This is a genomic window from Halosimplex marinum, assembly GCF_051414075.1.
Classification (GTDB): Archaea; Halobacteriota; Halobacteria; order Halobacteriales; family Haloarculaceae; genus Halosimplex; species Halosimplex marinum.
On sequence record NZ_JBLKNY010000003.1, the window covers coordinates 765,985 to 821,827 of the forward strand.

At 66.7% G+C, this 55,843-nt stretch carries 52 protein-coding genes, 1 tRNA gene and 1 pseudogene (2 of these 54 running past the window's edge); 31 read left to right on the top strand and 23 right to left on the bottom strand.

What is annotated here, in order from left to right; all coding sequences use genetic code 11:
• A protein-coding gene (locus tag ACMGFI_RS04860) for a M20/M25/M40 family metallo-hydrolase (RefSeq protein WP_436907764.1) crosses the window boundary here: on the bottom strand, positions 1 to 809 show its 5' portion. Its footprint begins 556 nt before the window's first position; the window shows 809 of its 1,365 coding nt (coding positions 1-809); it begins with the start codon at positions 807 to 809; the stop codon falls past the left edge of the window.
• 293 nt (positions 810 to 1,102) lie between these two features.
• Here ACMGFI_RS04860 and ACMGFI_RS04865 point away from each other — a divergent pair, with 293 nt between their 5' ends.
• Genes ACMGFI_RS04865 through ACMGFI_RS04885 form a run of 5 tightly spaced genes read left to right on the top strand, consistent with a single transcriptional unit; the run spans position 1,103 to position 4,306 of the window.
• Complete coding sequence (locus tag ACMGFI_RS04865; RefSeq protein ID WP_436907766.1) at positions 1,103 to 1,465, top strand: hypothetical protein; 363 nt, start codon at positions 1,103 to 1,105, stop codon at positions 1,463 to 1,465.
• Positions 1,458 to 2,195, top strand: a complete 738-nt coding sequence (locus ACMGFI_RS04870) for a hypothetical protein (RefSeq protein WP_436907768.1) — start codon at positions 1,458 to 1,460, stop codon at positions 2,193 to 2,195. Before ACMGFI_RS04865 ends, ACMGFI_RS04870 begins: the two co-directional genes overlap by 8 nt.
• 24 nt (positions 2,196 to 2,219) lie before the next feature.
• Entirely contained in the window at positions 2,220 to 3,437 is a 1,218-nt protein-coding gene (locus ACMGFI_RS04875) for an ATP-binding protein (RefSeq protein WP_436907770.1), read from the top strand.
• 2 nt (positions 3,438 to 3,439) lie between these two features.
• Positions 3,440 to 3,973: a transglutaminase domain-containing protein gene (locus ACMGFI_RS04880; protein ID WP_436907771.1), complete on the top strand. Its 534-nt coding sequence runs from the start codon at positions 3,440 to 3,442 to the stop codon at positions 3,971 to 3,973.
• 48 nt (positions 3,974 to 4,021) lie between these two features.
• Positions 4,022 to 4,306, top strand: a complete 285-nt coding sequence (locus ACMGFI_RS04885) for a DUF7508 domain-containing protein (protein WP_436907772.1) — start codon at positions 4,022 to 4,024, stop codon at positions 4,304 to 4,306.
• 354 nt (positions 4,307 to 4,660) lie between these two features.
• On the opposite strand, the gene ACMGFI_RS04890 is transcribed toward ACMGFI_RS04885, so the two are convergent.
• Together ACMGFI_RS04890 and ACMGFI_RS04895 are read right to left on the bottom strand one after the other, a co-directional pair.
• Positions 4,661 to 5,998 carry an MBL fold metallo-hydrolase gene (locus ACMGFI_RS04890; protein ID WP_436907774.1) on the bottom strand — a complete coding sequence of 446 codons (1,338 nt, stop codon included), beginning with the start codon at positions 5,996 to 5,998 and terminating at the stop codon, positions 4,661 to 4,663.
• A 394-nt stretch (positions 5,999 to 6,392) separates the two neighbouring features.
• A pseudogene (locus ACMGFI_RS04895) lies at positions 6,393 to 6,542 on the bottom strand (site-specific integrase); the annotation flags it as partial.
• 636 nt (positions 6,543 to 7,178) lie between these two features.
• On the opposite strand from ACMGFI_RS04895, the gene ACMGFI_RS04900 reads away from it, so the two are divergent.
• Positions 7,179 to 10,148, top strand: coding sequence for an outer membrane protein assembly factor BamB family protein (locus ACMGFI_RS04900; RefSeq protein WP_436907776.1), 2,970 nt, complete (start codon positions 7,179 to 7,181; stop codon positions 10,146 to 10,148).
• 118 nt (positions 10,149 to 10,266) lie between these two features.
• Here ACMGFI_RS04900 and ACMGFI_RS04905 read toward each other — a convergent pair whose 3' ends face one another.
• On the bottom strand, positions 10,267 to 11,067 hold the full coding sequence (locus ACMGFI_RS04905) for a serine/threonine protein kinase (RefSeq protein ID WP_436907778.1): 801 nt from the start codon (positions 11,065 to 11,067) through the stop codon (positions 10,267 to 10,269).
• Between the two features lie 203 nt (positions 11,068 to 11,270).
• Here ACMGFI_RS04905 and ACMGFI_RS04910 point away from each other — a divergent pair, with 203 nt between their 5' ends.
• From ACMGFI_RS04910 to ACMGFI_RS04920, 3 genes are all read left to right on the top strand, one after another.
• Entirely contained in the window at positions 11,271 to 12,683 is a 1,413-nt protein-coding gene (locus ACMGFI_RS04910; protein WP_436907779.1) for a serine/threonine protein kinase, read from the top strand.
• A 165-nt stretch (positions 12,684 to 12,848) separates the two neighbouring features.
• The gene (locus ACMGFI_RS04915) at positions 12,849 to 13,625 is read left to right on the top strand and encodes a hypothetical protein (protein WP_436907782.1); all 777 of its coding nucleotides are present in this window, start codon (positions 12,849 to 12,851) and stop codon (positions 13,623 to 13,625) included.
• Positions 13,626 to 14,456: 831 nt separating this feature from the next.
• On the top strand, positions 14,457 to 17,009 hold the full coding sequence (locus tag ACMGFI_RS04920) for a protein kinase domain-containing protein (protein ID WP_436907783.1): 2,553 nt from the start codon (positions 14,457 to 14,459) through the stop codon (positions 17,007 to 17,009).
• Positions 17,010 to 17,146: 137 nt separating this feature from the next.
• Here ACMGFI_RS04920 and ACMGFI_RS04925 read toward each other — a convergent pair whose 3' ends face one another.
• The 3 genes from ACMGFI_RS04925 to ACMGFI_RS04935 form a co-directional block, all read right to left on the bottom strand.
• The gene (locus ACMGFI_RS04925) at positions 17,147 to 20,023 is read right to left on the bottom strand and encodes an outer membrane protein assembly factor BamB family protein (protein WP_436907785.1); all 2,877 of its coding nucleotides are present in this window, start codon (positions 20,021 to 20,023) and stop codon (positions 17,147 to 17,149) included.
• Between the two features lie 651 nt (positions 20,024 to 20,674).
• Positions 20,675 to 20,746 (bottom strand) — tRNA-His (locus ACMGFI_RS04930).
• Between the two features lie 283 nt (positions 20,747 to 21,029).
• Entirely contained in the window at positions 21,030 to 21,200 is a 171-nt protein-coding gene (locus tag ACMGFI_RS04935) for a DUF7331 family protein (RefSeq protein ID WP_436907786.1), read from the bottom strand.
• A 230-nt stretch (positions 21,201 to 21,430) separates the two neighbouring features.
• Between ACMGFI_RS04935 and ACMGFI_RS04940 the strand changes: the two genes are divergently transcribed.
• From ACMGFI_RS04940 to ACMGFI_RS04955, 4 genes are all read left to right on the top strand, one after another.
• A complete protein-coding gene (locus tag ACMGFI_RS04940) occupies positions 21,431 to 22,390 on the top strand; it encodes an ArsR/SmtB family transcription factor (protein WP_436907787.1) in 960 nt (319 codons plus the stop codon).
• A 181-nt stretch (positions 22,391 to 22,571) separates the two neighbouring features.
• Positions 22,572 to 23,498: an ABC transporter ATP-binding protein gene (locus ACMGFI_RS04945; protein ID WP_436907789.1), complete on the top strand. Its 927-nt coding sequence runs from the start codon at positions 22,572 to 22,574 to the stop codon at positions 23,496 to 23,498.
• A 43-nt stretch (positions 23,499 to 23,541) separates the two neighbouring features.
• Complete coding sequence (locus ACMGFI_RS04950) at positions 23,542 to 24,390, top strand: ABC transporter permease (protein ID WP_436907790.1); 849 nt, start codon at positions 23,542 to 23,544, stop codon at positions 24,388 to 24,390.
• 49 nt (positions 24,391 to 24,439) lie between these two features.
• Positions 24,440 to 24,892, top strand: coding sequence for a DUF5814 domain-containing protein (locus ACMGFI_RS04955; protein ID WP_135365204.1), 453 nt, complete (start codon positions 24,440 to 24,442; stop codon positions 24,890 to 24,892).
• A gap of 21 nt (positions 24,893 to 24,913) precedes the next feature.
• Here the strand turns inward: ACMGFI_RS04955 and ACMGFI_RS04960 are convergent, their stop codons facing one another.
• The 4 genes from ACMGFI_RS04960 to ACMGFI_RS04975 all read right to left on the bottom strand — a co-directional run bounded on the left by ACMGFI_RS04960 (position 24,914) and on the right by ACMGFI_RS04975 (position 27,990).
• Complete coding sequence (locus ACMGFI_RS04960) at positions 24,914 to 25,597, bottom strand: haloacid dehalogenase type II (protein ID WP_436907791.1); 684 nt, start codon at positions 25,595 to 25,597, stop codon at positions 24,914 to 24,916.
• 144 nt (positions 25,598 to 25,741) lie between these two features.
• Positions 25,742 to 26,179: a DUF8146 domain-containing protein gene (locus ACMGFI_RS04965; RefSeq protein WP_135365202.1), complete on the bottom strand. Its 438-nt coding sequence runs from the start codon at positions 26,177 to 26,179 to the stop codon at positions 25,742 to 25,744.
• Between the two features lie 245 nt (positions 26,180 to 26,424).
• Positions 26,425 to 27,054, bottom strand: coding sequence for an RPA family protein (locus ACMGFI_RS04970; protein ID WP_436907792.1), 630 nt, complete (start codon positions 27,052 to 27,054; stop codon positions 26,425 to 26,427).
• The gene (locus tag ACMGFI_RS04975) at positions 27,055 to 27,990 is read right to left on the bottom strand and encodes a replication factor A (protein WP_436907794.1); all 936 of its coding nucleotides are present in this window, start codon (positions 27,988 to 27,990) and stop codon (positions 27,055 to 27,057) included. It abuts the gene before it with no gap.
• 227 nt (positions 27,991 to 28,217) lie between these two features.
• On the opposite strand from ACMGFI_RS04975, the gene ACMGFI_RS04980 reads away from it, so the two are divergent.
• The 5 genes from ACMGFI_RS04980 to ACMGFI_RS05000 all read left to right on the top strand — a co-directional run bounded on the left by ACMGFI_RS04980 (position 28,218) and on the right by ACMGFI_RS05000 (position 31,858).
• Positions 28,218 to 28,499, top strand: a complete 282-nt coding sequence (locus ACMGFI_RS04980) for a DUF7091 family protein (RefSeq protein WP_436907796.1) — start codon at positions 28,218 to 28,220, stop codon at positions 28,497 to 28,499.
• Positions 28,500 to 28,561: 62 nt separating this feature from the next.
• Complete coding sequence (locus ACMGFI_RS04985) at positions 28,562 to 29,305, top strand: helix-turn-helix domain-containing protein (RefSeq protein ID WP_436907797.1); 744 nt, start codon at positions 28,562 to 28,564, stop codon at positions 29,303 to 29,305.
• A gap of 40 nt (positions 29,306 to 29,345) precedes the next feature.
• On the top strand, positions 29,346 to 30,182 hold the full coding sequence (locus ACMGFI_RS04990; RefSeq protein WP_436907798.1) for an alpha/beta fold hydrolase: 837 nt from the start codon (positions 29,346 to 29,348) through the stop codon (positions 30,180 to 30,182).
• A gap of 46 nt (positions 30,183 to 30,228) precedes the next feature.
• A complete protein-coding gene (locus tag ACMGFI_RS04995; protein ID WP_436907799.1) occupies positions 30,229 to 30,756 on the top strand; it encodes a hypothetical protein in 528 nt (175 codons plus the stop codon).
• Positions 30,757 to 30,844: 88 nt separating this feature from the next.
• Positions 30,845 to 31,858: a mannose-1-phosphate guanylyltransferase gene (locus ACMGFI_RS05000; RefSeq protein WP_436907800.1), complete on the top strand. Its 1,014-nt coding sequence runs from the start codon at positions 30,845 to 30,847 to the stop codon at positions 31,856 to 31,858.
• A 30-nt stretch (positions 31,859 to 31,888) separates the two neighbouring features.
• On the opposite strand, the gene ACMGFI_RS05005 is transcribed toward ACMGFI_RS05000, so the two are convergent.
• The gene (locus ACMGFI_RS05005) at positions 31,889 to 33,016 is read right to left on the bottom strand and encodes a hypothetical protein (RefSeq protein ID WP_436907801.1); all 1,128 of its coding nucleotides are present in this window, start codon (positions 33,014 to 33,016) and stop codon (positions 31,889 to 31,891) included.
• A 97-nt stretch (positions 33,017 to 33,113) separates the two neighbouring features.
• Positions 33,114 to 33,656 (bottom strand): GbsR/MarR family transcriptional regulator, encoded by a 543-nt coding sequence (locus tag ACMGFI_RS05010; RefSeq protein WP_436907803.1) that lies wholly within the window; start codon positions 33,654 to 33,656, stop codon positions 33,114 to 33,116.
• A 107-nt stretch (positions 33,657 to 33,763) separates the two neighbouring features.
• Between ACMGFI_RS05010 and ACMGFI_RS05015 the strand changes: the two genes are divergently transcribed.
• The 3 genes from ACMGFI_RS05015 to ACMGFI_RS05025 are packed head-to-tail and all read left to right on the top strand — an operon-like array spanning position 33,764 to position 36,153.
• A complete protein-coding gene (locus ACMGFI_RS05015; protein WP_436907805.1) occupies positions 33,764 to 34,585 on the top strand; it encodes an ABC transporter ATP-binding protein in 822 nt (273 codons plus the stop codon).
• Complete coding sequence (locus ACMGFI_RS05020; protein WP_436907806.1) at positions 34,586 to 35,377, top strand: ABC transporter permease; 792 nt, start codon at positions 34,586 to 34,588, stop codon at positions 35,375 to 35,377. It begins immediately after the preceding gene.
• On the top strand, positions 35,374 to 36,153 hold the full coding sequence (locus ACMGFI_RS05025; protein WP_436907807.1) for an ABC transporter permease: 780 nt from the start codon (positions 35,374 to 35,376) through the stop codon (positions 36,151 to 36,153). The genes ACMGFI_RS05020 and ACMGFI_RS05025 overlap by 4 nt, the downstream gene beginning before the upstream one ends.
• A gap of 33 nt (positions 36,154 to 36,186) precedes the next feature.
• Here the strand turns inward: ACMGFI_RS05025 and ACMGFI_RS05030 are convergent, their stop codons facing one another.
• Positions 36,187 to 36,663, bottom strand: a complete 477-nt coding sequence (locus ACMGFI_RS05030; protein WP_436907808.1) for a type II toxin-antitoxin system VapC family toxin — start codon at positions 36,661 to 36,663, stop codon at positions 36,187 to 36,189.
• Positions 36,660 to 37,004, bottom strand: a complete 345-nt coding sequence (locus tag ACMGFI_RS05035) for an AbrB/MazE/SpoVT family DNA-binding domain-containing protein (protein ID WP_436907810.1) — start codon at positions 37,002 to 37,004, stop codon at positions 36,660 to 36,662. The genes ACMGFI_RS05030 and ACMGFI_RS05035 overlap by 4 nt, the downstream gene beginning before the upstream one ends.
• A 114-nt stretch (positions 37,005 to 37,118) precedes the next feature.
• Here ACMGFI_RS05035 and ACMGFI_RS05040 point away from each other — a divergent pair, with 114 nt between their 5' ends.
• Together ACMGFI_RS05040 and ACMGFI_RS05045 are read left to right on the top strand one after the other, a co-directional pair.
• A complete protein-coding gene (locus ACMGFI_RS05040; protein ID WP_436907812.1) occupies positions 37,119 to 38,726 on the top strand; it encodes an amidohydrolase in 1,608 nt (535 codons plus the stop codon).
• An 84-nt stretch (positions 38,727 to 38,810) separates the two neighbouring features.
• The gene (locus ACMGFI_RS05045; RefSeq protein ID WP_436907814.1) at positions 38,811 to 40,277 is read left to right on the top strand and encodes an MATE family efflux transporter; all 1,467 of its coding nucleotides are present in this window, start codon (positions 38,811 to 38,813) and stop codon (positions 40,275 to 40,277) included.
• On the opposite strand, the gene ACMGFI_RS05050 is transcribed toward ACMGFI_RS05045, so the two are convergent.
• On the bottom strand, positions 40,278 to 41,822 hold the full coding sequence (locus ACMGFI_RS05050) for a hypothetical protein (protein ID WP_436907815.1): 1,545 nt from the start codon (positions 41,820 to 41,822) through the stop codon (positions 40,278 to 40,280).
• Between the two features lie 237 nt (positions 41,823 to 42,059).
• Complete coding sequence (locus ACMGFI_RS05055) at positions 42,060 to 43,703, bottom strand: hypothetical protein (RefSeq protein ID WP_436907818.1); 1,644 nt, start codon at positions 43,701 to 43,703, stop codon at positions 42,060 to 42,062.
• Between the two features lie 215 nt (positions 43,704 to 43,918).
• Between ACMGFI_RS05055 and ACMGFI_RS05060 the strand changes: the two genes are divergently transcribed.
• Complete coding sequence (locus ACMGFI_RS05060) at positions 43,919 to 44,752, top strand: DUF7089 family protein (RefSeq protein WP_436907820.1); 834 nt, start codon at positions 43,919 to 43,921, stop codon at positions 44,750 to 44,752.
• Between the two features lie 416 nt (positions 44,753 to 45,168).
• Here the strand turns inward: ACMGFI_RS05060 and ACMGFI_RS05065 are convergent, their stop codons facing one another.
• The 4 genes from ACMGFI_RS05065 to ACMGFI_RS05080 all read right to left on the bottom strand — a co-directional run bounded on the left by ACMGFI_RS05065 (position 45,169) and on the right by ACMGFI_RS05080 (position 50,087).
• Complete coding sequence (locus ACMGFI_RS05065; protein ID WP_436907822.1) at positions 45,169 to 46,233, bottom strand: aldo/keto reductase; 1,065 nt, start codon at positions 46,231 to 46,233, stop codon at positions 45,169 to 45,171.
• A 106-nt stretch (positions 46,234 to 46,339) separates the two neighbouring features.
• Positions 46,340 to 46,594 (bottom strand): hypothetical protein, encoded by a 255-nt coding sequence (locus tag ACMGFI_RS05070; RefSeq protein ID WP_436907823.1) that lies wholly within the window; start codon positions 46,592 to 46,594, stop codon positions 46,340 to 46,342.
• 101 nt (positions 46,595 to 46,695) lie between these two features.
• On the bottom strand, positions 46,696 to 48,918 hold the full coding sequence (locus ACMGFI_RS05075) for a CocE/NonD family hydrolase (protein ID WP_436907824.1): 2,223 nt from the start codon (positions 48,916 to 48,918) through the stop codon (positions 46,696 to 46,698).
• A 104-nt stretch (positions 48,919 to 49,022) separates the two neighbouring features.
• A complete protein-coding gene (locus tag ACMGFI_RS05080) occupies positions 49,023 to 50,087 on the bottom strand; it encodes a CPBP family intramembrane glutamic endopeptidase (RefSeq protein ID WP_436907826.1) in 1,065 nt (354 codons plus the stop codon).
• Positions 50,088 to 50,213: 126 nt separating this feature from the next.
• On the opposite strand from ACMGFI_RS05080, the gene ACMGFI_RS05085 reads away from it, so the two are divergent.
• A complete protein-coding gene (locus tag ACMGFI_RS05085) occupies positions 50,214 to 51,125 on the top strand; it encodes an acyltransferase (RefSeq protein ID WP_436907829.1) in 912 nt (303 codons plus the stop codon).
• A 31-nt stretch (positions 51,126 to 51,156) separates the two neighbouring features.
• Here ACMGFI_RS05085 and ACMGFI_RS05090 read toward each other — a convergent pair whose 3' ends face one another.
• Positions 51,157 to 52,014, bottom strand: a complete 858-nt coding sequence (locus tag ACMGFI_RS05090; RefSeq protein WP_436907830.1) for a DUF4097 family beta strand repeat-containing protein — start codon at positions 52,012 to 52,014, stop codon at positions 51,157 to 51,159.
• Positions 52,015 to 52,208: 194 nt separating this feature from the next.
• Here ACMGFI_RS05090 and ACMGFI_RS05095 point away from each other — a divergent pair, with 194 nt between their 5' ends.
• From ACMGFI_RS05095 to ACMGFI_RS05120, 6 genes are all read left to right on the top strand, one after another.
• The gene (locus tag ACMGFI_RS05095) at positions 52,209 to 52,502 is read left to right on the top strand and encodes a DUF7577 domain-containing protein (RefSeq protein WP_436907832.1); all 294 of its coding nucleotides are present in this window, start codon (positions 52,209 to 52,211) and stop codon (positions 52,500 to 52,502) included.
• A 118-nt stretch (positions 52,503 to 52,620) separates the two neighbouring features.
• On the top strand, positions 52,621 to 53,307 hold the full coding sequence (locus tag ACMGFI_RS05100) for an RAD55 family ATPase (protein WP_436907835.1): 687 nt from the start codon (positions 52,621 to 52,623) through the stop codon (positions 53,305 to 53,307).
• Positions 53,308 to 53,310: 3 nt separating this feature from the next.
• Positions 53,311 to 53,721, top strand: coding sequence for a DUF8057 family protein (locus ACMGFI_RS05105; RefSeq protein WP_436907837.1), 411 nt, complete (start codon positions 53,311 to 53,313; stop codon positions 53,719 to 53,721).
• Positions 53,722 to 53,843: 122 nt separating this feature from the next.
• Positions 53,844 to 54,656 (top strand): PHP domain-containing protein, encoded by an 813-nt coding sequence (locus tag ACMGFI_RS05110; RefSeq protein ID WP_436907838.1) that lies wholly within the window; start codon positions 53,844 to 53,846, stop codon positions 54,654 to 54,656.
• Between the two features lie 149 nt (positions 54,657 to 54,805).
• Positions 54,806 to 54,970 carry a DUF6757 family protein gene (locus ACMGFI_RS05115; protein ID WP_006882760.1) on the top strand — a complete coding sequence of 55 codons (165 nt, stop codon included), beginning with the start codon at positions 54,806 to 54,808 and terminating at the stop codon, positions 54,968 to 54,970.
• Positions 54,971 to 55,156: 186 nt separating this feature from the next.
• On the top strand, positions 55,157 to 55,624 hold the full coding sequence (locus ACMGFI_RS05120; RefSeq protein ID WP_436907842.1) for a cupin domain-containing protein: 468 nt from the start codon (positions 55,157 to 55,159) through the stop codon (positions 55,622 to 55,624).
• A gap of 75 nt (positions 55,625 to 55,699) precedes the next feature.
• On the opposite strand, the gene ACMGFI_RS05125 is transcribed toward ACMGFI_RS05120, so the two are convergent.
• Positions 55,700 to 55,843: the 3' end of a phosphotransferase gene (locus tag ACMGFI_RS05125; RefSeq protein WP_436907845.1), read on the bottom strand. 873 nt of this gene lie beyond the right edge of the window; the window shows 144 of its 1,017 coding nt (coding positions 874-1,017); its start codon lies beyond the right edge, outside the window; its stop codon occupies positions 55,700 to 55,702.

Here is a 55,843-nt window from a genome sequence, read left to right on the forward strand (position 1 = left end):
AGGAGCTGTCTGATCTTTGTCGCCGTCTCGCCCTCGCAAGCATCGGCGATACGATCGATCATCATTTCCACCGCCGGGACGATATGCACCGGTAATCTCGACGACTCGATCGCCGTGACCGCGCGACTCATGTCCAACATCACGCTCTCCGTACTCGGCATCGAACCGTGTCCCGCCGTGCCGGTGAACGTGAGTTCAGACCAGCAGATTATCTTCTCGTTCGTCTGAATCGGATAGAACTCTTGACCGAGGATGGTGGTCTTGTACCCCCCGAACTCCCCGATGGCGTAGCTCACGTCCGCGAAGATCTCCGGGTGGTTCTCGACCATGTATCGCGTTCCAAGGTCCCCACCGCCCTCCTCGTCGGAGACGATCATGACCACTAAACCGTCGTCAGGTGCCACGTCGCTCTGGGCGACTCGCATCGCCGCTGCCAGCAACATTGCGACACCGCCTTTCATGTCGAGCGCCCCTCGGCCCCACACGAACCCGTCCTCGATCTCCCCGCCGAACGGCGGATGGTCCCACTTGGCCTCGTTCACCGGGACGACATCGGCGTGCCCGTACAACATGAGCGGGGAGTCGCCGGTATCACCGAACGTCGCGACCAGGTTCGGCCTGTCTTCCTCGCTGGCATACAGCGAGGTGTCGAAGCCGACTTCGGAGAGAAGGTCCGCTATCCACTCGATACACTCCCGTTCGTTACCCGGCGGATTCGAGGTATCGAACCGTATCAGCTCCTGGAGCAACGAGACGGGATCGTCCGCATACGAGGGGTCGGCATCTGACGCGGGATCCGTATCGCTCATAGAGGATGGACTAACCGTTCGGAGATATATGTCTCGGTCCCGGCAGCCGGTGGACCTTTCGTTCTGACCCCGTCACCGCGTGTGCGAGCCGTCTACGTCCGCACGTAGCGCTGGCGACGGAATTTCGGCCTGGTGCCGTCGAACCTTACGGATCTATCGGGTTTGCCTTGCTGTTGGAAATGCACCGACCTCAGTCTGCTCGGCAAGTCCCGGTGTTCGGTAACTGGTCACCTATTATACACATTGGGGGTCTACGTCTGCGTGTCCGCTGAGAGGCGGCAGGAAATCAAAGTATGATTCCGCTACTGGAAACGGCAGTGGTCACGGACGTGGGTCCGTACGTGTTCGCGGGCGTCGGTCTGGGCCAGTTCGTGCTGGCCGTCGCGACGATCTACGCGGTCTACTGGGCACGGGAGCGGTCCTTCGTGTCGAGCGTGCTGACCCTCGTCTCCGTCCCGACTGCCGTCGTGCTCGCACAGTACCGGCTCGGAGAGGTTCTGTTCGCGCTGTCCGTCAGTGACCAGAACCGGCTCATCGTGGTCTCGGTGATCGCCGGCATCGTCGGCCTCGCGCTGGCCGCGACCGTGCTCGAACCCGAGATCGACGGAGAACTGATCCCGAACGAACGCAGTCCCAGAACGCTCAACGATGGTTAAGATAGAAGACAACATCAGGCGAAAAGTCGAGCGCCTCGTCGCCGCGGCGCGTGACGAGGACCTCCCGGACGACGAGACGGTGCTCCGGACCGAGTCGCAGTTCGACAAGGACTCCGTCCCGGAGGAACTGCTCACGGAGACGCTCGCCGGCTTCCAGATGACCTACGAGGAGATGGAGCAGGCCGTCGACGATTACCGTGACTGGCTCTCGGAGCTCAACAAGCGCATCCGGGACAAGCGCTCGAAGATCGAGGTGTTGACCCGGGAGTTCGAGGGTCTCGACGGCGAGGCCCGCGAGGAGCTCGCGTTCGACCTCCAGCTGGCCAACGACGACTACGAGGAACTCCAGGACGAGCGCGACGAGGTCCGCGCGAAGTACCAGATCCTCCGCCGCAAGAAGGCGAAGGCCGCCCGGAAGATCCGCCGCCGGATGCGGGAGGCCGAGCAGGACACCGTCGACTGGCAGGAGTACAACAGCGAGGAGGCCCGCAAGCGCCAGCGCGAGGACCGGGTGCGCCGCCAGCGGCAGAAACAGGGCGTCCGGGCCGCCCGCAGTGACCTGGAACAGGGCACGGACACGGAGAAGCCCGATATGTCCGCGGTCCGCGAGATCGCCGGCGACGACAAGGCCCAGCAGGTCCAGCAGAGCATCAACCAGAACATCAACCTCGAGAACGGCTGGCTCGACGAGGAGTCGGAAACCGAGAACGAGGAGCGGGAGCTGCTCTAGCCTCCCACGAACCGGAGTTCACCGATGTCTATTACCACCGAAACCCGTGCGAACAGGCTGTTGAACGAGACGATCCCCCAGCTGGAAGACGAGCTCGCTGACGACCCGAGCCCCGAGCGCCTCGACGAGCTCGAGGACGCCTACCGGGAACTGCTCGACCTCACGGAGGACCTCGCCGCGAGGAAGGCCTACGAGTGGGGCGGGGTCCCGGACGAGTGCAAATCCCGGCTCTACGAACTCGAGCAGTTGCGCTCCGGGAACTCGCCGACGGAGAGCGGCGCTCCCGAGACCGACGACCTCGACGGCGACGGCTCGGACGAAGAGATCCGAACCGTCGACGAGAAAGACGACGCCGGCGCGGTGGACGAGGGGACGGAGTCCAGCGGGGACACGTCGGACGAGGAGACGGGCGAAGACGTGTTCGACATCGTCGAGCCCGACGCCACGTTCGACGACGTGGTCGGCCTGGAGGAGGTCAAGCAGGACTTCCGCGAGAAGGTCGAAGCCCCGTTCAAGGACGCCGAGACGCTCGACCGACTCGGCATCGACCCGGCGAACGGGACCGTCCTCTACGGACCGCCCGGCAACGGCAAGACGTTCATCTGCGAGGCGACGGCCAACGAACTCGACGCGGTCGTGCTGAAGGTCAAGGGCAGCGACATCCTCAGCAAGTACGTCTCCGAGCCCGAGCAGAACATCGACCGCCTGTTCGCGGCCGCACGCGAGCGCGCTCCCTGTATCGTCGCCTTCGACGAGATCGACGTTTTCCTCAAGTCGCGGGGCGAGGACGACACCTCACCCGGCCACGACAAGATGGTCGGGGAGTTCCTCGCGCAGACGTCCGAACTCGACGCCGAGGACAACGTCTTCATCGTCGGGACGACGAACCAGCAGGAGGAACTCGACAACGCCGCCACGCGACCCGGTCGTCTCGAGGGGAAAACGTACGTCCCCCTCCCGGACGAACCCCACCGGCGGGAGATGCTACGCGAGGAACTCGCGGACGCGGAACACTCCGTTCGCGACACCGTGATAGACCGGGTCGCCGGCGAGACGGCCTGGTACTCCTTCGCGGACCTCGGGGCCATCGTCAACGAAGCCGGGTGGGCCGCGTACCGCGACGACAGGGACCACATCACCGACACAGACCTGGTGAACGCGTACGAGGCTTCCGAGCCCTCGGTCAGCAAGCAGACCTGGTTCGAAGAGGAGCGGGAGTACCGCAACAGTCGAGGAGACTGACCATGCCGTCCCGCCTAGTTAGCTACCTGAACACGGTTGACCCGGACGGGGTGTCGGCGATCGCCGAAGATATCGTCGACACGGTCGACTCGGACGACGAGGTGTGGGTCGCAGCCGCGATTCACGACCACGTCCGCGAACGCGTCGCGCACGACAGCTCCGTCGACCCGGGGAACCGTGCACCCGCAACGATCTACCGCGAGGGCGGGAACTGCGTCGACCTTTCGATCCTCCTGTGTTCGCTGTTCGATGCTGTCGGCCTTCGGTGTCGCCTCGTCGCCCTCGAGGGCGGCGGCAGCGGCCACGTGACCGCCGCCGTCGCGTTCCCCGGGACGCCGCGGATGGTGACAGATTCACTCAACGGCTACTACTGCGAACACGGCCCCCATCAGAAGCGGACCTACACCTGGTTCGAGAACGAGTACTTCGTCTCCGACCACGGATCGCGGTACATCGGGGATATCGGATCACTCAACGAGTACACCACAGACCGCGGCCAGGTCGTCGTCCAGGGGTCGATAGAGATCATCGACTGACCGCCAGCCAAGTGACGTTCACAGCCACATCAACCCCTGACGATAGCCATGCCGCTCCAGACTCGCTTCCACCGGTTCCGTCCGGACCGCCCCTCTAGTGTGATCGGAGTCTACGAACTCGCGTGGGGCGACGACGCTATCGTCTACATCGGTTCCGGGGTGATCCGGGACCGGCTTCGTACCCACGCTCGCGACCCGTCAAAACACTTCCACTCCTACCGCTGTATCGTGACAAACGACAGACGGAGGGCACGCCAGATCGAGCGCCGCGAGCAGCGCAAATTCAGGGACCGCAAGGACCGACTCCCGAAGTACAATCATCAGGTCGGGTAAGTTGCTGTCGATACAACCGAAATGTGACTCCGTTTCCAGTCCGTCAACTCGAGTATCACCGTTGATCGAAGCGTGGTGACGGCTTCCGCCCCCGGGTCGGTAGATGCCGGCGGCTATCACCACGTGACAGTTAGTCTGTACTCCCGACGGCTGGGTGGGGTCTATTTCACACTCATGTGTAGGTCCAGTCGGCAGAATCTATTCATTTTTCTAGCTTTGCAGGGCGAGTATCAACACCATGGGAGTGGCAAACGGACAGGACGGGGCGACCCGAAACGCCGTCCAGCGGCCCGACAGGGTGGCCGATCTTTGACTCGGACCGGCGTTCCAACAGGAGTCTGATAGGGTTGTACCTCAGAGGTAGTAGTTCCCGCCGTACTCGACGATCCCGCCGCCGTTCTCCTTGATAGTCTGGAGTTTTCGTTCGTCACGCAGCGCCTTGTTCGAATGGTTGAGATTCGTGAACCGTATGTCCGTATCGATGTTCCGTTCGGATAGTCGATCGAGTACGTCCGGAATCGGGACGTGGGGGACGTTCTCCGCGTTCACTTCTCGGTCTGTCCACAGCAGACCGTCGATGATCGCGATATCGGCGTCCGCAATGTCGCTGACGAGATCCTCGCTCCACTCCATCAGATGCGGCGCATAGAACAGGTTCCGATCAGGGCCGCTGATGGTGTAGGTGAGCGGGTCCGTCTCCCCCCACGTGTACGGGACCTGTGAGACAGTGATGTCGATCGACGATATCGTCAGCGACTCGTCCATCGTGAGCGGTTCCAGGATGATATTCTCCTCTTGGATCAGTCGCTGGAACACCCCGCTGCCGGCCAACAGGTCCGCGACCTCCGGGTGACAGTGGACCTCGATCCCCGAGGCATTGATCGACTCCACCGAAAAAGCGAGGAGTCCCGAAAGGTGGCCCGCGAGGTCGTGCGAGATGAAGATATGGTCGGGAATGGTCTTGATCTGGTATCGGATATCGGGCGTCGCCTCGAACAGTAACGTCTCGGGGTCCCCGTTGTGTTCCATGAGCATGGAATTGATCATGCGCCCCCGTCGCAGCTCGCTCCACTCCTTGTCACACTGCGCACACGAGCAGTCCAGATGCGGAATACCCCCGCCCTGGGTCGAGCCCAATATTTCCACTCTCACCTCCGAGACGCTCATTCTCTCACCGGAATTATCGATGGGATCTACCTCGACAGGGGCATCGACCGGAGTGAGTTCGTCCTTCTTTTCCACGTTCTCCATCCGAGAGATATCCAGCCAACTACTGGGTTGCCACCCCCTATCGATTAGCCGGTTCAGCTGCTCGGAAGTGACGAGATAGATGTGGCGCTCACCCGAGTCAAGTAGCTCCGGGTCGGAAAGCAGGTGGACCCGTTGATCGGTGGTGAACTCGGCGACCTGGTTCGAGATCTGCGTGATCGTCACTCGATCGCCGAGATTGAACGTTTCGTTGAACTTCACTAAAGGGTCGAACCGTTCAGAATCGTAGGCCAGCGGTCCGATGATAACGTGGTCGAAAAACTCCTCGTCCCTGAAAAACTGGACCTCGGTACCTCTAATTAGCGGAGCGACCCGGTCATCCTCGTACACGGACTGAGGAATGGCCAGCCTCGTCGAATTGGAACTACTACTGATCTCGTTGATCTCTTTATCCCCATAGTAATAAAATTCGGAAGTATCCATACGCGTCCTAATTACGTTCCGAGAATACGGATTGTCATACCGGCAATATATTCAGGATCTGGAGGGTGCAGGCACTACATTTTCGGAGGATCCGAAGGTTTTTCGCGAAATATTCGGTCGGTCAACCGTGATATCCGAATATTATAAATTATCTTATGTATGCGCCAATCGAGATTGTTGCTCAGATATTATCCATAGCGTTTCTATCGCTACATTCGTACAGATTGAAGCGATGTTGCAGGCCAATTACGGTTCATAGCTGGGTGGAATCTTTCTTCACTCAACATCTGGTAGTTCAGGCTCCGGAGATCTCTGCACTACTGCCGCTAATAAGTCCAAACGAGGAGTGCGATAGAGCCAGTGCGAACAGGATGTCGGTGTCAATTTTGACCAGCTACACAACTACCGCCAACCTTGCCGAGGCCTCGGTCGCTACGTCATCTAGCTCACCGGCCTCAATATGTGTGTAGCGCTCGCGGACCATCCCCTCCGAACTGTCGAGATACCGGGCTGCGACTGTGTATCCGAATGTTCGGACGAGAACGAACCAGCCCTGGTGGGATGACCCGCTCCAAATCACAGATTCGGAGCAACGGTCCGGTTTTTCGTGCCCCGCGGGGGGCACAGACCCATTCAGCGTGCTCGCGATACCGATGACTGACTACTCCCGTCCGGTACGAATGTGAGGCGTGCGACGAACGATTCCACGCCGCGTTCGGCCGGAAGTACTGCTCTACGTCCTTCGACGTGAGACAAACGGTCAGACCGGACAAACGACTACCGACTATGAAACGGGCTGACTGTTCGGACTGTGGCGAGGCCGACGACTGGCGCCCGTCACCGGAAAGCCGACTACGGCAAGATCTCGAAGCAACACCTTCGCTCGCTCATCGGCAGTGAGTCGACCACTCCCGCAGATGGACAGCACACTCGTTTCTGTCTACGACATCAAAATCGAAGAAGGGAGGTATAATCAACCTACGTACGATATTGATTTAGCGAAACAACCAGCGTAGTACGAAACAGCGGAACGACCCTTGTACCCTGGTGGATGGTCGGAGTAACTATCCGATGTATGGACACTATCTATCGGAGCAAATTCAGAACTACACCGTGCTGACATGGTAGAATTCAAGCACTACGGAACGTTTTTGTAATTCGATTCTAATATCGATGTCAGATGGTGTGGCAGGGGACGACTCGGCGGCAGTTTCTCCGAACGACGGCCAGTGCTGTCACCACCGTCGGTCTCTTCTCACAGGTCGACAGAAGCACTGCAGTTCAACAGTCTTCCGAACAGTGGTCGCAGTTCGGATACGATGCTGCCAATACCGGCTATGCGCCCGAGAACACTGGCCCGGTCTACAATATTCGAGAACAATGGACTGTCGAGGAAGGAGACGTGGTACACTCATCGCCGGCGGTGGTCGATGGCACCGTCTACGTCGGCAGTAATGACAATACCGTGTACGCACTGGACGCGATCGACGGCACCGAACAGTGGACCGTCGATACAAAAGGTTCAGTGCACTCATCGCCGGCAGTAGCTGGTGGCACCGTCTTCGTCACGAGTCATGACTTCACTACAGTTACGATATACGCTCTCGATGCGGACGATGGCACGGAACAGTGGGCTACTGAGAGGGGGGGCCAGTATGCACTTCCGCCGACAGTAATCAACAATACCGTCTACGTCGGGGGGTTAGCTGGCCCGATGTATGCGTTGGATGCGGCCGATGGCACCGAAAAGTGGTCCGTCGGCACCGAAAAGTGGGGGGTTATGGAGAAACCAGGTGTGCACTCACCACCGGCAGTGGCCGATGGTATTGTCTATGTCCCATGTCTTGATGTCATAGATATCGACGGTACTGACGCTACAAATCAAGAATACAGGGTACTTGCGCTGGATGCAGCTGATGGCGCCGAGCGGTGGTCTTTCAGGCTGCGGTACCCTTCAGCGCCGGCGGTAGCCAATGGCACTGTCTACATAGCAGGGAGTGACCGTACTGTAGCGCTGGATGGGGTTGACGGTACCGAACAGTGGGCCTTCGAGAAGGCGGCATCTTCTAGACCGACGGTAGCCGATGGTACTGTCTACATCGGAGATAGCAGTACTATGTACGCGTTGGACGCGGTCGATGGCACCGAACAGTGGACTCTGGAGACGGGAGGGTCGATGGAAGCGCCTGCGGTGGTTGATGGCACCGTCTACGTCGGCAGTAACAATACCGTATACGCACTGAACGCGATAGACGGTACCGAACAGTGGACCGTCGAAACGGGAGACCCCATAAGGTCATCGCCAGCGGTGGCCGATGCTACCGTCTATCTCGTGAGTGATGATAGTACCGTGTATGCATGGACTGGCAGAGCTTCAGAACCCCAGCCGACACCTACACCCGATCGGAGAACCACTTCGGAGCCGACTCCAACGCCATCACCGACTTCAACCCCATCGCCGACTCCAGCGCCATCGCCGACTCCGACTTGGACACCCGGCACACCCTCTCCGGAACAGACCGAGGGCACTGACGGGGATCAGGACAGTATGGGACTTGTTCTTCTGTTGTCGGCTCTCGGCCTCGTCGGGGCTGGTGGCGCTGGCGGATGGTGGTATATGCAGGACGACAACACAGCGCAGGGCGACAGCGCTGAGAATGGTCCAACTACCCCACCGACCGGAGCCTCCCCGACAGGATCCCCCTCATCAGCCGTCGAACCGGCTGACGAGTCCCACGCTGCGAATGCCTCCCGAGCTGACACCCGTTCGACCACCCCACGTTCTGACTCGAATCCCACAGAATCCGGCGTATCCGATCGTTCCGTTGACAACACCCGAGTCGAAGCAGTTACGTCTTCGATACAGAAGGGCGACGCCTACCGGAACGATGCTGCCGAGTATCGTAGCGCGGACGAGTACGACCGCGCCATCGACGCCTATGATAAATCCCGATCCGCCTACGAAGACGCCCTCTCGAAGGCCAACGACAGCGAACGCGTCGAGGCGGGCGATATCAACCAGAAACTCACCGAAGTGAACGAAGCCCAACGAGAGGTCCGTCGGACCCGACTCCAAGACGAGGTCGCATCGCTGCGCTCCGAGATCGAGCGTGTCGACGAACTCGTCGGTGTCGGTGATCAGGAACCCGCTGAAGACCGACTCGAGGCACTTGCATCTCGTATCAATGTCGCACGAGAAACCGCTGTCGAACACGATTTCACTACCCTCCGCGACGAGATCGCATCACTCGAAGAACGGCGACAGGAACGCCTGACTACAGCACGCGAGCAACTAGGGTCCGACTCCATACCCGAAGAGATTCCCCGTGCACCCGACGTATCAGTCGATTATAACTCCATCGGCGACGAGGAACCGATCGGCGGGGGCGGCAACGCCGACGTGACCAGAGTCACGTTGTCCACCCCCGATGGGAGTGTCCCATTAGCGGTGAAGAAACCGCGGATGAGCGGGACGCTCCACTCCGAGCAGGTCGAGCGCATCCTCGCGGAAGCCGAGACGTGGGACAAACTCGACGACCACGACCACATTGTCGGCGTCATCGGGTACGGTTCCAAACCGCTTCCGTGGATCGCCATGGAGTATATGGACGGCGGTCACCTCGGCGCTCGCAGTGGTGAACTGGACGGTTCGCAAGCGCTCTGGACCGCGATCGCTATCACGAGAGGCGTTCGTCACGCACACCGGAAGGGAATCGCCCACCTCGACCTCAAACCAGAGAATATCCTGTTTCGAACTGTGGAAGACGCGTGGGACGTGCCGAAGGTGGCCGACTGGGGCCTCTCGAAACACCTGCTCGACCACTCCAACAGCGTCGAAGGCTTCACCCCGCACTACGCCGCCCCCGAACAGTTCGACAGCGACTTCGGTTCGACGGACAACGTCACCGACGTCTACCAGCTCGGCGCCGTCTTCTACGAGCTGTTCACCGGTCGTCCGCCGTTCGACGGGAGGCCCACACACGTCATGCGGGCCGTGATGGACGAGCAGCCGCAACCGCCGAGCGAGGTCGCGGCGGTTCCCGACGCACTGGACGATGTCCTCCTGACGGCACTCGCCAAAGAGAAACCTGATCGCTACGAGGATGTCATCCTCCTGCGAGATGCGCTCCAAGACGTGTTCAACGGATAGTGGTTCTTTCAGCGGGGATCGCCTGATCGCTCTCGGGAAGAGATTGCTGGCAGCGAGCGTAGCGGCTGAAAGTTGAAGAGAACGAAGATACCTACTCTCCAGACCAATGCGGGGTCGTCTACTCCCCGAGCAATTCTTCTAGGTCGTCTCGGAGGTATACGATCGTCTCGTATCGCTCGCTCTTTTCCTTCGCCAGGCATCGCATCACGATCTCGTCGATCTCGTCGGGTAGCGACGGTTCGATGGCGGTCGGGGGGTCGGGATCGCTCTCCAGAATATCGTACATCACCGACGACCCGCTGCCCTCGAACGGCGGCTGACCAGTGAACAGGTCGTAGAAGACGGCACCGAGTTGGTAGATATCGGTCTGTTTGTCGGCCGCGCCGTACTCGTCGTCGAACTGTTCGGGCGCCGAATACTGTGGCGAAAGTCCGTCGACACTCTTGGAGTGTTCCAACAGGAGTTTCGCGAGCCCCCAGTCTGCGATCTTCGGGATATCGAATTCATATGGCTCCATACTGCGGAACAGAATATTTCCGGGTTTCAGGTCGTGGTGAACGATACCATACTCGTGGGCGTGGTGAACACCGCGTGTGATACAGAGTGCTGTCCAGACCGCTTGCCCAGTATCCATCGTCCCAACTCGTTCGATCAGAGAGCCACCATTCATGTATTCTAGTGCCAGCCACGGGAGTGGTTCAGTATCCCAATCGATGAGGCCGACAATATAGTCGTTTCCGTCAAGTTTAGCCCACGTCTCGGCTTCATCCTGAAACCGGCCAATAATTTCAGCGTGGATCGTTCCTTGGAATCGCGGTTCTTTGAGTGCGACTGTATACTCTTCGCTCTCGGTGTGAACTGATGCTTTATGAACATCTGCATTGCCGCCCTCACCTAACTTCAGTACCTCACAAAGCATCACCGGTTAGCCTGACCTGAGTCACCTGCTCAACCGTGGTCGACGACTCATCAGAACAGATGGCTCAGGTCGGGCTAACCGGTGATGCTTTGTGAGGTACTGATTCTGGTAGATGCTTGTGTGACCAATAGAGCTCTAAGTTGGCGATATTGGTCCCCTCCACAATTTTTAAATACATTTATTACGATATCCCTGACCGCTGAATGCCAGAGAAAATATTAGAGGAAAATGAGAATTTAATCGAAAAACACGAATTCAATCCGAGAATTAAGGGCAGGTCGATCTATTATTTGACCGAAGAACGTATAGTTCGGCAAAAGATAAACAACTTTCGACCGAACTCAGTAGAAGAAATACCTCTAAACCACATAATATCGATAGAACATATCAGGGGAAGTGTCTGGCGGCGAGCTCTCGGCCTCATAGTTTTCGTCGTAGTAGCATATATTATTGGGATGATCCTCCTCTTTGGAGCAAGAGGGAATAACGGTCTGGCCCTTTTGCTTTTTTTATGGGTCGGATTCTGTATAGTGTTCCCGATCTATATTATTTATAAAACATATGTTGGAGAATATGAAATCAAAGCGGTCAATCCGGATCTAGATGTCTCTTTACCACCACCTAATAAACAGAAATCAAAGGATATTAAAGAAGATCTAGAAGATCTCATTCGAGACATGGAAAGTGAAGAGACAGTCGTTCAAGAGGTGGAAAGTCGACAACATCAACAGACCGTGGACGCCGACGCACTCCAGTCGCGTATCCCACAACCCGACGCACCGGGAACGGTCACATCCGGAGAGGAGTCAGATAGTGAACTCCCCGACCACGAAGTCCTCGAAGCGATCGGGTCCGGGGGGAACGCCGACGTAAAAAAGGTCCGACTCTCCGGCACGGAGGAAATTGCCGCGTTGAAAGTGCCGCGCTGGCAGGGAACCCTCTCGGAGTCGGCCATCGACGAGTTTCAGGGCGAGGCCGCAACGTGGGCGCGCATCGACGACCACGAACACATCATCGATGTGTTGGGCAGCGGGGCGACGCCGTACCCCTGGATTCTCCTCGAGTACATGCCCGACGGCAGTCTCCGCACCCACCTCGACCGGAACGGGCAGGCGTTCGCTCCGGGCGAGGGCCGAGACGTGCTCCTCGCGCTCTGTGGCGGAGTCCGTCACGCCCACCGTCACGGTATCGTTCACGCCGACCTGAAACCGGAGAACGTCCTTTTCGACGGCGACACGCCCAAAATCGGCGATTGGGGCCTTGCCAAAGTCTTGCTGGAACATTCCAAGAGTATCGAGGGGATGACGCCCACCTACGCCGCGCCGGAACAGTTGGATCCAGATCAGTACGGGAGCGTCGACGACCAGACCGACGTCTACCAGATCGGCGTCATGGCGTATGAATTGTTGACTGGGGCCGTGCCGTACGACCGCGACAACCCGGCGGGCACTATCACTGCCATACTCTCTGACGATCCGGCCCCACCGACCGAGCACAATCCCGAACTCCCGCCTGAAGTGGACGATATCATCCTAACCGCGATGGCCAAGGAGAAGGGAGACAGATACGAATCGGTGCTATACGTCCGCGACGCGCTTCGAGATATCGACCTGTGACCGCGGGCCGCTCTCGATCTGTGTGGTCGGTAAGACAGGCTGTCCGCGACTCGACGTCTTGGAATATGTCAGCATGCATCCAGTACATACATGTAGTATAAACAGTAACCAATTGAACTAATGCGTGGGTATCTTTCTCCGGTTGGTCGGGATTCGGAGATTCCGGTGGAATCGGTCACCGAGGTGTACAGGGACTCCGGTGACACACAGGAGGTCGTAGTCAAGTACGACGGCCGGACGGTTTCCCTCGGAGTGTCCGACCCAACTGTGTCCCGAAAGAAAGGCGGCGAGGCGCCGGTCCTACTCGTACCACAGTCGGAAGCGATCGAGATACAGAACCGAGGGAATTCGAACGGCATCTCGGTCGATCCGGGCGGGCAGGACAGCGAGATAGAGGAGGGCTACGCCCGTCGGATTCAGGATACGACCGTCTTCCAGATTGGGTACCAGACACGACTCAAGCTGACGGTGGAGCGCGAGGAGCGGTTCGGGCACGTCGAGGGTGATGTCATGTTCGGTGGCACGAAAGTCGACGACGCTGTCGTCGGCCCGGACGCGAGGATCGGGAGCGACAGTGGCGGTGACGGAGGCGGCGTGACGAACGTCGACGACTCCGTCGTCGGCCCGGACGCCAACGTCGGCGAGGCGGATGTCACCGACAGCGTCGTCGGTCCGCGGGCCTCGGTCGGTGAGGGGAGCCGCACCGATACGGCATCGTTCTGTTCGACGCACCAACGGACCTACAGTGGTGAGAAATGTCCGGAGTGCGTGAACGGCGGCGAGGCCAATGGACCCACGGACTCGAGCGCGTCGGGCGGACCGTCGACCGGTTCCCCGACTGGCGGCGACAGCGAGACAAAGTTCTGTATCTACTGTGGGACATCCATCCCGGGGGCGGCGCAGGTGTGTTCCAGTTGCGGGAAGTCACAGCCCGATGTCTGACTGGACCCGGATCGGTATCGTCGACTCGTCAGGTTCCCGTGCATGGAAGTTCAGCTGACGGAGTTCGAGTGGGCTGCCACGAACACACTCGAGATCGAGCAGCGGTTCGACGAGTTCGCTACTCGCTACGAGCCACGAACGCGAAATCGTACAGGCCGACGAGCGGATACTCGTGTTTCCTTCTTCGAGGAGTGAGCGTCGACCGCGACGAGCGCCGCCGTTCGAGACTCGATCGGGAATTGACTGTAGGTCGTTCCGTTCAAGTTCCGACTAGTCTAAGTATCGTCTTCGAAACCCCAACCATCGATCCCGCCTCGGTAGGGAGTTCCGGATCTACCGGCCGATTCGTCCGCCCTTGCGTACGCTCCCGACTGTGCCCACGAACCAGAAACCGCCGAATCATGACTTCAAGCCTTCGCTCGATGGTACAACTTCACTAATTAAACGCGATGCGACAGCGCCACCTACACGTTCGGAGAGCAGAACAGGGTGGGCATCCTCTCTGTCTTCCCAGTAGTTTTTTGACAGCGATTCGCATTGTCCATAGTAAATGTCAGAGGAACACGGACGGCGACGGTTTCTCGCTTCGCCGGGGCCGATCACCAGAGGGGATATGCTGCGGGTGGGACCGGCCAAGTCCGCGGTGACCGACCGGGAGACTAAGGACCCGCTGTCCGTCCATCGGAGATCGGTCAGGACCAGTCGGTGCGGACGACACGGGGTCGGCGTGACCTCAGCGGGGAGCTCTAGTGCGCCATCAGGGCACCCGACCGACTGCAGTTGGGACAGTTGCCCCCCGAATTCAGCGCGGTACTGGGTCCGGGTGTGACGATGGCCTTCTGGCGCCGATCCGGCGGAGAGAGTGACGACGGGGACGAGGACGACACTCAAGAGGTTTCGCCGGAAGAGCAGTACGACAAATTGCTTGACGAGGCAAGCGACGCCCTTGCTCGTGGACAGAGTCTGTATCAGGAGGGAGGCTATGGATACGCTCGGTCGGTGTTCAAGGAGGGACGTGATGCTGCCGAACGGGCGCTGGAATTGGCCGAAACCCATGATCTGGACGGCAAGGAGGCAGAGGGGAAACGGGCCACCGCGAACCAGCAGATACAGCGAACTGACCGTAAACAGTTCAACGCGGAACTGGACGACTTCCGACCCCGGATCAACGACGCCAAGGAAACGCTGTATGCTAACGATCTCGACGAGGCGGAACGGATGTTCGATACCCTCGACGAGGAGCTCGCAGAGTACGAGGAAGAGGCGAACCGACACGACCTAGAGGGGGTAGTTCAGAACGTCCGGGACCTCCGAACGCAGTGTCGAAACGGTCTCGAGAGCATCGAGAGCCAGCGGTTGGCCGCTCGACTCGACGACTGCGAAGGCGACCTCACCGATCTTGCGACGGCGGTCGAGTCGCGGTCACCGTCAGAACTACGAGACCGATTGGACCGAGTCGCCACCGTCATCGACGAGGTCGAAACGGATTGCGACGATATAAACGATCCCGACCTCGAGGCACGAATCGACGCGCTCCGGGAAGATATCGAACGCCAGCGCGCGCGAGTTGACTCGGTCGAGGCACTTGAAGCGGATCTGGAACGGGCCCGTGATCGACTGAACGCCGCAGAAAACGGGACCGGTACTGACGGCCAAAAGAATACCATCCACGCACTCGACGAGGCAGCGTCGATCCTCGCGACCGCCCGAGAGACTGCCGAGAAACATGACCTCACGGAGGGGAAAGCAAGCGTTTCGACGCTCGAAGAACGGTGCGAAGAGCAACGAGCGCAGTCTTTGGGGGGAAAAGAGCGCGCAGCCGCCGACGCCGAACTCCAGGCGGCGCTCGCGGATGTCCGAACACAGGTCGACGACGCGGAGAGTGCGCTCGAATCGGGCGACGTAGACGACGCGGTCGCGCCCTTTCACAACGCCGAGGCCACTCTGACTGAGTTGGCCGACCGTGCGACCGAACACGAGCTTTCTGTGCGGCAGGCCGACATCGAAACGCTTCGGGATCGATGCGAAACCGGTTTAGCGGAGGCGGGCGCCGACTCCCGCGAGCAGGTGATCGCGACCTGCCGACAGCGGATCGCCGACGTCGAAGCGGAGCTAGACGGTATCGAGGAGGCTGTCGGTGAGGAGTCAATAGACGTGCTTCGCGAGCGACTAGACCAGGCGGATCGGGACCAGCGCGAAGTCAAATCGGCCGCGACCGAGGTCAGAGCCGACGCAGTCGTCGAGTCAGCCGAGAGAGCGGCAAGTCGGGTCGAAACCTTGCGGGAGCGCATTGGTGTAGTCGAAGAACTCGAAGAGACAGTCAGTGATTGCCGCGCGCAGATAGAAGCTGGTGAACGCTCGCTGGCAGACGACCGCGCCGAGGACGCTACCGCGGCGTTCGAAGCCGCCGCCGAAGCGCTGTCAGACATCGAGAATATTACTGCGAGCCACGGACTCGAAGCAATCGAAGCCGAAGGAGAACAGCTTCGTGACCGTCTGGAAGACGGTCTCGACCGGGTACCGGACACCGCGTCGGATCCACCGGAGAAGGTCCCGGAGGTCCTCCAAGTCAGTCTCGACTACGATAGACTCGACCGTCGAAACGCGATCGGAAAGGGCGGTAACGCCGATGTCTATCTGGTAGAGACGACCGTCGGGACCGAGTCGTACGATCTCGCGCTGAAAGAGCCGCGCTTCTCCGAGACACTCCACAGCGAGACATTAGACCGGTTCGTCGCAGAGGCCGAGACGTGGAGCCGTCTCGACGGACACGACCACATCGTGGACGTGGTCGACTGGGACGCCGAACCGATACCCTGGATCGCGATGGAGTACATGGACGGAGGCGACATGACCAGTTGCACGGGCGAACTGCCCCACGACCAGGCACTGTGGGTGGCTGTCGCCGTGACGAAGGGCGTCCGCCACGCCCACCGCCGCGGCGTCGCCCACCTCGACCTGAAGCCGGAGAACGTGCTCTTTCGGGAGGTCGAGGGCGCGTGGGACGTGCCGAAAGTAGCTGACTGGGGGCTCTCCAAACAGTTGCTCGACCACTCCAAGAGCGTCGACGGATTCTCGCCCCACTACGCGGCTCCCGAACAGTTCGACGACGACTACGGCGAGACGGACGACATCACCGATATCTACCAACTGGGCGCCGTGTTCTACGACCTGTTCACTGGTCACCCACCTTTCGAAGGGCCTCCGGCGAGTGTGATGCGTGATGTCCTGACCGACCAGCCCCAACCACCGAGCGATGTCGCCGATGTCCCACCTGGATTAGACGAGGTGCTGCTGACCGCACTTGCCAAGGACCGATCCGACCGCTACGAAGACATACTCTATCTCCGAGACGCCCTCGAAGAACTGCTCGACGAGCACTGACGAGTCTGGAAACCGACTCCAGGAGGCTGATGGAATCTCCAATTAGGCGATCGGTGATTTATCTACGGACACGCTATATGACTTCCCGTGACAGTACTGGTTGCGGCACGGCCGTTAATATCGCCATTGGCGGCAGATCAGGGATCGTTTTCGAACAGATCGCGCAATTCATCTCGGAAGTAGAGCAAGTCCTCGTATCGGTCGTCCCGGCTTTTAGCTAGTGCGGTTAACAGAGTATCATCGAGTGCTTCAGGGACATCGACGAGTTCGCTCGGCGGAGTCGGTTCGTCGTCAAGAACTGCGCGCATTACCTTCGTCGGTCGACCTTCAAAAGGCGGGCGACCAGTGAACAGGTCGTAAAAGACGGCCCCGAGCTGATACACGTCGGTGAGGTTGTCGGTCGGACCGTATCCGTCGTCGAACTGTTCCGGCGCGGCGTAGTGAGGGGACATTCCGTCGACGCTCTGTGAGTGTTCGAGTAGGTGTTTCGAGAGCCCCCAGTCAGCTACTTTCGGCACGTCCCACGCGCCATCGACTTCTCGCAAGAGGATGTTCGACGGTTTGAGATCCAAGTGGGCGATTCCACGCTGATGAGCGTGGCGGACGCCTCTCGTGACAGCGATGGCGGTCCAGAGTTTCTGAGCGTACTCCATCTCATCACTGCGCGCCTTCAAATCGCCACCGTCCATGTACTCCATGGCGATCCACGGGAACGGGTCTGACCCGTAATCAACGACGCTGACGATGTGGTCGTGGCCGTCGAGCTTGCTCCACGTCTCTGCCTCAGCGAGTAACCGCTCGACATATCTGGCGTGGAGCGTGCCGTTCATCCGTGGTCTCTTGATCGCCAGCGTCACGTCGCCGTCGGGTGTTGGGAGTGTCGCCCTCGTCACGTCAGCGTTACCGCCGCTACCGATAGAAACCTCGTTGGTCACGTCCTCGTACGAGACAGCAACTGCGGGCGCGCCTGGGATGCGGTCCGGCGGACCCTGCTGCCGACCAAGTCGGTCGGTGACGGTCCTGAGGAGGTCCTCTCGGCGCTCCGCGAGTCGGCCAATATCGGCGCAGATCTCTTCGAACTCGTAATGGTTGGCCGTTTCCTCGAGTGATGATATCCGCTCGTTCAGGGATTCGAGGTCGTCTCTGACGCGTTCGAGAGCCGCCCTATCGGCGTTATCTCGATGGGAACCCTGAACAGTCTCCGCAAGTTGATCAAGTCGGTTGCGAACCGATTCAATCTCCTCGCGGACAAACTGTCGCGTAACTGTTTGTCGGTCGCGTTCGACAGCAGCGAGTCTCCGGTAGATCGATTCTGTGTCGAATTCCGACTCCGTGCCGAGACCCGATTCTCGAATTTCGTCGAGTCCCTCCTCGTAGGCATCAAGTGCATCGTCGTAGGCCGATATCGCGCGTTCATAGTCGCCGCTTTCCGAGGCGCGGTCGGCCTCGTTACGGAATCCGTCGCCCCGATCCGTCGCCGCCTCGATCGTCTCTCGTACGTTGATCTGACCCTCGGCGAAGGGGTCAGCTGTGCCCTGTGTAACCTCCGGCGTTGATGTGGTCGCTTGCGACACTGAAGCGTCGTTGCCTTCCGAATTAGCAGCGCTCACTGACGAATCGTCTCCGTCTCGCCTGAGTAACCACCCACCACCGAGGCCGCCGAACAATACTGCGACACTACCGAGTGCCACCATCGGGAACCCCCCCTCGTCAGTCGTTGTTGACGAACTAGTCGGCGACGGCGTGTCGAGAGCGGCATTCGCCGGTTTTGGTGATGGTGTCGGTGTTTGTGATGGTGTTGGTGATGGCCTCCGTGTCGGCGTCGGTGATCGTGTCTGTGTCGGTGATGGCGTCGGTGTGGGACCCTGTCCGGTTATTGCGTGAATCTTTCTTTCACCGTCTTCGACGTAAACGGTGCCGTCGGCCACCACAGGCCCTGAATGCACGGCTTCGTCGATCTCGTGCGTCCACTGTTCGGTGCCATCCACCACGTTCAACGCGTATATAGTATTGTCCCAGCAACCCACGTAGACAGTGTCGTCAACTACTGCCGGCGGAGAATGCACGCCCCCGTCTGTTTCATATAACCACCGTTCTCTCCCGTTGTTTGCGTCAAACGCGTGCACGGTTGATCCCCCTGCGACGTAGACGCTGCCGTCGGCAATTGCCGGAGACGAAAACACCGGACCTCCGAGTTCGGAGGTCCACTCCTCGGTACCATTGCTCGCGTCCAACGCGTATATAGAACTGTCAAAGCTTCCGACGTAGACGGTGCCGTCGACCACCGCTGGTGACGATTCCACCAAATCCTCGGTTTGGTAGGTCCACTTCTCGGTACCGTCGCTCGAATCTAGTGCGTACACGCTATTGTCTTCGCTCCCGACATATACCGTACTATTAGCTACTGCCGGCGTCGTGTCTACTCTACCGTCGGTTTGGTGTGTCCACTGTTCAGTGCCGTCTGCCGCGTTCAGCGCGTACACATTGTTATCACCGCTTCCGACATATACGGTACCGTTCTTCACCGTCGGTGAAGAACCACTGTAGTCGTCTGTTTGGTAGGTCCACTGTTCAGTGCCGTCACTCGCGTCCAATGCAGATACGATGTTGCCCCCGTGAACATATACGGCTCCGGAATCCAGTGCTGGTGATCCATTTGGCCCTCCCCCGTTCAATTCGATTGACCCAGCATAAGAGCCGTCGCTTTGCGAGAGCACATCCAACGATACGTGCGTGCCGATCAAGATACTGTCACCGATTACTATCGGTGCCCCGGTCGGATTCGTATTCGTTCTCCCGCCTGCATCGTATACCCACTCTCGTGAGACATCTTCAACAGGCCCCGAATTGCCGATAGCATAGCCGGTGTTTACATCGTCATAACCGAATTGGCGCCATTCTTCCCTCGCCTGCTGGGACACTGCAATGTCTGACACCTCCGGGAGGGCAGCGCCACTGATGAGGGCGGTTCCCACCTTTCGGAGTACTTGGCGTCTCGTTGCCGACCGATACATGAGGATTATTTTGTTCTGTATTTATGAAATCATCACTCTTCCGGTTGCGACATCTGAGTGTTGTACTCGACAGATCGCACCGAAGAGAGACTCTGAGAGGTGTCTGAAACGTTTCTTCAGCACGGATATCAAATGCGGGTTTCTCTATGGCATATCCTGTGAGATACTAAAATACGAACCACTGCTGGACCGAAGCAGTTCCAGCCTAGACACCGAGCTAATGACCCGCACGAAGAGCAAACACGACACCACGGCACCACCACAAGACCGTCACATGGAGTTGGCGCTCTTCCGGAAAGCCTGCGAGTGCGTCGAAACGACCATAAAACGTGGCACGTCCCATCCGGGCAACACGGCGTATTCGAACTGGAAGGCGCCCCTACCGAACCGTACGATCAAGCGCTCAGCGGAGTAGACTCCCGACGACCACGAACTCACCGACGCCCACCAGCCCTCGAACGTGACTCTCTGTAGTAGTTGCCAACGGAAGGCCGAATTCGGCTCGATCGATGAAGATGCACTCCGATCAAAGGTCTCTGATTCAGGTAGCGAGTCCCCTATATCAGAATGATTTCTATAGCGCTTAGATTCGACACTTCAATATCTCTACGGGAGCACTTATCTGGTTCAGAAGCGTATGATATTTGTGAAGTCCGGGTGCGAGAATCGAACCCGCGTCTCAGCCTCCACAAGGCTGAAGGATAACCACTACCCCAACCCGGACACGCTTCCGCTGAGGCGTATCGGGATAGCCGGGTAGAATTGAAATACGTTACGACTCCGGGGCCGGCGTGTGACGCGGCGCCACGCACCAGTCTACGAACACCGGGGCGCTGAACAGTACACACCCCGAGTCGCCCCGCTGTCGCCAACAGGTACAATCATCGTTCGCGGCCCGACGCGTCCCCTCGCTCGCCGAGCCGTCGCTAGCGGCGAATTAGCCGAGAAAATCGCGCCGAAAGCGACGGGGATCGTGGAGGGGTGCCGGGGTGTCCGTAGCGGCGGGTTACCGCTCGACGGCGACCGCGGCGTCGGACTGGAGCCAGGCCTGGTCGTTCTCGGTGTCGTGGATGAGCGTGATCTCGTCGTCGCCGTGGCCGTACTGGGTCGTGACGTACTGCTGGGGGCCCTGTTCGTCGTGTTCGTGCGTCGCGTCGTGGTGTGTCGTGTCGGTCATTATGGGATATAGGGGACAGTCACGGGTGGTCGCCCCGTGAGCGCTTCAGAGACGGGTAGGATCCGTTCGGGGGTAAGTATCCCTTCAATGCCTGTTGCCCCTGGGCGACCCCCCACGCTATGAGTGTAGCCCCCCGGGCGGAGACGACCGCGACGGGGGCGATAGGATCGACCTATCGAACGCCCTGTACACTTAACGGTCCAGGTGGCGTCGACCGACGGTAGAACGCCATGGCGCAGGACGACACTGACAGAATCGACGCGGGCGACAGCGCAACGGACGCGCCTCGTACGTCCCGCCCAGCGGACGGACAGGTCGACGCGCTGGCCGCGCTGGGTAACGAGCACCGCCTGGCGATCCTCCTCGCGCTGGGCGACCGCGAGTCGGCGACGCGGACGAACGGCCTCAAACTCACCTTCTCGGAACTGTACGACGCCGTCCCCGTCGAGAGCACCTCGCAGTTCTCCTATCACCTCTCGCAGCTGGTCGGGCCGTTCGTCGCCGAGACCGACGGGGGCTACCACCTCACCTACGCCGGCGACAAGATCGTCCGGGCGGTCCGGTCGGGGCTGTACGAGACGACCCCGTCGTTCGACCCGGTCGCGATGGCGGGTGCCTGCGTCGTCTGCGGGGCGAGCGACCTGGTCGGCGTGCTCCGCGACGAGCGATTCGTCGTCCGCTGTCGCGCCTGCGACCGCGCGCTGCTCTCGGACTCGTTCCCGCGGAGCCAGGCGGCCGCCCGCTCGCCGGGGGAAATCGCCGAGAGCTTCGGCTACCGGATCTGGAGCGCGTACGTCCTGATCCGCGGCGACGTGTGCCCGGAGTGTTACGGCCGGGTCGAGCGCCGGGTGGACGCCCACGACGGCCACGAGACGCCCGGCGACGCCGGCGGGTACACCTTCGCCGCGGTCTGTCGGACCTGCGATTTCACGATCCACCTCCCCATCGAAATCCCGGCGGTCTTCCACCCGCAGGCGAGCGCCTTCCTCTGGGAACACGGTATCCCGCTGCCCGATACACCCCTCTGGGGGCTGTTCGAACTGTTCGTCTCCGAGACGTGGACGACCGACGTGCGCTCGACCGACCCGCTCGACGCGCGCTTCGAACTCGACTTCGAGGGCGACAGGCTCGCGCTCACGATGGACGAGTCGTTCGCCGTCACGCCGGTCGACGACTTCGAGCCGCCCTGACCAACCCACGAGAACCCCGGCGTACGGCGTCGTTGTGAGCCGATACCGCTCAAATATCTTTGAGTAAGCGACCCGTTATATGTAAATAATTCAATTATACTTATCGTGGCCGGCGGTGGAGTAGTGGTGTGAACGGGACAACGAGCGCGGGCGACGCGGCGGGCGTGGAGGGCGGTAGCTGATGGCGGCGATCGAACTCGACGGGCTGACCAAGCGCTACGGCGACGTGTTGGCGGTCGACGGCCTCGACCTCGAAGTCGCGGAGGGCGAGATATTCGGCTTTCTGGGCCCCAACGGCGCGGGGAAGTCGACGACCATCGACGTGTTGCTGGATTTCGTCCGGCCGACCTCGGGGTCGGCGACGGTGCTGGGGCTGGACGCCCAGGCCGACAGCCTGGCGGTCCGGCGGCGGATCGGCGTCCTCCCCGACGCCTACCACGTCTACGACCGCCTCACCGGGCGCCAGCACCTGCAGTTCGTCGTCGACTCGAAGGACATCGACGGCGCGGACATCGACGAGATCATGGAACGGGTGTCGATCGCGGAGGCGGCCGACCGGAAGGCCGGCGGCTACTCCAAGGGGATGCGCCAGCGGCTCGTCCTCGCGATGGCGCTGCTCGGTGACCCCGATCTCCTGATCCTCGACGAGCCCTCAACCGGACTGGACCCCAACGGCGCCCGGCAGATGCGGGAGATCATCCAGGCCGAGAACGACCGCGGGACGACCGTGTTCTTCTCCAGTCACATCATGGAGCAGGTCGAGGCGATCTGCGACCGCGTGGCGATCATCAACCGCGGGCGGCTCGTCGCAGTCGACTCCATCGACGGCCTGCGCGGGCAGACCGAGACGGTGACGACGCTCGAGATCGACGTAGAGGACGCCGACGCCGGGGACGCAGAGGCGATCCGCGACCGCATCTACGTCACGAGCGCGACACTCGACGGCGACCGCATGGAGGTGACGCTGACCCGCGACGGCTCGAAGTTCGCGGTCCTGAAGGCCCTCGACGAGCGCGGCGTCGAGATCCGCGACTTCTCGATCGACGAGTCCTCGCTGGAGGATCTGTTCGCCGAGTACACGACCGAGAAACAGGAGGTCCCACAGTGAGTCCCGGTCGCCCGACGGGCACCGGACGCCGGGAGGCGAGTCGATGAGCACGCTCGCGGTCGCGAAGAAGGACTTCCGCGACGCCGTCCAGTCGCGGGCGCTGTGGGGACTGCTGGCCGTCTTCGTCGTCCTCTCAGTGCTGCTCACCTACTCCTACGTCGAGTTCCCGGAGCTGGTCAGCCCCGGGGCCGAGCCGTCGGTCGGCGGGCTGGTCTTCTTCACGGCCGGGATCGTCAGCCTGTTCGTCTCGCTGTCAGCCATCGTGATCGGCTACAAGGCCATCGCCGGCGAGCGGGAGATCGGCAGCGTCAAGCTCCTGCTCGCGCTCCCGCACCGCCGGCGGGACGTACTCGCCGGCAAGCTGCTGGGCCGGACGGCCGTCCTCTCGCTGGCGCTGGCGGTCGGCCTGGCCGTCGGCTTCGGGTTCGCCTTCGCGATGTTGGGCTCGCTGGACGCGGTGACCGTCCTCGTCTTCCTGGCCGTGACGCTGCTGTTCGCGGCGGTGTACGTCTCCGTCGTGGTCGGCATCTCGGCGACGACCGGCTCGACCTCGCGGGCGACGACGCTGGCCATCGGCTTCTTCGTCGTCTTCGAGTTCCTCTGGGACGTGGTCCCCATCGGCGTCGTCTACGTCGCCAACGGCTTCGCGCTCCCGGCAGCGATGCCCGACTGGACGTTCCTCGTGATGCAGGTGCCCCCGTCGACGGCCTACACCGCCGCGCTCACCGCACTGTTGCCCGACGTGGCCGATTCGCTGCCGACCCAGACGTTCGCCGGCCAGGGGATCGACGCCTTCTACGCCGTCCCCGAGATCGGGTTCGCCGTCCTCGCCGGCTGGCTGGTCGTCCCGCTCGCAGTCGGGTACTACCGCTTCGACACCGCGGACCTGTGACCGGCGTCCGAGACGCTTTTGCCGACGGGGCGTCTCCCTCCGAGTACCCGTGGCCATCACGGACAAGATCTACGTCAAGAACCACCAGCAGATCGCCTCCCAGTTAGAGACCTCCTTCCCCAAGGGGGCGTTCAAGGGGGCGACGCTGGACATCCTCTACCAGGGGGAGAACCTCGCGAAGCTCGACGACGCCACCCAGGACCGGGTGCTCGACTTCGCCCAGGACTTCATGGACTGCGACTGCGAGGCCAATCCCCACTGCGGCCACCCCGAGGAGAAGTTCGTCCGGTATCTCCTCGACCTCCGCGCCCAGGGGATGGGGCCCGACGCCATCGTCGACGTGATGGGCGACGACTACATGCTGTACGCCTACCCCGGCGACGTGCTCTCCTTTCTCGACGGCGCCGTCCGCACGCTCGAAGCCGTCGAGACGCTGGCCGACGTGGACGGCCGCTCCGACTTCGCGAGCGACGCCCGTCGCAAGCGCGAGGAACTGCTGTAGCGCTTCGCTGTCTCCGTATTCTCACGCTTCGAGCGCTGTGACCAGGTCGTGAAACGTCTCGATGGTCAGGTCCGGCTCCGGCCCGAACGTCTCCTGTGGGTCGCCCTTCCGGTCGACCCACACGCCCTGCATCCCGGCGTGCTGGGCGCCAATCACGTCGAACCACAGCGCCGTGACGTGGGCCAGTGCCTCGACTGGCTCGCCGACGCGCTCGGCGGCGTGGCGGTACAGGTCGACGTGCGGTTTGAACAGTTCCACCTCGTCGGCGCTGATCGTGTCCGCGACCAGGTCACCGATGTCGGCGTGGTCGACCAGCGAGTCGAGCATCTCGGGGTTGCCGTTCGAGAGGACGTAGCAGTCGTAGCCCGCGTCGATGAGCGCTTCGAGGCCCTCCCGCACGTCGTCGAACACGTCGAGTTCGTGGTAGACGGCGAGTATCTCGTCGCGCTCGTCCGCGGAGATGTCGGCGTCCGTGGCGTCCAGCGCGTACTGGAGCGCGTCCCGGTTCATCTCGTAGAACGGCTGGTAGGCGTCGACGTGGTTGGCGACCATCGTGTACTCCAGCGACCGCGCCCGCCACAGCTCCGAGACGGGCCCGGGCTCGTCGACCCGCTCCGCCAGCGCCCGCTCGGCGGCCTCCACGTCCACGAGCGTACTGTACGAGTCGAACAGGAGCGCCGACACGCGGTCGGGGTCGAACGTCATACGGTAGCACTCCACGCTCGCGAGTCACATAACGACTCGGTCGGCGCGCGGAACGCGACTACGACGGCCGAAGACGGGGCGTGCGCAGAAGGAAGGCCGGGAAAGAACGCGCGTGGAGAAGGAAATCGGGAGCGGAGAGAACGGCTAGATCGACTCTTCGAAGTTGCCCAGGCGGTAGGAGGCCTCCTCGTCGTCCTCGCTGCCGTCGAGGTCCTCGAGCTGGACCACGTCCTCCTGGTCGTGCTCGTCGAGCTGCTGGCGTAGCTTCGTCACGTAGCGCTTGTGCTCTTCGAGCTGCTCGCGGAGGTGCTCGGCCTCCAGTTCCAGCCGCTCGTGCTCGCGGACGAAGCTCTTGGGCACCTCGACCTTCGGCGGGAAGCTCTCGGTGTCGCTCGTCGAGGCGCTGGACTCGTTGAGCTGGTGTTCCGGAACCACCTCCACCTGCCCGTCGTGGGCGACGAGCATGTCGACGTAGTCTCTGAACACCGCCGACAGCGACAGGTCCCGCTCGTCGGCGATCTCCCGGAGCGTCTCGAACTTGTCCTCGCTCACGCGGAAGGAGATCGTCTTGTTCTTGCTCATTACTCCGCAGTCCGTTCTCGGCCCACTTAATCGTTTGTCAGACGCTGGCACGAGTCCCCGCCGCCATGAAATAAATCGGTACGGCCGCCGCACCGGCCGGTTTCTGTCCGACCGATGGAATCGGATTTGATAACCGGGGTCGCCGTCGGCGCGGTGTTGCGCCGCCGCTCGACGATATCGGCGCCGGTCGTGTCGTTTCAGCGCAAAGAATCGGGGTCGGAGGGGTCGCTACCGCGGGCCGGGAGTCAGGCGTCGCCGGCCTCGGCGGCGACGGCCTCCTCGTCTTCGAGGCTCTCCAGGGCCTCGACGACCTGCCGGCGGTAGTTCTCGACGGGCAGGTCGTACTCCTCGTCGGCCATCGCGACGTACTCGTCGACGGCGGCGCCGTCGCCGTCCTCGCCGGTCTCGTCCTTGTAGCGGCGGATCCGTTCGAGCGTGCGCTCGGCCGTCTCGACGACCCACCGATCCCGGGTCGCTGCGTCGACCTCGGTGATCGACTCGGGTCGGATGGAGACGTTCACCTCGCCGTCGTCGGTCTCGTAGGTGCGGGGCTTGCCGACGACCGAGACGTAGGCCGGCGGCTCCAGCTCCCGCAGCATCGAGGCCGCGTCGGGCTGGTACTGGCCCGCGTACATGTAGTAGCGGTCGCCGTTGGGGTCGATGACCTGCCCCTGCCAGTACTCGCTGTCGTCGCCCACGTCCTCGGTCTCCATGAGCGTCCCGACGAGGAACACGCGGTTGGCCCGCTCGCCCGTCGGGAGCAGCAGGTAGACCGGCGCTCGCTCGTCGTCGCTCTCCTTGAACGTGTAGGTCGCGTCGTTGAACTCGCCCGCGAACACGCGGCGGGCGACCTCGCGGGTGGGTGTCGTCGCCATCTATATCGACCTCGCTTTGATCAGCACGGCCTCTGCATCCGTCGGCCCGGAGAGCCGCTCGACCTCGTCGACCAGCACGTACCGCCGGAAGGTCGGCCCGGTGACGCGGTAGTACTTCCCCAGCAGGTCCGCGCGCATCTCGTCGGCGACGACGGACGTGTCGAGCGCGTCCATCGCCATCTCCTGGGCCTCCTCCAGCGTGATGCCGGTCAGGTCCTCCGTGGCCACCTTGTCGAAGAGGACCTCGTGGACCTCCTCGCCGTCGTCGAGCACGCCCTTGATCCGCAGGTCGAACTCGCCCTCGACCTCGCCGTGCTCGTTGCAGCGGCCGTTCTGGAGGACGCGCGTGCAGTCGTCCTCCGGGCAGCGCTTGATCAGCCCGGACCCGGACTGGATGTCGACCAGGGCGCCCTCGACGGTCACGTCGTCGTCGCCGACCTCGATCTCCTCGTCGAGCTCCTCGATCACCGTGGTGCGGTTGAGCTTCACCGAGAACCGACCCTCGTACTCGTCGGTCACGACGTTCCGGAGGTCGTAGACCTCGCCCTCCTCCAGCTCGGGCAGGTCCGACTTCGACCACTTGGTGAACTTGATCGTGCCCGTCTCGTCGCCGAGCAGGCCGACCTGCGCCACGGCGTCGGAGTTGGCCTCCCACAGCTCCGTGACCTCGCCCTTGATGTCGACCCACTCCTCGGGGGCGTCGACGTCGGCGACCTGGACCCGGTCGTTTCCAGACCCGCCGCCGCCGAGTTCGTCGCGCTCCATCCCCGCCTCGTCGAGGTAGGTGTTGGTGACGCTCCGCCGGGCCTCCGAGAGAGGGACCTTGTACTCGTTGACCAGCGTGTCGAGACGCTCCTCCACGTCGTCGACGGAAAGGTCTAGCTGGTCCTCGAACTGTTCGTGTATCTCTGTCGCCTGGGTACGCAAATCCGTCATCTGTGTCGTTCCTGTCTCCGCGTTGTTTCGATGGGAGACACTCCTCTCTTGGTCGCCCCCGTATATAAACTCTCGTACGGCGGAGTGAAAGTATAAAACGCGTCTATGGACGTTCTGATAGGGTTTCTATACTGGGTGTTGGCGCTCGTTCCCCGTGTATCTTCAACGGTTCCCGAATTCCTCGCCGCCGACGGGGCTAAGGGCCACCCGGACCAACCCGCGAACGGATGGCAGACGACCGCATCGAGCGAGTCCTTCGACAGAAACTCCGGTCGGCCGGCCGCCAGATCGGCGAGGCCAAGCGCGCCTACAGACACGCCCGCCGCTCGGCGGAGGCCGACCTCCCCCACGGCGACGACGGGCGTGCGCGGATCGTCTGCCGCCGGTACGCCGAGCGCCGCGCGGTCGAACTCGACCCCGAGCACAAGCCCGGCTGTTTCGACCCCCAATCGCAGGACTGCCGGGGCTGCGTCGAGGACATCCGCTCGGGCGACATCGAGACGTGGTGAGGGTGCCACCGCCGACCGACGACTTTCGACGGAAATTTGATATCCGGGTTCGAGAGGTGGGTATGGCCCTCCGCGCCGAGTACGAGATCGGCTGTGAGGCCCTCCCGCTGGTCGACGTGGCCGCGGCGGTCCCCGACGCGACTATCGAACTCTCGATCGGGCTGGGCGAGGGGGAGCGGCCGCGCTTCACCGCGGTCGTGACCGCCGACGCCGAGACGACCGCGGCCGTCGAGGACGCCTTCGAGTCGACGGCGTTCGTCGGCGAGTACCGGCTCGTCGTCCGGGAGGGCGACACCAGCCGCTACACCATCGCGCCGGGGACGAGCATGGCCGAACAGCTCGGCGACCGCCTCGACGACCTGGAGGACCTGCGCGCGCTCTACGAGACGCCCGTCCAGATCGAGTTCATCCGCGCCACCCCGACCGGCTGGCTCCAGGCGGGTCGGTTCGCCGACCGCGCCGCGTTCGACGAACTCCGCGAGTTCTGGCAGCGCAACACGGCCTTCCACCTCCGAAAGCTCACTCCCGTCGGCGACGACGCCAGAGACCGATTCGGTACCGGCATCGACGCCGACGCCGACGACGGCCTCACCCACCCCCAGCGGGCGGCGGTCCGGACCGCCCACCGAATGGGTTACTTCGAGATCCCGCGGACCGCGACGCTCGACGACGTTGCCGCCGAACTCGGCATCTCGGCGTCGTCGTGTTCCGAACGGCTCCGCCGGGCTCAGACCCACCTCGTCGAGACGCACGTCGACGCCGCCGACCGCGAACGTTTGCCCCTACTTGAAACGCCGCACGACTGAGAGTCAGACGTAGCCGCCCGACCCCACAACGGAGAGTCCCATGCCGACGACACGCTCCACGACCGCAGCGGACGGTATCGAGGTCGAGTACGAACGCCACGGCGACGGCCGGCCCGTCGTCCTCCTCCACGGCGGGATGGCGCCCCGCGAGTACTGGCAGCCCGTGGTCCCCCACTTCGAGGAACACGCCGCCGTCGTCCCGCACCGTCCGGGCTTCGGCACCTGTCTCGACGACCCCGACGAGACCGGTCCCGGCGAGGTGCTGGAGCGGGAGGTCGCGTACGTCCGCGCGCTCGTCGAGGACCTCGACAGCGAGAGCGACGAGCGCCCGGTCCTGCTGGGACACTCCTTCGGCGCGCTCACCGCTATCGAGACCGCGCGGGCGCTCACTGCCGACGGCCGGGCGGCCGAGATCGAGGCCGTCGTCGCCTACGAACCCGCGATTCTCCCGGAACCGTTCGCCGAACACGCGGACCTGGCCGACCGAATGGCAGCCCGCCTCGACGACGGCGACCGCGAGGGCGCGATGAAGCTGTACGTCGAGCAGGTCGTCCTCGGCGGAGAGGTCGAGGACCTGGACGCCTGGTTGGCCGAGTGGCCGGTCTGGCCCGACTGCGTCGCCCTGGCCGAGGAGGTGGTCCGGATGAACTACGCGGTCGAGCGCTACGACCTCCCCGAGCGCCTCGACGTGGACGCGCCCGCGCTCGTCCTCGCGGGGACCGAGGGGCCGGAGTTCCTCCGCGAGAGCGCCCGGACGGTTCACGACGCGCTCCCGTCGAGCCGATTCGTCGAGTTCGACGGGGTGAGCCACTCCGGTCCTTCCGAAGCACCCGAGCGGACCGCCGCCGAGGTTCGGGCGTTCCTCGACGCCCGCTGAAGTCGGTCCCCAACCGTTTTGCCGGCCGGCGTCGATACGGTGAGCGATGCCCTCCAGGCGCCACCTGCTCGCCGGCCTCGGTTCCGCCGTCGCTGTCGGCGCGCTCGCCGGGTGTCCGGCCGACGGGGCGACGGCAGGCACCGTCGCCCGGAAAGCCGTCACCGTCGCGGTCCCCCGGCGGACCGGCGAGCCGGTCGACGCGCGCGCCGCCCTGCTCGGCTACGAACCGGACCGCCGACTGGTCCACGGGGAGTACGACCCCGACCACGTCGCGGCGGCGGTCGACGGCGCGACCGTCTCCGTCCCCGACGACCTCCACGAGACGCTCGCGGACGCGTTCGCGTCCGTCCGCTACGGCGCGAACGTCGTCCCCGACGACGGGACCCCAATCAACGGCGTCGTCTCCCGCGCGGACTTCAACGCGCTCGCTGTCGGCGGCGAGGCGACCGTCGCGCCCTACCAGGGCGAAGACGGCGTGGGTCACGCGTCCGTCCGCGAGGCCGCGCCGCGGGAGCGCGATCCGACCGAGGTGACCGTCGCCACTTTCGACCTCGACGAACGCCTCGACGGCTGACCCTCGCAGTGCGCGCGCCGGCCGTCCCCTGGGTTCTCTCTCCGCCGCGACCGGCGGCTATTTTTCCGCCCCGCTCGACGACGCACACATGACCGACACCGTCGTCGCGGTCGTCCTCGCGGGCGGGACCGGGACCCGCCTCTACCCCGCCAGCCGCAGCGACCGCCCGAAGCAGTTCCGCTCGCTCGGCGGCGACCGCTCGCTGCTGGCCGAGACCGTCGACCGCGCCGGCTTCGCCGACGAGGTGTACGTCCTCACCCGCCCGGACCTGGCCGAGGGGGTCCGCGAACACGCCCCGTCGGCCGCGGTGCTCACCGAACCCGAACCGAAGGACACCGGCCCCGCGCTCGCCTACGCCGCCCACCGCGTCCGCGAACAGGTCGGCGACTGCACGCTGGTCTGCCTGCCCAGCGACCACCACATCGAGGGCGACTTCGCCGGGACGATGACCGACGCCGCCGCCGTCGCCGCCGAGACCGACTCGCTCGTCACGGTCGGCGTCGAACCCACCCGGCCGGAGACCGGCTACGGCTACATCAAGCCCGGCGAGGACGCCGAGACCGACAGCGGCCGCACGTACTACCCCGTCGAGACGTTCACGGAGAAACCCGATCAGGGCGCGGCGATGCGCTACCGCCACCACGGCTACTACTGGAACGCGGGGATGTTCGCCTGGACGCCCGACGCCTTCCTCCGGGAGGCCGCCGACACGGAGCTGGCTCCCCTCGTCGACGCGCTCGACGCGGGCGACCCCGACCGCGGGTTCGACGCCGTCGACCCGGTCAGCGTCGACTACGCTGTCATGGAAGCCACGGCGGACGCCGCCCTGGTCCCGGCGACCTTCGAGTGGGACGACCTGGGCGCGTGGGACGCCGTCGCCCGCGTGACGGACACCGACGAGGACGGCAACGCGGTGCTGGGCGACGCGCTCACCATCGACGCCGAGGACACCGTCGTCGCCACCGACGGCCACGCCAGCGTCGTCGGCGTCTCCGACCTCGTGGTCGCCTCCTACGGCGACCGCACGCTCGTCGTCCCGAAGGACCAGGCCCAGCGAGTGCGGGAGGTCGTCGCCGAACTGGAGGAGGAGGGCCTGTTCTGAGGTCGGGTCGGATGTGGTTGCGGGTGCGGGTCAGGCGGGATCCAGCCCGTCGACCAGCCGCCGGAAGGCGTCGCCGTCGAGGTGTCGCGACGCGCCCGCGACGACGGCGTAGGTGACGCCGTCCTCGGTCCAGACCGCCTCCCAGGCGCCGAACTCCTCGGTCAGCGCCGCGTAGTGGACGGGCTCGCCGCGCAGTTCGACCGTCTCCCGGGCCTCCGCTGGCTGGTCGGCCGGCTCCGGCGGCACGCCGGGTCCGAGTTCGCTGTCGGGCGCTGCCGCGGTGATCCACAGGTGGTCGCTCCCGTTGGCCTCCCGGCGGTAGACGGCCTCGACGGCCCCGCTGTCGGGGAACGTCACGGCCGAATCGAGGCCGTAGGCCGCCCCGACGCCGTCGTCGCCCGGCACGAGTAACTGCGGGTCCGCGTCGCCGAGCGCCACCGGCGAGCACGGCACGCTCTCGTCGTACGGGCGGGCGACTCCGTGGGCCCACAGGCCGTGGGGCACCCCGACCGCCTCGCACCGGTAGCGAGCCCAGTAGCTCAGCCGGTGGAACGGGATCCCCCGGACGCCGGGTGATTCGCCGTCCGCCGAGTCCGAGTCAGCGTCCACCGCCGGCTCCAGCCCGTCGAGGAGCCCTCCGAGTTCGGTGTCGTCGAACTCGCCGTCGAGGACGGACACCTCGACCTGCGTGCGCGCCCGCTGGACGCAGGCACCCCGGTTGCCCTTGTAGTCGGTCCCCAGGAAGCCGACGGCGTCGCCCGCGTCGACCGGCGTCGGGTCCTCGGTCCCCCACAGCGGCGCGACGCTGGCGGCCGGCGGCGCCCAGTCGTACAGGAACTGCTTGATCCGCAGCTCGCGGCCCTCCCCGGCCACGGCGGTCCGGACCGCCGACGGGTTGCCCTCGCTGTAGGGCGTCTGTCCGATGTCTTCGCCGTCCAGCCCGTCGGGTCGCCCCGGCGGCTGTTCGGGCCGAAGCGTCGTCTCGCTGACCTCGCAGTCGTCGGGGAGCCAGCCCGGTTCGAACACGACGAAGTTCGCCCCCGCCTGCGCGTCGGACGGCGCGATCTCGCGGACGGGTTCGGCCGCGTCGGGGTCGGTCAGTCGAACGTCGGGGCCCGCGGTGCGCCAGTCGAACCCGGTCGGTCGCTCGTCGGTCATACCCGATCGGGGACTGCCGCCCACAAAACCGTTCGCTGAACCGCGTTTTTGTAAGGGAAGCGGACGGTCAGCGGATCGCGGTCGATGGCGGGTGTCGCTACCGGTCGTCGGACCCGCCGGAGAGCCCGAGCAGGTCGGTCAGTCGGTCCAGCGGCTGGCTCGTCAGCACCGACACCAGCCGGTCGCCGCGGTCGTAGACGCGCTGGAGCTTGCGCACCTGTTCGAGGTGGTACGCGGCGCGCTCGCCCTCGGCGTCCTCCAGCTGCTCGGCGGCCTCGTCTAACGCGCGAGTCATGATCCGGATCTCGCGGGCGACCTCCTGGCTCAGGAACTGCTGGAAGACGTACCACAGGTCCGTCTCGGCCTCGAAGAAGGCCTTCTTGCCCTCGCCGGGCAGCGACCGCCGGTGGACGAGGTGGAACCGCTCCAGGGTGTTCATCGCGGTGCTCACGGTTGATTTAGCGTAGCCGCTCTCCTCGACGAGCTGGTCCAGCGAGACGGGCTCGGGCTCGAACAGCAGGATGCCGAACAGCCGCCCGTAGCTGCGCTTGGCGCCGTAGACCTCCGCGCTGCGCTCCAGGGCGTCGATGACCGCCGCGCGCGCCGACTCGACCGGGTCCTCGGAGTCTGTGTCGCTCATGTGTCGGTGTGTCGCCGGCGGCCCGCGCTCCGCGGCCGGCCGCCGGCGGCGTGTCCACACCTCGGGACCCCCAACGTTTAAATCGTTCCATGCAGAATATTTTGTATATGCCGAATATTCCGATAGACAGAGACGGAGGTCCCGGCGGGACCGACGGCGGCGACGCGGACGTGCGTGACGAGGACGAGCGGAATATCGACGCTGGAGGGGATGATGCGGTCGTTCTGCGCGGATCCGGCATCGAGAAGTCATACGACTCGCGGCTCCCGTGGGGGCGGGGCGTGGAAGTGCTCGACGGCGTCGACGTCGAGATCCGCGCGGGCGAGATCGTCGGGATCGTCGGCGCCAACGGGTCGGGGAAGTCGACGCTGATGCAGATCCTCGTCGGCGCGCTCGACGCGGACGCGGGGTCGGTCGACCGCTCCGGCCGCGTCGGCTGGTGTCCCCAGGAGTCGCTACTGTACGACCGGCTGACCGTCGCGGAGACGTTCGAGCTGTTCGGCGCCGCGTACGGGCTCTCCGAGGAAGCCGTGGCCGACGCGCGCGAACGGCTGGCCGACCGCCTCGATTTCGAACGGTTCCTCGACTACCAGGTTCGCCACCTCAGCGGCGGTAACCGTCAGAAGGTCAACCTCGCGGTCGCGCTGCTGCACGACCCCGACGTGCTCCTGCTCGACGAGCCGTACACCGGCTTCGACTGGGAGACCTACCTCGCGTTCTGGGAGCTGACCGAGGAGCTGACCGACGGCGGGACCGCCATCGCAATCATCTCCCACTTCGTCAGCGAGCGCGAGCGCTTCGACCGCATCTACGAGCTCCGGGACGGCGACCTCGTCGAGACCGACCCCGAGGCCGACGGCGACGGCCGCCCGGCGGACCGGACCGGGGACGACGAGGGACCCGTCGCCGATCCGACGGAGGTGGCGTAGATGGGCGGGGGCGCGAACGCCGCCAGCGACCGGGCGGCCGGCGACCCCGCCGGCGGTCGCACCCGCCGCGACCGGCTCGCGACCGGCCTGCTCGCGCACGTCCGCGAGTTCCTCCGGGAACCCGTCCACGTCGTCCTGCTGGTCGCGCTCCCGCCGCTGGTCGTCGAGGGCTACGGCCGCGCGATGGCCTCGTTCCCGGAGTTCCCCTACATGACGGCGGTCCCGGCGACGCTCGGCCGGGTCAACGGCGCCGTCTTCGCCGCCGCCTTCCTCGCGGGCCTGATCGGCCTCTTCCAGGTCGTCAGCGCCGTGCAGGCCGACGGCCGCCTCGCGGTCTGTGGCTTCTCCCGCGCCGAGATCTTCGTCTCCCGGCTGGGGACCGTCCTCGCGGTGAGCGTCGGCTCGGCGGCCGTCACGTTCGGCGCGCTGTGGTGGCGCGTCGACGTGGCCGCGCCCGCGGCCGCCTTCGGGGCGCTGGCGCTCGCGGCGCTGACCTACGGCCTCATCGGCGTGCTCGTCGGGACCGTCCTCCCGCGCGAACTGGAGGGGTCGCTCGTGCTCGTCTTCGTCGCGGACTTCGACGACTTCCTCGCCAGCGGCATCGTCGACGTCGACTCCCCCGTCGTGAACTTCCTCCCGCTGCACTACCCCCACGCCCTCTTCCGTTCGGCCGTGCTGGAGGGATCGGTCCCGACCGACGACGTGCTGGCGGGGTTGGCGTACCTCGCGGTCCTGTTCGCGCTCGTCCTCGGCGCCTACGTCCGCGTCGCGAACGGGGGTGAGGGTGGGTGAGCGTCGACGGCGCTCCCCGGTCGTCGACCGGTTCCGGGAGCCGGCGCTCGACCGCGCTGGCCGCCTTCACGAGCGGCGTCCGCGAGTACGCCCGCACGCCCGTCCTGCTGGCACTGTTCGTCTTCCTCCCCGCCTACCTGATCGGCGCGTTCACCCGGCTGGTGCCCGCGACGACCGCACCGCTGGACGTGCCGGGCGGCGGGACGCAGACGGTCGAGATGGCGAGCGTCTACGCGGTGTTCATGGTCCCGCTCGTCGGCGCGCTCGTCGGCGCGCTGGCGGGCGTGTTCCTGATGCAGACGGCCCGCGACGCCGACGCCCGCCTCGTCGTCGCCGGCGCGAACCCGGCGTCGGTCCTCCTCGCCCGCTTCGGCCTGCTGGCCGTCGTCGGGACCGTCGTCGCCGGCGTCTCCGTGGGGACGGCCGCGACCGTCTTCGTCCCCGAGCGGCCGCTCGCCCTCGCCGGCGCGACCCTACTGGCCGCCCTCGTCTACGGCCTGCTCGGCGTGCTCGCCGGCCTCGTCGTCGACCGGCTGGCCGGCGTCTACCTCGCGCTGTTCGGCACGATGCTCGACGTCTTCCTCGTCCAGAACCCGCTGGCGGACCCGCCCGAGTACGCCCGCCTCCTCCCAGGCCACGCGCCCGTCGAACTCGCCGTCGACGCCGGCTTCTCGACCGACGTGGCGCTGTCGACGGCCGGTGAGGGTGCCGTCTACCTGTTCGTCGTCGGCGTCGTGACCGCCCTCGCGCTGTACGGCTCGATGCGCGTCTCGTGACGCGTATCCCTCCGTCGGCCGCGAACGCTCCGTTCAGAGTCGATCGAGGTACGCCGTCAGCCGCCGCTGGTCCGCCTCGTCGAGGACGACGTGTACGTCGACGTCGTCGCCGACGATGTCGCGGAAGTCGTGGTCGGTGGTGAGTACCGTTCCGACGCCCTCGCGCTCCGCGACGGCCGCGTAGTAGCCGTCCCAGGCGTCGACGTTGGCCTCCCCCGCGGTCGACAGTGCGCTCTCGGCGAGCGCGTCCGTGATCTCGGGATACCAGCGGATCCGCTCGCTGTCGAGGAAGTTCTCCATCAGCCGGCTCGCGGCCGCGTTCGAGAAGCCGTAGTACTCCGAGAGGACGATCTGGGCGCCGAAAACCGCCGACCGAGGGACGACGGCGTCGATCTCGCCGGTGACGGCGCGCCGGATCCACGACAGCGACTCCTCGCTGACCAGCGTGTCCGCGTGCCCGACCGCTATCACGCCGACGTCGAACAGGTACGGACCGCGGTCCGGGCTCATCCGTTCTCCGACGGCCCGGCCGTCCGGTCGCCGCCGCCGTCCGACGGACTCGAATCCCCGTCGTCCGGCGAGGCCCCTCGCTCGACGGTCCGCCGGTGTTTCTCCGCGATGGGGTGAGTGGCGTCGCGGCCGGTCGGGTCGGACTCTCGCTCGCGCTCCACGGACGCCTCCTCAATGAGCCGCTCCATCCGTTCGAGGATGTCGCCGGGGTCGCGCTCGCGCTCGACCCGGATCGCGCCGTCGTCCTCCACGAGTTCGACCTCGGTCCCCGGAGTGATGTTCAGCCGCTCGCGCAGTTCCTTCGGGAGCACTATCCGCCCCTTCGAGTCGACCCGCACCATGGTTCCCACTACCGGTGGGACGACTGATAAGGCGTTCGCCGCACTCGGCTCCGGTGGTCGCCACCAGTGGCGACCGACCGAACGCTTACCAACGACACCACCGCAGTTCTGACCATGACAGCGGCCGCGGATCTGGTGCTCACGAACGCGGAGATACACGCGCTGACCGACCCCGACGAGACGGCCGAGGCGCTCGCGGTTCGGGACGGGCGGATCGTCGCGGTCGGGGCTGCCTTCGACGTAGACCACCTCGCGGGCGTCGAGACGACGGTCCGGGACTGCGGGGGACGGGTCGTCCTCCCCGGCTTCGTCGACGCCCACACGCACCTGCCGATGGTGGGGCGGCGGCTGGTCAACGCGGACCTCTCGGCGGCCGACTCGCCGGCGGAGGCGGTCGACCTTCTCGCGGCTCGCGCCGCCGACCTCGACGCCGCGGACGGCCCGGACCGGGAGTGGGTGCTTGGCTTCGGCTACGACGAGAGCGCGTGGGACGACGACCGATATCTCACCGCCGCGGATCTGGACGGGGTGGACACGGACCGGCCGGTCGCCGCCGTCCGCGAGGACATGCACCTCGCGTCACTCGACTCGACGGCCCTCGACCGCCTGCGCGGGGAGATGCCCGACTCGGACGTGCATACCCGCGCCGGCGAGCCGACGGGAGTCGTCGTCGAGGACGCCCTCGACGCGCTCTGGACCGCTATCGAGCCCGACCGGCCCGCGATGCGGCGGGCGGTCCAGGCCGCCACCGAACGGGCGACCGAACTCGGCGTCGTCGGCGTCCACGACATGGTGCGGCGGTCGGAGGCGCCGGCGGTCTACCGCGAACTCGACCGGGTGGGCGAACTCCCGATTCGAGTCCGTCTGAACTACTGGAGCGACCACCTCGACGCGGTCGAAGAGCTCGGTCTCCGGACCAACCACGGGAGCGACCGCGTTCGCGTGGGTGCGATCAAGACCTACACCGACGGCTCCATCGGCGGCCGCACCGCGAAGCTCTCCGAGCCGTACGCCGACGGCGGCTCCGGCGACGGGGATGGCGACGACAGCACCGGTGACGACGGCACGGGCGGCGACGACCGCGGCCAGTGGGTCGTCGACCCGGCGGAGCTCCGCGATATCGTCGCCCGCGCGGCGGCGGCGGACCTGCAGGTGGCCGTCCACGCCATCGGCGACGAGGCGGTCCGCGAGACGCTGGACGCCCTCGAATCCGCCGACGGCGCCCGCCACCGGATCGAACACGCCGAGGTGCTGACCGACGACCTGGTCGACCGGCTCGCCGCGAGCGACGTCGTCGCGTCGATGCAGCCGAACTTCCTGAAGTGGGCCCGCGAGGGCGGCCTCTACGCCGAGCGGCTCGGCGACGAGCGGCGGCTGGCCTCGAACCGCTTCGGCGACCTGCTCGACGCGGGCGCGGACCTGGCGTTCGGGAGCGACTGCATGCCGCTGGACCCGCTGTTCGGCGTCGAACAGGCCGTCACGGCGCCCGACGACCGCCAGCGACTCTCGGTCACCGAAGCGCTGCGGGCCTACACCAGCGGCGCAGCCTACGCGGGCTTCGACGAGGACCGCCTCGGCACCGTCGAGGCGGGGAAACTCGCGGATCTCGTCGTCCTCGACCGCTCGCCGTGGGCGGTCGACCCCGGCGAGGTCGCCGACATCGACGTGCGGACGACGGTGGTCGGCGGCGAGGTCGTCTTCGACCGGGACGCCGCGAACTGAGCCGTCGTCCGGTCGAGCCGACGGACGGCCCGGCGGTTCCGGAACCCAAAGGTAGAGGGGCGATCGGTCCCTGCGGACGGGCACATGGCCGTCCGAAAACGGGTCCGGGACGCCCTCTTCCTGTTCCCGGCGCTCCTGGACAGGCTCGGGGTCGCGGACCGCGAGAAGTCCGGCGAGGCGTTCGACCTGGCGCTGCCGGTGATGGTCACCGGGGCGCTGCGAGTCCTGTTGCGCGTCGCCGACTTCCTGATGGTCGGGATCGCGCTGGGCGACGCCGCCATCGCCGGCCTGGAGCTGGGCTTCCAGTACTACTTCATCGGCTTCGGCCTCTCGCTCGCGGTCTCCTCGGGGACGATCAGCGTCGTCTCGCGGCTCCAGGGCGCCGATCGGCCCGACCGGGCGGACCTGGCGGTCAAGCAGTCGCTGTGGCTGGCACTCGCGATATCGCTGCCGCTGACGGCGGTCGCGTGGGTGTACGCCGAGCCGCTGGTCGGGCTACTGACGGACGACGCCGCGGCCATCGACTACGGGGCGACGTACCTGTCGATCGTGATGCTGTCGATGGCGCCGCGGTTCTGGTCGATGGTCGCCTCGCGGGCGCTGGCCGGCAGCGCCGACACGCGGACGCCGATGTACGTCCGGCTGACGACCCTGCCGACGAACGTCGTCCTCAACGCCGCGCTCATCTTCGGGCTCGGGCCGGCGCCGGAGCTGGGCATCGCCGGCGCCGCCATCGGGACGGCCGTCGCCAACGCGCTCGCGGCTGTGGTCTTCCTCGCGCTACTGGTCTCGGGCGACTACGCCGTCGCGCTCCCGCTCGGCGGCCGACAGATCGACCTCGGGCTCGGCAAGGAGATCCTCCGCGTCGGGCTCCCGCTGTCGGGGATGCGCCTGCTGCAGACGTTCGGGCGATTCCCGTTCCTGTTCATCCTCGGCCAGCTCGGCGTCGGCGCGGTCGCCGCCTACGCCATCGGTCGCCGCGTGATGTTGCTGGCGCTGATGCCCGCGTGGGGCTACTCGACGGCGGCGTCGACGCTCGTCGGTCAGTACGTCGGCTCGGGCGACGACGCGAACGCCGCCGAGTACGGCTGGCAGACGCTGCGGATCGCGCTGGCCACCCAGCTGCTCGTCGCAGCGGTCCTCGTCGCCGCAGCCCGCCCGGTCGCCGTCGCCTTCGGCACCGACGAGGTCGACCTGACGGTGCAGTTCATCCGGGTGTTCGGCCTCGCCGTCGCCGGGTTCTCCGTCTCGCGGACGATGCGCGGTAGCCTCCGCGGCGCCGGCGACACCCGCTGGCCGCTGTACGGGACGGTCCTGGGCACCTACGCCGTCCGGCTCCCGGTCGCGTCGCTCGCGCTGCCCGCAGGGTTCGCCGTCACCGTCCTCGGCGTGTCGGTCCCGCTGGGGGCGAGCATGGGGTACACGGCCGTGTTCGCGGCCATCGTCGCGGACTTCTACGTCAAGGCGGCGGTCAACACCGGCCGGTTCCGGTCGGGCAAGTGGCGCGACGTGGCCCGCGCGTCCGGCGTCGGCGCCGGCGCCGACGACTGATCAGTCGTCGCCGTCGTCGCGGACCCGCTCGTACAGCGCCGTCCCGCCCAGCGCGGCCAGCGCCGCGCCGACGCCGAAGCCGGGACCATCGTCCGACGCCGTCTCCGCCGGGTCCGTCCCCGTGGGCGTCGGTGTCACTTCGTCCGTGGATTCGGGCGTCGCGGTCGGCGTGGGCGAGGCCGTCGCCGTCGGTGTGGGCGACGGCGTTGCGCTCGGCGTGGGCGAGGGGGTCGGCGACGGGGTCGCGGTCGGCGACGGGGTGGCCGTCTCGGGTCCCGTCGCCGTCACCCGCGGGGCGTCCTCGCCGCCGAGTTTGACGAGCCACGCCTCGCTCCGCGGGTCCGCGCTCGAGGACTGGTACTGCGTGATCCCCGCGATGGCGACCCCGCCGTCGTCGGTCGCGACCGCGTCGCGGACGTTGTTGACCGCCCCGACCGACACCGTCCTGCTCCAGTTGGCTTCGAGGCCGTCGCCGAGTTCGCCGACCAGGCCGACCGCCCTCTGACTGGACGTGGACTCGCTGCCCTGGCCCGCGACGACGACCCCGTCGTCGGTCGTCGCGACGCCGGTGAACAGCGTCACCGGCCGGGGCGACAGCCGGCGAGTCGCCCGCTGGTTCCCGGACCCGTCGACCGACAGCACCCAGCCGTCGACCGTCTCGACGGAGGTGTTCGACGTGTACCCGGCCGCGACGTAGCCGTCGCCGTCGGCCGCCAGGTCGACCAGCTGGTTCCGGACGAACGGGTCGCCGTCGGTCGGGGCCGTGAACGCCTCGCGCCACTGCAGTTCGTCGTCGGCGTCGGCCCGGAACAGCACCGCCCGGACCGTCGGTCCACCGCCGGACGACGACCGCACTGCCGCCGCGCCCGCGTAGCCGTCACCGTCCGGCACGACGCTCAGGATCTCCGAGCGCTGGTCGGGGAACAGCCGCGTCCGCGACCGTTCGTCCCCGTCCGGCCCGACCCTGACGACGACCCCCCGGGGGTCGGTCCCCTGTTCCCCGGTGTGCGCGCCGGCGACCAGATATCCGTCCCCGGTCGCGATGGCGTCGCGCGCGAGCAGGCGCGCGCTCCCGTCGCCGTCGGCCTCGCCCTCGTAGGTCTCCCACCACTGGATAGCCCCCTCGGCGTCGGTCCGGACCAGAGACGACCTCCCCGACTGGGCGCGGACGCCGAGCAGCGCGTAGCCGTCGCCGTCGGCGGCCGGGACGTGCGTCTGGAACGTCGGCGGCTCGCGGTCGTCGCTGGCCACCGCCGCCATCCACTCCCCTTCCCCGGTCGTCGCGTCCGTGCCGAACAGCCACCCCGGGATCCCTCTCGGCTGCGCCCCGGACTGGCCCATGACGACGTACTGGTCGTCGTCCTCGACGACCGACGCCGCGCCGTTGTACGTGGCGTCCGAGTACGTCCGGTTCCACCGGAGCGGCAACTCGTCTGCGTCCGCGCCGTCGCGCGGCGACGCCCCGGCTGTCCCCCCGAGGGCGACGCCGGCGACCACCAGTCCGGCGCCGGTCAGCACCCGTCGTCTCGACAGATCATCTGTCATACAGTCGTCAGTCGCGGCGGCCCCGCCATAAATCGCCCCATTCGGCGGCGAGGGCGGCCGGCCGACCCGGGGTCGGCCGAGCGGACAAACGGGGGCTTTAGGTCGCTGGCCGCGGAATCGCCGCCCATGAGCTACGCGACGAAGTTCACGCTCGGAACGATCGGCATCGCCGCACTGCTCGCGCTCGCGCTCGTCGTCGTCTTCCTGGCGTAAGCGACGACCGGGCGTCCCGCGGGGTCACTCTTCGCCGACCGACCCACCGCGCAGTCGGGCCGCCAGCGCGCTCCCGGCCAGCGCCGCTATCGCCGCGCCGACGCCGAACCCCGGCCCGTCCTCGGAGGCGGTCGTCGGCCGCTCGGCCGGCGCCGGCTCGGCCGTTTCTGTCGCCGCCGGGGTGGCGTCCGGAGCGGCCGTCTCCGTCGGTGGCGCGTCAGTCGGCGTGTCCGTCGGCGTCTGGGTCGGCCAGGGAGTCGGTGTCGGCGACGGTGTGGCGGTCGGCGTCGGAGACTCCGTGGCCGTGGGAGTCGAAGTCGGGGTCGCGGTCGGCGTTGGAGTCGCGGTCGGTGTGGGGGTGGCCGTCGCCGTCGGAGTCGCGGTCGGCGTCGGAGTGGCCGTCGGCGTCGGCGTCTCCGCCGGGTCGCCACCGGCTTTGATCGCGAACACGTCTCCGACGGACTCGGCGGTGTAGCGGTTGCCGACGAGGACGACCCCGCCGTCGGTCGTCGCAACCGCGTCGCTGACTTCCGCGTAGCCCTCGACGATGTCCGTCAGTTCCCAGTTCTCCGAGAGCGAGGTGTCACAGCCCCGGATCCACGGTTTCGTCGTATCGGTCCCGGCGCCGGGATAGCTGTTGCCGACGAGTACGTACTCGCCGTCGCGCTCGACGGCTTCGACCACGTACCCCTCGGTGTCGCCGGGCCGGAACACCGAACTGTGTCGTTTCTGACCGTCGGCGTCGGTCGCCAGGGCCCAGCCGCGGTATTCCCGTTCGTCGGACGCCACGGTGACGTAGCCGACGAAGAGGTAGCCGTCGTCGACTTCGGTCGCCGCGAGCAACCACTGCTGGTCGACGGTCTCGCCGTCGAGTTGCTCGCCGTAGGTGTGTGCCCACTCGTGGTCGCCGCCGTCGTCGAGTTTCACGACGTACCCCTCCTGGGACCCCGCGGACTCGTCGTAGCTGCGGTCGTAGGCCGTCCCCGACGCGATGTACCCGCCGTCCTCGGTCCGCTCGAATCCGGTTACGAGCGTGTACGAGTACTGGTCGAGGCGTTCCTGCCAGTCCGGTTCGCCGTCCGGTTCGATACCTTTGATCCACGTGTTCGGGTTCTCGATGGCCGAGCCGTACCCGGCCAGTACCGCGCCGCCGCCGTCGTCCGGCGCCACGCCGGTCGGGAGGAACGAATCGTACGGCGGGTCGTACGACCGCTCCCAGACCACTTCCCCGTCCGCGTCCGTGTGCATGAGCGCCGGCCGAGCCGTCGCGTCGTCCTCGCCGGGGTTCTCCGTGCGTTCGCCGGCGAAAAAGCGGCCGCCGTCGGTTCCGGCGACTGTATCGACCGTCAGAAACTGTCCGTCGACCGCTCGTGTCCAGGTCGAGTGAGTCCCGCCGTGATTCGAATCGACCGTGACTGACCAGGGGTCGACCGCCTCGTAGTCCTTCCCGGTGTAGCCATCGACCCGGATACGTCCGTCCGAAACGGACACCGTCTCGGCCACCGGAACGCCCTGTCCGCCGATCGCTCTGTTCCACCGAACCGGCGGTGCCTCGTCCCGGCCCCCCCGCGCGGCCGCAGAACGGGTCCCCAGTTTCGCCGCGATACCGCCCGACAGCGCGGCGCCCCCTGCCAGCAGGACGCCCCGCCGCGAAACGTCGTCGACCATACACCTCCGCCTGGACCCGTCATCTGTTTTAAATGTTCGCGCCCGAATTGGGGACCGCAGTCGCGGCAGTTGACTCGGCCGACCCGGCCAGCGGGAACCGACGGGGTTTACCCCGGGCAGCCCCTGCCGACAGGTATGACCACCTCGCCGAGCGTCGCGCCGGTCGGCGACCGATGCCACCTTCCGGCGGCCCCGCCCACGGGAGGGTATCGCTGATGTTCACCGAGCGGGACCTCTCGCCCGAACTGGCCGCCGTCCGCGAGGAGCACGCGCCCGGCGCCGTCGTCCTCGACTGCGCGCGGGACTTCGAGACGCTGCCGGCCGCCCAGGCCGAGGACCTGGCGCTGGTCACCGACGCCTTCGACCCCAGTTCGTACCCCGAGGCGCGGCTCCCGGCGGACGCTCCCGAACTGCTCCGACGCTACGCGAGCGACGAACTGACCGTCGGCGCGCCCGGCGACGGCGGCGTCGCCTGGACCCGACAGACCGAGCCGCCGGTCGTCCTCGTCAAGCCCCGCCTGGAGGGGTCGCCCGACCCCTTCGTCGACTTCCTCGTCGCCGAGGCGCTCGTCCAGGTCGGCCTCGACCTGCCCGAGCACTTCCTCGGGTTCTTCGGCGAACGGTACCGGGACCTCGCTGTAGCCGCCGAGGACCGGCTGGACCCGACCGGCACCTACCAGCTGGCCGCCGCGCTGTACGACGCCTACCTCGGCCTGCATACCCGCGAGACATTCGCCGGCTGGGCCGACGACCACCCCGACCTGTTCGACGCCTGGGTCGACGCCGGCGAGCGGCTCGAACCCCGGCTCGACGACCTCTCGACGGAACTCGCCCGCGGCGAGACGGGCTTCGGCGACGCCGCCGAACTCGCCTGCGCCGCGGTGAAACACACCGTGGAGCAAAGCTCCACGAGCCCTCCCTCGCAAGCTCGCGAGGACGGAACGGAACCCCCCACGCCGTTCGGCGCGCTCGACACGGACGCCTACCGCGAGTACGGCGCCGACTACGCCGTCGAGTGGGCCGAGAAGACCTTCGACCGGCTGGAGTGACGACCCCCGCTCTCGCGACCGGACTTCACACCCTCGTTTCGCGTGGAACCTCCGCGAACCACCTCCGCGATCGGAAACCGCACGACTGCGATAGTGTGACGTACGTCTGACGGGGCGGAGTGAAAGTGAAATTCGTGGCGGGGAACCGCAAGACGTAGGCGGGATTCGAGGTGAAACGGAGGGGTTCGGGAGAAATCGAGCGATAGCGGCGGTTTGAGGTGAAACGAGGGGGTTCTCCGATCTGGTGTCGAAAGGGAGGTTCGAGGTGTGGGCGCGACGCGCCGTCGCGCTCGGCGGTCGCGCGGTTCGCGGCTACGCCGTTCGGTAGTCCGAGGTCGCTCTCGACGGTCGCGACCTCGCTGCTCGCGGCGACGCCGCTCGCACGCCCCGAGGCGCTCACCCGTTCGCGCCTCGCGTCAGTCCCCGGCGGCCTGCTTGTCGATCCCTTCGAGGTCGGCGCCGCCGACCGACGAGCGCAGCGCGTCCATGCCGTCGTCGCGGTCGACCCCGAAGTTCTCCTGATACAGCTCCTCGACGCGCTCCATCTCCGCCTCCGAGAGCGGCGGCACGTCGGCGGCGCCGGCCCACTCGTCGATGTCGTCGGTGGTCCGGAAGGTCGGCGTGACCGTCGCCACCTCGTCGTGGCCGAGCAGCCAGCGGATCGACGCCTGGCCCATCGTCCGGGTTCCCTCGACGCCCTCCGGGTCTTCGAGGAACCGCAGCGCGTCGACCTTCTCCCAGCCCGTCTCGTACCACTCGTCGGGCCGGTGGGCGCGGTGGTCGCCCTCGCCGAGTTCCGTGTCGGGGGTGACCTGCTCGTTCAGCAGGCCCGAGGAGTGGGGCACCCGCGGGATGACGCTCGTCTCGGCGTCGAGCTCGCGGATCGTCTCGATAGTGTGGCGGCCCGGCGTCTGCTCGAAGACGTTGAAGACGAGCTGGACGGCGTCGAAGCCCTCCTCGACGGCCTTCTCGGCCTCCGCGAGCCAGCCGATCGAGGGGCCCAGCGCCCAGCCGACCGAGTCGACGCGGCCGGACTCCTCGAGCGCGTCGAGCGTCTCCAGCACGTCCGCGTCGACTTCGTCGACGTTGGCGTTGTGGAGCATCAGGTGGTCGACGTACTCCATGTCGAGCCGATCGAGCGAGCGGTCGAGCGCCGTCTCGACCCACTCGGGGTCGATCCGCTTGGGCAGTTCGCCGTGGCCGGCCTGGGGGTTGTTGTAGAAGTCGTAGCCGACCTTGGTCGAGATAGTGACCTCGTCGCGGTACTCGCCGAGGGCGTCGCCGACGAGCTGTTCGCTGTCGCCGTGGCCGTACACGTCGCCGGTGTCGAAGTAGGTGATGCCGCGGTCGACCGCGTGGTGGAGCATCTCGACGGCCTGCTCGCGCGTGCGGTCGCCCCACCAGTCGGTGCCGACGACCCACGCGCCGAAACCGACCTCGCTGACTTCGACGCCCGAATCGCCGAGTTCGCGCTGGTTCATGCCCGGACGGTTGGGAGTCGTCGCACTTAGCCGCCGCGGTTGCGCGCCGCCGGGACGAGGACGATCTACCGGCGCCGCGACGGCCGGTCCGTCGAACCCGGTCGGGTCAGTCGCTGGCCGTCTGGGGCTGGACGGCCGCCGAGTCGGCCCGCCGGTAGTAGGTCGCGCCGGGCTCGTCCGCGCCCACGGCGTCGACGTGGCCGTACTCCTCGAGCTGGTCGAGGTGCGGCTCTAGGGCGTCGTAGGTGACCGTCACGTCGGCGGTGTACGCGATCTGCCGCCGGATCGCGGTCGTGTCCGCCCTGGCCCGCTCGTCCAGGAACTCGAGGATCTCCCGCTGGATCTCGTAGAGGTGTGTCATTACCAGAAGTGTGGGCATACGGGCTTATAAGCACCCTCTGAGTCGGGTTCGAGTAAAGAATTGGATCGGGCACTGCGGACCGGCCGCCTCGCGGCCGCCGTTCAGTCTTCGCCGTCGGGGTCCCGCCGGAGCAGTCCGCCGAGCCCGCCGAGCGCGGCCAGGGCACCGCCGATCTCGAAGCCCGGCCCGCCGCCGCTGGTGGTCCCGTCCGCCGTCGCGTCGCCGTCGCTCACCACGGTCGACCCGAGTCCGTCGGTCGTCCCGGCCGGCCGCTCTGCCGGTGGGTCCGCGGTCCCGGCCGGGGAGGCCGTCGCGGACCCGGTAGCCGCCGTCGTCCCGGCCGGCGCGTCGGTCGCGGTGTCGGTCTGCTCGTCCGCGAACGCGCCGGCGAGCGCCGACTCGCCGCCGGCGACGGGCAACTCGACGGAACTGTCGGCCAGGGACAGCTCGACCGTCCGGTTCCCGGGCGGGTGGAGCGTGAACTCGTTGTCGCTCGCGTAGACGACCAGCCCGATCCGCGAGTCGGCCTCGAAGACGTGGTCGGTCGCCTGGAGCGGGAACTCGACGCCGACCCGCCCGTCGTCGGGCAGCGGGGCGGACTCCCGGAGCGACTGCCGGTAGGCGAGCGGCGTGTCGTAGTCGCGGTAGGCCGACCGGTTCAGCGGGTCCGCCCAGCCGCGGGTCACGATGTCGGCCGAGAACCGGCCGTAGTACTCCACCAGCGCGACGCTGACGACCGTCGGCTCCGCAAGCGACAGCGACAGCGACGGGACGACCCGGCCGCTGACGTGGACCGGCTCCGCGAGCGGGGGCGTCTCGTAGCGCAGGCGGTGGGGCGACTCGTCGGCGGCGACCAAGTCGGCCGCCGGCGTCGACGGGTCGTCGACGAGCGACTCCGCCGCCGCGTCGGGTTCGCCCGTCGTCACGGTCCCGACCGTCGAACCGCCGGGCCCGAACCGTACGGTCGCGGGCTCGGCGGCGGGGGCCGGCCACTCCGCGTAGGTCTCCATCGACCCCTCGGCCGCCGACCGGCCCCCGCGGACGACTGTCACCGGGTCCTCGTCCATCACGCCGGTGTCCTCGTCTTTCAGCCAGCGGGCCCACCAGCGGTCGAGCGTCCGCTCCCACGCCTCGCCGGCGGGGCCCCTGTGGCCGCCCTCGTAGAGCCACAGTTTCAGCGGCACGTCGCGGGCCGCGAGCGTCTCGTACCAGTCGGCGGCGTTGTTCGGCTTGACGATGGGGTCGTCGACCGCGTGGGCGATCAGGACCGAACAGTCGACCGCGTCGGCGTCCGCGAGGAAGGTCCGGTCGTGCCAGAAGTCATTGTAGTCGCCCGTCGCCAGGTCCTGACCCGCCTCGACGCGGTCGGTCCAGTGGCCGCAGTCGTCGCGCCTGGCGTTGCTGGCCTGGATCCACGTGCCGATGTCGGTGAACCCCTCGCTGCCGTCGGGGACGACGGAGACCGGCGTCCCGTTCGAGCGGAAGAGGCCGTACTGGCCGACGTTCGCGGACTGGGGGACGATGGTCTCCAGGCCGTCGACGCCGGTCGTCGCCGTCCCGTTGGCGAGTTCGCCCAGCGCCGACCCGCCGATCATCCCCGTCCGGCCGTTGGTCCAGTCGGCCGCGACCTCCGCGCCGCCCTCCGGGGCGTCGTAGGCGGTCGCGTGGCCGTTGAACCAGTCGACGACGGATTCGAGCGCGGCGACCGTCGGCGGCCCCGCGGCGGTGTAACAGCCGGTCGAGCGGGCCGTCCCGAGCGAAGAGACCCGCGCGACCGCGTACCCCTGGGGGATGTACCGCCGCTCGATCCGTCGGAGCGCCGCCGGGTCGCCGACCGGCGAGTGAGCGGGTCCCGGTTCTCCGGCGCCCGACGGGTCGCCGAGCGTCGCCGGTTCGCTCGTGGCGGCCGTCGTCGCACCGCCACCGGCGCCACTGGCGCCGTCCGGAGCGGGCGCGACCGACCGGTCGTAGTACATCTCGGCGGTCGCGTCACCGTGGGTCTGCTCGCCGTGATAGGGGCTCGCGATCGCGATCACGGGCGGTCGCTCGCCGTCGGTCGCGCCTTCGGGGCGGGACACTCTCACGTGGATCCGGTCGGCGGCCCCGTCGTCGTCCGTGTCGACGCCCGTCTCGACCCAGGCCTCCTCCCGGACCGCCCCGCCGGCGTCGTCGGTGCGGTCGGCCGGTGTCGCGGACGCACACCCGGTGATCGCGCCCGCGCCGACTGCAGTCGTCACCGACGCCAGCACTCGCCGCCTGGACACCGCTCCCGGCGGTGTCGGTCCGGCGGCGCGCTCGCCGTCGCTCCCGTTCGACTGGTCCATACCCCGTGGTAGCGGGGGTCCCCGTATCGCCGTTCCGGTGGGTGAAACGCGTCTTTTCGTTACCGGCGGGGCACACCACGGGAGATAGCACGGGCGACCGCCGGCTACTCGGCGGTCGCCTCGTCGGCGTCTCCCGGGTCGTCGGCCGCCGCCGCGACGCCGTCTCCCCCGCTCCGGAGTACCGGCCGCGCGACCGACTCGCGCCACCGCAGTTCCCCCTCGCGCCACCGGACCCACCCGGCCAGCGCCCCGAACCCGACGACCAGGGCACCCAGCGCGACCAGCCCGCCCTCGGGGCCGAACGACCCGCCGGTCAGGACCGCCGGGCCGGACACCTCGACGGCAAGGACGGTCACCGGCGTCGTGAAGCCGCTGACGGGAAAGCCGAAGACGGAGGCGATCGAGAAGTTCCAGGTGACGTGGAGCCCGATCGCGGCGGCGATCCGGCCGGTCAGGAGGTAGCTGGCGGCGAACAGGCCGCCGAACAGCGCGATGTTGCCCAGCGCCAAGGCGGTGACGTTGGGGTTCAGCCCGTGGCCGACGCCGAAGGCGACGCCCGAGACGGCGGTCGCGCCGGCGAACGCGCCACCGAGGCCGATCCCGCGCCAGCCGGCCAGCCCCTCGGCGACGTTGGTCAGCAGGTACCCCCGGAAGAGCAGTTCCTCGAAGACCCCGACGCCGACGAAGTACGCGAGCGTGAGCGCGAGCGCGGCCGCCGGTGCGACGCCGGGGCCGATGGCGAGCGATGGGTCGGTTCTGGTGACGACCGTGCCGGTCACCCTGGCCCAGCCCGCAACGAGTTCGACCGCGAACACGAGCGCCGGCAGTGCGACGCCGAGCGCGAGGCCGAAACCCAGGTCGGCCCACCACGCGGGCGAGCGGTCGAACCCGAGATCGGAAAGTTCCCGGCGGTCGACCAGGCTGGCCGCCACGAGAAGCCCCGCGACGAACCCGACGGTCGGGAGCGCCCGGACGACCACGACGACGGCTGCGGTCAGCACCGACCCGGCCGTCTCCGGTGCGAGCGCGACCACGCCGGACGCCGCGACGATACCCCCGACGCCGCAGAGGATCACGAGGACCAGCGCCACCCCGAGCCGCCAGGGCGCGCGGAGTCGGCGCTCGCGGACGTTCCAGAACAGGTCCCGAAACGCGTGCGGGCCGGCCATCGTCCATCGATGACCCCTCGGAGACTTAAGCCTCGGGGACGTGCGGCCCGGACGCCTTCCGCCGGCTACGTGGGCGACGCCGCCGGGAAGGAAACCCATATTGCCGGCGCGGCCCACGAACGCGGTATGACAAAGCGCCACGTCTCGCTGCCGCCCGGCGGCGAGGAGGGCATCCACGCGTTCATCGAGGAGGTCGACGACCGGCTGTCGGGCGAGGAGGACACCTGCGACGTGGTCGAGGACGTGCTCGTCGACCTGTTCGGCGACCGGGAGGCCTACGAGCGCTGGCAGTCCGGCGGCGAGGTCACCCCCGCCGAGCGCGTCCGCCTCCAGGGGTACGACCCCTGTAACGTCACCCTGGAGAGCGAGTACTACGCCGAGGTCGGGGCGATGGACGAGGGGGAGTTCGAGCGCACGAAGTACCTCCAGTGGCTCTGGCGGCAGTTCGACGCCACGCCGATGGCCGACAACGTCGAGTTCGCGCTGCGATTCAGGCGGATGCTCGCCGACCACCTCTTCGCCGACGTGGGCGAGGACTGCCGCTTCTTCAAGGGGATCACCTTCACCTACGGCCACAACATCTCAGTCGGCGACAACGTCGTCATCCACGACGACGTGCACCTCGACGACCGGGGGATGCTCACCATCGGCGACCGCGTCTCCATCTCCGACGACGCCCACGTCTACAGCCACGACCACGACATCAACGACCAGACCGCCGTCGACAACTACCACACTATCATCGAGGACGACGCCCGGGTCACCTACGACTCGATGGTCCGCGCGGGCGTCAAGATGGGCGAGAACTCCGTGCTCGCCGCCAAGTCCATCGCCGGCAAGGACGTGCCGGCCCACCACATCGCCGCCGGCACGCCCGCGAAATCCATCGCCGTCAAGGACGGCTGGGAGCCGGTCGCCGAGGATCTCGAGGACGCGAACGTCGACCGCCGCGAGGAACGGAAACTCGACTACGACCTCCCGGAGAACCTCGACGTGTTCGACGAGTTCGGCCGCGACCGGCAACCGCCGGGCGAGTAGCGGTCGAGCGCCCCGCCGCGACGAAGCGCGTTCAGAGCCCCAGTAGCGTCACGTCGCCGTTGGTCGAGCGGAGTTCGAGCGCGTGGTCGGGGTCGCTGCCGAGCGTGCCCTCGATCCTGCGGTCGCCCGACGAGTCGACGGTCAGCGAGACGCCCTCGACGGCGGCGTCGCCGTTGCTCGTCGCCAGCGTGACCGCCGCCGGGAGGTCGTCGGGGACCGCGGCGGTCACGTCGCCGTTGCGCGACCGGCAGGTCGCGTCGCCACGGAGCGCGGGCACGTCGACGGCCACGTCGCCGTTGGTGCTGCGGGCGCCATCCAGGCCTCCTACCTCGCTGGCGTCGACGTCGCCGTTCGTCGACTCCACGGTGACGAAGCCGTCGACGCCGGTCACGGTCACGTCCCCGTTCTCGGAGCGGTAGGTGCCGTCACCGGCGACGCCGTCGGCGTCGACGTCGCCGTTGCTGGTTCGGGCCTCAGCGACCGACAGACCCTCGGGGACCGACAGGTCGAGGCTCACGGAGACGTTCGCGTTCGAGTCCGGTCGCCGGGGCGCGACGGTGAGTCGCCCGTCCGCGACGCGTCCCTCGACGGTCACCTCGTCGAGGGCGTCCTCGCCGGAGCGGGACTCCTTCCGGACGGTGCCCGAGACGGCGTCGCCGTCCCCGGCCGACAGTGTCACGTCGCCGGAGTCGGTCCGGACGGCCAGTTCCTCGGCGTCGCCGGGGTCGAACGACCGTTCGACGGTCTCGGTGTACGGTTCGGCGGCGATCACGCAGCCGGCGAGGCCGACGGCGCCGACGAGGCCGGCGCCCGCGCGGAGGAACCCGCGGCGGGAGCGCTCGGGCGACTGGTCGGACGGCCGGTCGGAGGGCGGGGCGGACGGGGACATCGTTCGTTCGGAGCGATACGTCTGTCCGGCAAAAGCGTGACGGTCACAGCCCCGATTTCCGCGTCTCACGGGCCGACGCGGTCACTTCGGCACCGTCGCGGGGGAGGGGGAACCGGACGGGAAACGCGGCGGCGTCGACTCGGATTTCGGTCCCCGACCAAACACCCAAGTGTCGTGGCAACGTATGGCACGGTATGGAACCGTGGGGCTGGATCCTCGTCTACCTCGCCGGGTTCACCCTCCTGCAGCTGTTGCTGGTCCGGTACTTCTCCGACGACCGGTCGCTCGGGGGCGTCTCGCTGGAATCCAACGAGTCCTCGCCCCCGCAGTCGGGCGAGCGGGGGCGGTCGCTGGGGGAACGCGAGGGGGTCGGCCGGGAGGCGCCCCGCGACGGGGCCGACGGCGTCCGCTGTCACCAGTGCGGGACGGAGAACGCCGACGAACAGACATACACCTACTGCCGGAGCTGCCTGACGCAGCTCCGGTGACCCGTCGCGGGCGCCCGGTGTCCCGGCGCGACCCCGTCCCGGACCGTCCGCGGCCGCACGTTATCAGCGGTGAAAAACGAGGGGCAAAGGTCTATACCGGGAGCGTCGATCCGACGGTATGCGCGTCTCAAGCGGCGTCCCTGGGTTCGACGAACTCGTCCAGGGCGGCCTCCTGAAAGACAGGCTCTACGTGGTGAGCGGTCCCCCGGGGAGCGGCAAGACGACCTTCTCCTCGCAGTTCATCACGCAGGGCGCCAAGGCGGGGGAGAACTGCCTCTACGTGACGATGCACGAGACCAAGGAGGAACTGATGCAGGACATGTCGGGCTACGAGTTCGGCTTCGACCAGGTGATGGCCTCCGGGAAGGTGCAGTTCCTCAACCTCATGACCGAGGGGGGCAAGCGGACGATAACCCAGTTCGGCACGGAGGGCGGACTCACCAACCGCATCGTCGCCTTCCTCGAACAGCAGGACATCGACCGCGCGGTCATCGACTCGACGATGCTCCTGCAGCACTTCTTCAACGACGTGTCCGACGAGATCACGGGCTTTCTCTCCGCGCTGAAACAGACCGACACGACCACCGTCCTCATCTCGGAGATGACCGACCCCTCGTCGTACGCCGACGAGCACTACCTCGCCCACGGCGTGATCTTCTTCCACAACTACCTCGAACAGGGCGGGATGACCCGCGGCGTCCAGGTGATCAAGATGCGCGGCACCGCCATCGACTGCGACATCCGCGCCATCGAGTTCTCCGACAGGGGACTGCGGGTGCGACCGGGCGAGAAAGTCGAGGCCTGACCCATGGGACTGTACGAGGAGAAGTACGGCACGTCGTGGACGTCGCTGGACCGGGACGAGGCGACCGAACGGGCCTACGCGCTGGGGGTCGCCGAGTCGCTCGGCGAGTACAACCGCGAGGAGTTCGAGGCCGTCCACGACGAGATGGACACCGCCTACACCAAGAGCATCGTCGAGTTGGCCTTCCGCGAGGGGAAAAACGAGGGCCGCGAGGCCGCCCCCGCGGGCGGCGACGACGACGAGCAGGTGTGGGACGAACTCGTCGAGGGGGAGACGGTCACCGTCGACGCCGAGGACCTCCCGACCGGCGGCCGCGACGGGCTCCCCGAGGCCGTCGAGAAGTTCGAGGCCATCGAGCGGCCCGACCCCGACGAGATCGACGCGACCGACCGCCCCGACTTCCTCGACAAGTGACCCTCGCCGCGGGCCGGCGCGGACTCGTCACCGATCCGCGGTCGCCCGCCCCGACCCGTCCGCGGGTCGCCCGGTCTTGCGTCGACCGCAACCGGCTTGAGCGTCCGGCGTGACTGACAGCTATGGTCGCCGCGGATCTGCACGTTCACACCGACAACTCCGACGGAACCTTCCGTCTCTCGGCGGTCCCGCCGGCGGCGCGGGCGGCCGGGCTCGACGCCGTCGCTATCACCGACCACGACCGCGTCCACCCGGGCCTGGACGCGCCGGTCGTCGAGCGCGACGGCGTCACCCTGGTCCACGGCATCGAACTCCGCGTCGAGGCGGCCGACCAGCGGGTCGACGTGCTGGGCTACGGCGTCCGCCCGACCGACGCGCTGCTCGCCGAGATCGAGCGGCTCCAGCGCGACCGCGTCGCGCGCGGCCGCGCCATCCTCGACTGTCTCGAGGACCGCCTGGGCGTCTCGCTCCCGGTCGACCCCGAACCCGGCCTCGGGCGGCCGGACATCGCCCGCGCGGTCGTCGAAAGCGACGCCGACTACGAGTCGGTCGGCGCCGTCTTCGACGACCTCATCGGCGACGACGGGCCCTGCTACGTCGCCCGCGACATCCCTTCCTTCGAGCGCGGCCGAGAACTTCTGGACGAGGCCTGCGCCGTCGTCGGGCTCGCGCACCCCCTGCGGTATCCGGACCCGGCGTCTGCACTGGAACTGGCGCCACGGCTCGACGCCGTCGAGGTCAACTACCCCTACGGCGCCCGCGGCCACACCGGTGCCAACGGCGAACTGTCCGTCGACGACGTGGCCGCGGCCGCCGACCGCCACGACCTGATCGTCACCGGCGGGAGCGACGCCCACGAGCGCGAACTCGGCGGAACGGGCCTGTCGGCCGACGCCTACGAGCGGTTCCGCGAGGCGCTCGACGACGGCCTGTGACCGGCCGCCGACAGCCTACCGCCCGCCCTTCGATCGCCGCGAGCGCGGCCGTTGCCCTCGTGGGTACGTAGCGCGACCGCGGCGTCAGCCGCCGTCGCTACAGTCGCCGCGGCCGCAGGGTTCAATGCCCCGCGGACCCAAGCGGGGGTATGCAGTGTCACTACTGCGACCGCGAGGCCGAGATCGCGGTCGAGAAGGACGGCGTCAAGGTCGGGGTCTGCAAGACGCACTTCCGCGAGCAGATGGAGGAGATCGCGGACTCCGACTGGCTCGACGGCATCGAGGAGGACCTCGACATCGACCGCGCCGAGTGACCGCCGCCGCGCCCTGCTCCCGTCCCTCCCGCCGTCGACCCGCCGGCCGCTCTCGTCCGCCCGCTCCGGTCCCCGCGTCCGCCCCACCGGTTCGCTCGCCCGCCGGTCCGCCCCCGTAGATCGGATCGCCGATCCGCCCGGCCACCCCCCGCGAGACTTTACTGACTCGCCGCCGTAGCCGCCGGTATGGAACGCGTCGCCCGGGAAGACGTCGACCGGCGGATGGGCCCGGCCGCCGACAAGCGCGCGCTCGGCGCCGCCCTCGACACGGAGGAACTGGCCGTCAACTACTACGAACTGGACCCCGGGGACAGCTTCGGGTTCGGCTACCACCGCCACCCCGGACAGGAGGAGGTCTTCTACGTCCTGAAGGGGACGGCCACCTTCGAGACGGAGGACGGCGAGGTGGCCGTCTCGGCGGGCGAGGCCGTCCGCTTCGCCCCCGGCGAGTGGCAACTGGGCCGCAACGCCGGCGGCGAGCGGTGCGTCGCGCTCGCGATGGGCGCCCCGAAGGACGACCGCCGGACCGAGATGCTCCGGGACTGCCCCGACTGCGGCGGTCGCACCGAAGGGACCGTCGAAATGGCCGACGACCGCGAGTCGCTCGTGACGCGCTGTACCGACTGCGGTGCCGAGACCGGCCGGTTCGACTGAGCCGCGGCCGGCGGACCCGCCGCGAGTCGGCCGCTCCCGCCGCCGCTCGCGGGCCGTCGACCGAGCGCGACCGTCCTACGGCCGCCGCTCGCGGACCGCGGCGACCGTCTCCTCGACGGCCGCGGCCATCCCCTCGGCCCGCGGGCGCTCGTCCGGTCCGATGCCGTCGTTTTGCACCCGCAACGCCCGGAGATACGACGCCAGGTTGACGAGCGCGTA

Excerpts from the sequence above, each read along its gene's own strand:
- ACMGFI_RS05000 (WP_436907800.1), top strand. The coding sequence starts at position 30,845 with ATGACCGACACCGTCGTCGCGGTCGTCCTCGCGGGCGGGACCGGGACC.
- ACMGFI_RS05010 (WP_436907803.1), bottom strand. The coding sequence starts at position 33,656 with ATGAGCGACACAGACTCCGAGGACCCGGTCGAGTCGGCGCGCGCGGCG.
- ACMGFI_RS05060 (WP_436907820.1), top strand. The coding sequence starts at position 43,919 with ATGTTCACCGAGCGGGACCTCTCGCCCGAACTGGCCGCCGTCCGCGAG.
- ACMGFI_RS04865 (WP_436907766.1), top strand. The coding sequence starts at position 1,103 with ATGATTCCGCTACTGGAAACGGCAGTGGTCACGGACGTGGGTCCGTAC.
- ACMGFI_RS05080 (WP_436907826.1), bottom strand. The coding sequence starts at position 50,087 with ATGGCCGGCCCGCACGCGTTTCGGGACCTGTTCTGGAACGTCCGCGAG.
- ACMGFI_RS04900 (WP_436907776.1), top strand. The coding sequence starts at position 7,179 with ATGGTGTGGCAGGGGACGACTCGGCGGCAGTTTCTCCGAACGACGGCC.
- ACMGFI_RS05015 (WP_436907805.1), top strand. The coding sequence starts at position 33,764 with ATGCCGAATATTCCGATAGACAGAGACGGAGGTCCCGGCGGGACCGAC.
- ACMGFI_RS04980 (WP_436907796.1), top strand. The coding sequence starts at position 28,218 with ATGGCAGACGACCGCATCGAGCGAGTCCTTCGACAGAAACTCCGGTCG.
- ACMGFI_RS05035 (WP_436907810.1), bottom strand. The coding sequence starts at position 37,004 with ATGGTGCGGGTCGACTCGAAGGGGCGGATAGTGCTCCCGAAGGAACTG.
- ACMGFI_RS05070 (WP_436907823.1), bottom strand. The coding sequence starts at position 46,594 with ATGACACACCTCTACGAGATCCAGCGGGAGATCCTCGAGTTCCTGGAC.
- ACMGFI_RS05110 (WP_436907838.1), top strand. The coding sequence starts at position 53,844 with ATGGTCGCCGCGGATCTGCACGTTCACACCGACAACTCCGACGGAACC.
- ACMGFI_RS04970 (WP_436907792.1), bottom strand. The coding sequence starts at position 27,054 with ATGGCGACGACACCCACCCGCGAGGTCGCCCGCCGCGTGTTCGCGGGC.
- ACMGFI_RS05045 (WP_436907814.1), top strand. The coding sequence starts at position 38,811 with ATGGCCGTCCGAAAACGGGTCCGGGACGCCCTCTTCCTGTTCCCGGCG.
- ACMGFI_RS05005 (WP_436907801.1), bottom strand. The coding sequence starts at position 33,016 with ATGACCGACGAGCGACCGACCGGGTTCGACTGGCGCACCGCGGGCCCC.
- ACMGFI_RS04875 (WP_436907770.1), top strand. The coding sequence starts at position 2,220 with ATGTCTATTACCACCGAAACCCGTGCGAACAGGCTGTTGAACGAGACG.
- ACMGFI_RS04870 (WP_436907768.1), top strand. The coding sequence starts at position 1,458 with ATGGTTAAGATAGAAGACAACATCAGGCGAAAAGTCGAGCGCCTCGTC.
- ACMGFI_RS04880 (WP_436907771.1), top strand. The coding sequence starts at position 3,440 with ATGCCGTCCCGCCTAGTTAGCTACCTGAACACGGTTGACCCGGACGGG.
- ACMGFI_RS05050 (WP_436907815.1), bottom strand. The coding sequence starts at position 41,822 with ATGACAGATGATCTGTCGAGACGACGGGTGCTGACCGGCGCCGGACTG.
- ACMGFI_RS04945 (WP_436907789.1), top strand. The coding sequence starts at position 22,572 with ATGGCGGCGATCGAACTCGACGGGCTGACCAAGCGCTACGGCGACGTG.
- ACMGFI_RS04995 (WP_436907799.1), top strand. The coding sequence starts at position 30,229 with ATGCCCTCCAGGCGCCACCTGCTCGCCGGCCTCGGTTCCGCCGTCGCT.
- ACMGFI_RS04975 (WP_436907794.1), bottom strand. The coding sequence starts at position 27,990 with ATGACGGATTTGCGTACCCAGGCGACAGAGATACACGAACAGTTCGAG.
- ACMGFI_RS05115 (WP_006882760.1), top strand. The coding sequence starts at position 54,806 with ATGCAGTGTCACTACTGCGACCGCGAGGCCGAGATCGCGGTCGAGAAG.
- ACMGFI_RS05075 (WP_436907824.1), bottom strand. The coding sequence starts at position 48,918 with ATGGACCAGTCGAACGGGAGCGACGGCGAGCGCGCCGCCGGACCGACA.
- ACMGFI_RS04990 (WP_436907798.1), top strand. The coding sequence starts at position 29,346 with ATGCCGACGACACGCTCCACGACCGCAGCGGACGGTATCGAGGTCGAG.
- ACMGFI_RS04885 (WP_436907772.1), top strand. The coding sequence starts at position 4,022 with ATGCCGCTCCAGACTCGCTTCCACCGGTTCCGTCCGGACCGCCCCTCT.
- ACMGFI_RS05120 (WP_436907842.1), top strand. The coding sequence starts at position 55,157 with ATGGAACGCGTCGCCCGGGAAGACGTCGACCGGCGGATGGGCCCGGCC.
- ACMGFI_RS04890 (WP_436907774.1), bottom strand. The coding sequence starts at position 5,998 with ATGGATACTTCCGAATTTTATTACTATGGGGATAAAGAGATCAACGAG.
- ACMGFI_RS04925 (WP_436907785.1), bottom strand. The coding sequence starts at position 20,023 with ATGTATCGGTCGGCAACGAGACGCCAAGTACTCCGAAAGGTGGGAACC.
- ACMGFI_RS05085 (WP_436907829.1), top strand. The coding sequence starts at position 50,214 with ATGACAAAGCGCCACGTCTCGCTGCCGCCCGGCGGCGAGGAGGGCATC.
- ACMGFI_RS04985 (WP_436907797.1), top strand. The coding sequence starts at position 28,562 with ATGGCCCTCCGCGCCGAGTACGAGATCGGCTGTGAGGCCCTCCCGCTG.
- ACMGFI_RS05105 (WP_436907837.1), top strand. The coding sequence starts at position 53,311 with ATGGGACTGTACGAGGAGAAGTACGGCACGTCGTGGACGTCGCTGGAC.
- ACMGFI_RS04940 (WP_436907787.1), top strand. The coding sequence starts at position 21,431 with ATGGCGCAGGACGACACTGACAGAATCGACGCGGGCGACAGCGCAACG.
- ACMGFI_RS05090 (WP_436907830.1), bottom strand. The coding sequence starts at position 52,014 with ATGTCCCCGTCCGCCCCGCCCTCCGACCGGCCGTCCGACCAGTCGCCC.
- ACMGFI_RS04905 (WP_436907778.1), bottom strand. The coding sequence starts at position 11,067 with ATGCTTTGTGAGGTACTGAAGTTAGGTGAGGGCGGCAATGCAGATGTT.
- ACMGFI_RS05020 (WP_436907806.1), top strand. The coding sequence starts at position 34,586 with ATGGGCGGGGGCGCGAACGCCGCCAGCGACCGGGCGGCCGGCGACCCC.
- ACMGFI_RS05030 (WP_436907808.1), bottom strand. The coding sequence starts at position 36,663 with ATGAGCCCGGACCGCGGTCCGTACCTGTTCGACGTCGGCGTGATAGCG.
- ACMGFI_RS05100 (WP_436907835.1), top strand. The coding sequence starts at position 52,621 with ATGCGCGTCTCAAGCGGCGTCCCTGGGTTCGACGAACTCGTCCAGGGC.
- ACMGFI_RS04965 (WP_135365202.1), bottom strand. The coding sequence starts at position 26,179 with ATGAGCAAGAACAAGACGATCTCCTTCCGCGTGAGCGAGGACAAGTTC.
- ACMGFI_RS04920 (WP_436907783.1), top strand. The coding sequence starts at position 14,457 with ATGGCCTTCTGGCGCCGATCCGGCGGAGAGAGTGACGACGGGGACGAG.
- ACMGFI_RS05055 (WP_436907818.1), bottom strand. The coding sequence starts at position 43,703 with ATGGTCGACGACGTTTCGCGGCGGGGCGTCCTGCTGGCAGGGGGCGCC.
- ACMGFI_RS05065 (WP_436907822.1), bottom strand. The coding sequence starts at position 46,233 with ATGAACCAGCGCGAACTCGGCGATTCGGGCGTCGAAGTCAGCGAGGTC.
- ACMGFI_RS05040 (WP_436907812.1), top strand. The coding sequence starts at position 37,119 with ATGACAGCGGCCGCGGATCTGGTGCTCACGAACGCGGAGATACACGCG.
- ACMGFI_RS04910 (WP_436907779.1), top strand. The coding sequence starts at position 11,271 with ATGCCAGAGAAAATATTAGAGGAAAATGAGAATTTAATCGAAAAACAC.
- ACMGFI_RS04935 (WP_436907786.1), bottom strand. The coding sequence starts at position 21,200 with ATGACCGACACGACACACCACGACGCGACGCACGAACACGACGAACAG.
- ACMGFI_RS04950 (WP_436907790.1), top strand. The coding sequence starts at position 23,542 with ATGAGCACGCTCGCGGTCGCGAAGAAGGACTTCCGCGACGCCGTCCAG.
- ACMGFI_RS04960 (WP_436907791.1), bottom strand. The coding sequence starts at position 25,597 with ATGACGTTCGACCCCGACCGCGTGTCGGCGCTCCTGTTCGACTCGTAC.
- ACMGFI_RS05095 (WP_436907832.1), top strand. The coding sequence starts at position 52,209 with ATGGAACCGTGGGGCTGGATCCTCGTCTACCTCGCCGGGTTCACCCTC.